Annotated in this window: 52 protein-coding genes, 2 pseudogenes and 1 riboswitch (1 of these 55 only partly in view); of the genes and pseudogenes, 29 read left to right on the top strand and 25 right to left on the bottom strand. The window is 66.2% G+C overall.

Annotated elements, in window-relative coordinates; genetic code table 11:
- The 6 genes from ACPCXD_RS20725 to ACPCXD_RS20700 all read left to right on the top strand — a co-directional run.
- Nucleotides 1-591 carry the 3' portion of an alpha/beta fold hydrolase gene (locus ACPCXD_RS20725; RefSeq protein ID WP_423661078.1) on the top strand. Its footprint begins 408 nt before the window's first position, so 591 of the gene's 999 nt are visible here — the last part of the coding sequence; its start codon lies beyond the left edge, outside the window; the stop codon is at nt 589-591.
- 383 nt (nt 592-974) lie between these two features.
- Nucleotides 975-1,403 (top strand): hypothetical protein, encoded by a 429-nt coding sequence (locus ACPCXD_RS20720; protein ID WP_229567666.1) that lies wholly within the window; start codon nt 975-977, stop codon nt 1,401-1,403.
- A 143-nt stretch (nt 1,404-1,546) separates the two neighbouring features.
- A complete protein-coding gene (locus ACPCXD_RS20715; RefSeq protein WP_229567665.1) occupies nt 1,547-2,134 on the top strand; it encodes a DUF3558 domain-containing protein in 588 nt (195 codons plus the stop codon).
- 25 nt (nt 2,135-2,159) lie between these two features.
- A complete protein-coding gene (locus ACPCXD_RS20710; RefSeq protein WP_071934629.1) occupies nt 2,160-2,519 on the top strand; it encodes a hypothetical protein in 360 nt (119 codons plus the stop codon).
- 329 nt (nt 2,520-2,848) lie between these two features.
- Nucleotides 2,849-3,433 carry a DUF3558 domain-containing protein gene (locus ACPCXD_RS20705; protein WP_423661077.1) on the top strand — a complete coding sequence of 195 codons (585 nt, stop codon included), beginning with the start codon at nt 2,849-2,851 and terminating at the stop codon, nt 3,431-3,433.
- 15 nt (nt 3,434-3,448) lie between these two features.
- Nucleotides 3,449-3,811, top strand: a complete 363-nt coding sequence (locus ACPCXD_RS20700; protein ID WP_423661076.1) for a hypothetical protein — start codon at nt 3,449-3,451, stop codon at nt 3,809-3,811.
- Nucleotides 3,812-4,003: 192 nt separating this feature from the next.
- On the opposite strand, the gene ACPCXD_RS20695 is transcribed toward ACPCXD_RS20700, so the two are convergent.
- The 7 genes and pseudogenes from ACPCXD_RS20695 to ACPCXD_RS20665 form a co-directional block, all read right to left on the bottom strand.
- Nucleotides 4,004-5,059 (bottom strand): VOC family protein, encoded by a 1,056-nt coding sequence (locus ACPCXD_RS20695; RefSeq protein WP_423661087.1) that lies wholly within the window; start codon nt 5,057-5,059, stop codon nt 4,004-4,006.
- A 54-nt stretch (nt 5,060-5,113) separates the two neighbouring features.
- Nucleotides 5,114-5,218 (bottom strand): annotated as a pseudogene (locus tag ACPCXD_RS20690) (VOC family protein); the annotation flags it as partial.
- Nucleotides 5,218-6,396, bottom strand: a complete 1,179-nt coding sequence (locus ACPCXD_RS20685) for a flavin reductase (protein ID WP_229567658.1) — start codon at nt 6,394-6,396, stop codon at nt 5,218-5,220. The gene ACPCXD_RS20685 and the pseudogene ACPCXD_RS20690, both read right to left, overlap by 1 nt.
- Nucleotides 6,397-6,406: 10 nt before the next feature.
- The gene (locus tag ACPCXD_RS20680) at nt 6,407-7,207 is read right to left on the bottom strand and encodes an ABC transporter ATP-binding protein (RefSeq protein WP_016694258.1); all 801 of its coding nucleotides are present in this window, start codon (nt 7,205-7,207) and stop codon (nt 6,407-6,409) included.
- A complete protein-coding gene (locus ACPCXD_RS20675; protein WP_088896756.1) occupies nt 7,207-7,983 on the bottom strand; it encodes an ABC transporter permease in 777 nt (258 codons plus the stop codon). The genes ACPCXD_RS20680 and ACPCXD_RS20675 overlap by 1 nt, the downstream gene beginning before the upstream one ends.
- On the bottom strand, nt 7,980-8,858 hold the full coding sequence (locus ACPCXD_RS20670; protein WP_229567655.1) for an ABC transporter permease: 879 nt from the start codon (nt 8,856-8,858) through the stop codon (nt 7,980-7,982). The genes ACPCXD_RS20675 and ACPCXD_RS20670 overlap by 4 nt, the downstream gene beginning before the upstream one ends.
- 1 nt (nt 8,859) lies before the next feature.
- On the bottom strand, nt 8,860-9,840 hold the full coding sequence (locus ACPCXD_RS20665; protein WP_071934625.1) for an ABC transporter substrate-binding protein: 981 nt from the start codon (nt 9,838-9,840) through the stop codon (nt 8,860-8,862).
- A gap of 259 nt (nt 9,841-10,099) precedes the next feature.
- Here ACPCXD_RS20665 and ACPCXD_RS20660 point away from each other — a divergent pair, with 259 nt between their 5' ends.
- Nucleotides 10,100-10,903 (top strand): IclR family transcriptional regulator, encoded by an 804-nt coding sequence (locus tag ACPCXD_RS20660; RefSeq protein WP_229567653.1) that lies wholly within the window; start codon nt 10,100-10,102, stop codon nt 10,901-10,903.
- Nucleotides 10,904-10,948: 45 nt separating this feature from the next.
- Here ACPCXD_RS20660 and ACPCXD_RS20655 read toward each other — a convergent pair whose 3' ends face one another.
- The 4 genes from ACPCXD_RS20655 to ACPCXD_RS20640 form a co-directional block, all read right to left on the bottom strand.
- On the bottom strand, nt 10,949-12,121 hold the full coding sequence (locus ACPCXD_RS20655) for an acyl-CoA dehydrogenase family protein (RefSeq protein WP_423661075.1): 1,173 nt from the start codon (nt 12,119-12,121) through the stop codon (nt 10,949-10,951).
- Between the two features lie 16 nt (nt 12,122-12,137).
- On the bottom strand, nt 12,138-12,989 hold the full coding sequence (locus ACPCXD_RS20650; RefSeq protein WP_085470352.1) for an alpha/beta fold hydrolase: 852 nt from the start codon (nt 12,987-12,989) through the stop codon (nt 12,138-12,140).
- A gap of 152 nt (nt 12,990-13,141) precedes the next feature.
- The gene (locus tag ACPCXD_RS20645; RefSeq protein WP_423661074.1) at nt 13,142-13,861 is read right to left on the bottom strand and encodes an IclR family transcriptional regulator; all 720 of its coding nucleotides are present in this window, start codon (nt 13,859-13,861) and stop codon (nt 13,142-13,144) included.
- A gap of 1 nt (nt 13,862) precedes the next feature.
- Nucleotides 13,863-14,624, bottom strand: a complete 762-nt coding sequence (locus ACPCXD_RS20640) for an IclR family transcriptional regulator (RefSeq protein ID WP_071934622.1) — start codon at nt 14,622-14,624, stop codon at nt 13,863-13,865.
- Nucleotides 14,625-14,861: 237 nt separating this feature from the next.
- On the opposite strand from ACPCXD_RS20640, the gene ACPCXD_RS20635 reads away from it, so the two are divergent.
- From ACPCXD_RS20635 to ACPCXD_RS20620, 4 genes are all read left to right on the top strand, one after another.
- Nucleotides 14,862-15,452, top strand: coding sequence for a DUF3558 domain-containing protein (locus tag ACPCXD_RS20635; protein WP_071934621.1), 591 nt, complete (start codon nt 14,862-14,864; stop codon nt 15,450-15,452).
- Nucleotides 15,453-15,460: 8 nt separating this feature from the next.
- Nucleotides 15,461-15,820, top strand: a complete 360-nt coding sequence (locus ACPCXD_RS20630; protein WP_037215801.1) for a hypothetical protein — start codon at nt 15,461-15,463, stop codon at nt 15,818-15,820.
- Nucleotides 15,821-15,906: 86 nt separating this feature from the next.
- The gene (locus tag ACPCXD_RS20625) at nt 15,907-16,494 is read left to right on the top strand and encodes a DUF3558 domain-containing protein (RefSeq protein ID WP_071934620.1); all 588 of its coding nucleotides are present in this window, start codon (nt 15,907-15,909) and stop codon (nt 16,492-16,494) included.
- A 90-nt stretch (nt 16,495-16,584) separates the two neighbouring features.
- Nucleotides 16,585-16,881, top strand: coding sequence for a hypothetical protein (locus ACPCXD_RS20620; RefSeq protein WP_423661086.1), 297 nt, complete (start codon nt 16,585-16,587; stop codon nt 16,879-16,881).
- Nucleotides 16,882-17,192: 311 nt separating this feature from the next.
- On the opposite strand, the gene ACPCXD_RS20615 is transcribed toward ACPCXD_RS20620, so the two are convergent.
- On the bottom strand, nt 17,193-19,046 hold the full coding sequence (locus ACPCXD_RS20615; protein WP_423661073.1) for a TerD family protein: 1,854 nt from the start codon (nt 19,044-19,046) through the stop codon (nt 17,193-17,195).
- A 113-nt stretch (nt 19,047-19,159) separates the two neighbouring features.
- Here ACPCXD_RS20615 and ACPCXD_RS20610 point away from each other — a divergent pair, with 113 nt between their 5' ends.
- From ACPCXD_RS20610 to ACPCXD_RS20590, 5 genes are read left to right on the top strand one after another with little or no spacing between them, the layout of a single operon-like run.
- A complete protein-coding gene (locus ACPCXD_RS20610) occupies nt 19,160-20,635 on the top strand; it encodes a DUF3375 domain-containing protein (RefSeq protein ID WP_085470357.1) in 1,476 nt (491 codons plus the stop codon).
- Nucleotides 20,635-21,234 carry a DUF4194 domain-containing protein gene (locus tag ACPCXD_RS20605; protein ID WP_085470358.1) on the top strand — a complete coding sequence of 200 codons (600 nt, stop codon included), beginning with the start codon at nt 20,635-20,637 and terminating at the stop codon, nt 21,232-21,234. The genes ACPCXD_RS20610 and ACPCXD_RS20605 overlap by 1 nt, the downstream gene beginning before the upstream one ends.
- Nucleotides 21,231-24,542 carry an ATP-binding protein gene (locus ACPCXD_RS20600; RefSeq protein WP_423661072.1) on the top strand — a complete coding sequence of 1,104 codons (3,312 nt, stop codon included), beginning with the start codon at nt 21,231-21,233 and terminating at the stop codon, nt 24,540-24,542. The genes ACPCXD_RS20605 and ACPCXD_RS20600 overlap by 4 nt, the downstream gene beginning before the upstream one ends.
- Nucleotides 24,539-25,747, top strand: coding sequence for a DUF3322 domain-containing protein (locus ACPCXD_RS20595; protein WP_301850403.1), 1,209 nt, complete (start codon nt 24,539-24,541; stop codon nt 25,745-25,747). Before ACPCXD_RS20600 ends, ACPCXD_RS20595 begins: the two co-directional genes overlap by 4 nt.
- A complete protein-coding gene (locus ACPCXD_RS20590) occupies nt 25,744-27,981 on the top strand; it encodes a glycoside hydrolase family 3 C-terminal domain-containing protein (protein ID WP_423661071.1) in 2,238 nt (745 codons plus the stop codon). The genes ACPCXD_RS20595 and ACPCXD_RS20590 overlap by 4 nt, the downstream gene beginning before the upstream one ends.
- A gap of 12 nt (nt 27,982-27,993) precedes the next feature.
- On the opposite strand, the gene ACPCXD_RS20585 is transcribed toward ACPCXD_RS20590, so the two are convergent.
- Nucleotides 27,994-29,040, bottom strand: coding sequence for a zinc-dependent alcohol dehydrogenase family protein (locus ACPCXD_RS20585; RefSeq protein ID WP_423661070.1), 1,047 nt, complete (start codon nt 29,038-29,040; stop codon nt 27,994-27,996).
- 179 nt (nt 29,041-29,219) lie between these two features.
- On the opposite strand from ACPCXD_RS20585, the gene ACPCXD_RS20580 reads away from it, so the two are divergent.
- Nucleotides 29,220-30,500, top strand: coding sequence for a serine hydrolase (locus ACPCXD_RS20580; protein WP_160877500.1), 1,281 nt, complete (start codon nt 29,220-29,222; stop codon nt 30,498-30,500).
- Between the two features lie 106 nt (nt 30,501-30,606).
- Here the strand turns inward: ACPCXD_RS20580 and ACPCXD_RS20575 are convergent, their stop codons facing one another.
- Nucleotides 30,607-31,908: an LLM class flavin-dependent oxidoreductase gene (locus ACPCXD_RS20575; protein ID WP_423661069.1), complete on the bottom strand. Its 1,302-nt coding sequence runs from the start codon at nt 31,906-31,908 to the stop codon at nt 30,607-30,609.
- A complete protein-coding gene (locus ACPCXD_RS20570) occupies nt 31,908-32,672 on the bottom strand; it encodes a 3-oxoacyl-ACP reductase (RefSeq protein WP_423661068.1) in 765 nt (254 codons plus the stop codon). Before ACPCXD_RS20570 ends, ACPCXD_RS20575 begins: the two co-directional genes overlap by 1 nt.
- 54 nt (nt 32,673-32,726) lie before the next feature.
- Nucleotides 32,727-32,818, bottom strand: a riboswitch (TPP riboswitch).
- A gap of 260 nt (nt 32,819-33,078) precedes the next feature.
- Here ACPCXD_RS20570 and ACPCXD_RS20565 point away from each other — a divergent pair.
- Nucleotides 33,079-34,575 carry a stealth family protein gene (locus ACPCXD_RS20565; protein WP_423661067.1) on the top strand — a complete coding sequence of 499 codons (1,497 nt, stop codon included), beginning with the start codon at nt 33,079-33,081 and terminating at the stop codon, nt 34,573-34,575.
- On the opposite strand, the gene ACPCXD_RS20560 is transcribed toward ACPCXD_RS20565, so the two are convergent.
- Both ACPCXD_RS20560 and ACPCXD_RS20555 read right to left on the bottom strand, forming a co-directional pair.
- Nucleotides 34,572-35,492, bottom strand: a complete 921-nt coding sequence (locus ACPCXD_RS20560; protein ID WP_033097360.1) for a phosphodiesterase — start codon at nt 35,490-35,492, stop codon at nt 34,572-34,574. The genes ACPCXD_RS20565 and ACPCXD_RS20560 overlap by 4 nt on opposite strands.
- Nucleotides 35,493-35,654: 162 nt before the next feature.
- On the bottom strand, nt 35,655-36,572 hold the full coding sequence (locus ACPCXD_RS20555) for an alpha/beta fold hydrolase (protein ID WP_423661066.1): 918 nt from the start codon (nt 36,570-36,572) through the stop codon (nt 35,655-35,657).
- Between the two features lie 78 nt (nt 36,573-36,650).
- Between ACPCXD_RS20555 and ACPCXD_RS20550 the strand changes: the two genes are divergently transcribed.
- Both ACPCXD_RS20550 and ACPCXD_RS20545 read left to right on the top strand, forming a co-directional pair.
- Nucleotides 36,651-37,118 (top strand): MarR family winged helix-turn-helix transcriptional regulator, encoded by a 468-nt coding sequence (locus ACPCXD_RS20550; RefSeq protein WP_033097359.1) that lies wholly within the window; start codon nt 36,651-36,653, stop codon nt 37,116-37,118.
- A gap of 75 nt (nt 37,119-37,193) precedes the next feature.
- Nucleotides 37,194-38,222 carry an esterase/lipase family protein gene (locus tag ACPCXD_RS20545; RefSeq protein WP_423661065.1) on the top strand — a complete coding sequence of 343 codons (1,029 nt, stop codon included), beginning with the start codon at nt 37,194-37,196 and terminating at the stop codon, nt 38,220-38,222.
- Between the two features lie 146 nt (nt 38,223-38,368).
- Here the strand turns inward: ACPCXD_RS20545 and ACPCXD_RS20540 are convergent, their stop codons facing one another.
- Nucleotides 38,369-39,001, bottom strand: coding sequence for a TetR/AcrR family transcriptional regulator C-terminal domain-containing protein (locus ACPCXD_RS20540; protein ID WP_423661064.1), 633 nt, complete (start codon nt 38,999-39,001; stop codon nt 38,369-38,371).
- 77 nt (nt 39,002-39,078) lie between these two features.
- Between ACPCXD_RS20540 and ACPCXD_RS20535 the strand changes: the two genes are divergently transcribed.
- The 7 genes from ACPCXD_RS20535 (at nt 39,079) to ACPCXD_RS20505 (ending at nt 47,204) form a co-directional block, all read left to right on the top strand.
- Nucleotides 39,079-39,564 carry a hypothetical protein gene (locus ACPCXD_RS20535; protein ID WP_052040058.1) on the top strand — a complete coding sequence of 162 codons (486 nt, stop codon included), beginning with the start codon at nt 39,079-39,081 and terminating at the stop codon, nt 39,562-39,564.
- Complete coding sequence (locus ACPCXD_RS20530; protein ID WP_423661063.1) at nt 39,557-41,002, top strand: MFS transporter; 1,446 nt, start codon at nt 39,557-39,559, stop codon at nt 41,000-41,002. Before ACPCXD_RS20535 ends, ACPCXD_RS20530 begins: the two co-directional genes overlap by 8 nt.
- Nucleotides 40,999-42,771: an ABC transporter ATP-binding protein gene (locus tag ACPCXD_RS20525; protein ID WP_033097355.1), complete on the top strand. Its 1,773-nt coding sequence runs from the start codon at nt 40,999-41,001 to the stop codon at nt 42,769-42,771. The genes ACPCXD_RS20530 and ACPCXD_RS20525 overlap by 4 nt, the downstream gene beginning before the upstream one ends.
- A complete protein-coding gene (locus ACPCXD_RS20520) occupies nt 42,768-44,492 on the top strand; it encodes an ABC transporter ATP-binding protein (protein WP_423661062.1) in 1,725 nt (574 codons plus the stop codon). Before ACPCXD_RS20525 ends, ACPCXD_RS20520 begins: the two co-directional genes overlap by 4 nt.
- An 88-nt stretch (nt 44,493-44,580) precedes the next feature.
- The gene (locus tag ACPCXD_RS20515; RefSeq protein ID WP_016694228.1) at nt 44,581-44,892 is read left to right on the top strand and encodes an antibiotic biosynthesis monooxygenase family protein; all 312 of its coding nucleotides are present in this window, start codon (nt 44,581-44,583) and stop codon (nt 44,890-44,892) included.
- 173 nt (nt 44,893-45,065) lie between these two features.
- Complete coding sequence (locus ACPCXD_RS20510) at nt 45,066-45,962, top strand: hypothetical protein (RefSeq protein ID WP_033097400.1); 897 nt, start codon at nt 45,066-45,068, stop codon at nt 45,960-45,962.
- 159 nt (nt 45,963-46,121) lie between these two features.
- Complete coding sequence (locus ACPCXD_RS20505) at nt 46,122-47,204, top strand: DUF3558 domain-containing protein (RefSeq protein WP_229567629.1); 1,083 nt, start codon at nt 46,122-46,124, stop codon at nt 47,202-47,204.
- 60 nt (nt 47,205-47,264) lie between these two features.
- Here ACPCXD_RS20505 and ACPCXD_RS20500 read toward each other — a convergent pair whose 3' ends face one another.
- Together ACPCXD_RS20500 and ACPCXD_RS20495 are read right to left on the bottom strand one after the other, a co-directional pair.
- Nucleotides 47,265-48,746: a high affinity choline transporter 1 gene (locus tag ACPCXD_RS20500; RefSeq protein WP_423661061.1), complete on the bottom strand. Its 1,482-nt coding sequence runs from the start codon at nt 48,744-48,746 to the stop codon at nt 47,265-47,267.
- Nucleotides 48,747-48,767: 21 nt separating this feature from the next.
- Nucleotides 48,768-49,799 carry an isopenicillin N synthase family dioxygenase gene (locus tag ACPCXD_RS20495; RefSeq protein WP_423661060.1) on the bottom strand — a complete coding sequence of 344 codons (1,032 nt, stop codon included), beginning with the start codon at nt 49,797-49,799 and terminating at the stop codon, nt 48,768-48,770.
- A 265-nt stretch (nt 49,800-50,064) separates the two neighbouring features.
- On the opposite strand from ACPCXD_RS20495, the gene ACPCXD_RS20490 reads away from it, so the two are divergent.
- On the top strand, nt 50,065-50,421 hold the full coding sequence (locus tag ACPCXD_RS20490) for a hypothetical protein (protein ID WP_423661059.1): 357 nt from the start codon (nt 50,065-50,067) through the stop codon (nt 50,419-50,421).
- 140 nt (nt 50,422-50,561) lie between these two features.
- Here ACPCXD_RS20490 and ACPCXD_RS20485 read toward each other — a convergent pair whose 3' ends face one another.
- From ACPCXD_RS20485 to ACPCXD_RS20475, 3 genes are read right to left on the bottom strand one after another with little or no spacing between them, the layout of a single operon-like run.
- Nucleotides 50,562-52,532, bottom strand: coding sequence for a 5-oxoprolinase/urea amidolyase family protein (locus ACPCXD_RS20485; protein WP_160877524.1), 1,971 nt, complete (start codon nt 52,530-52,532; stop codon nt 50,562-50,564).
- Nucleotides 52,533-52,539: 7 nt separating this feature from the next.
- Nucleotides 52,540-53,190, bottom strand: coding sequence for an urea amidolyase associated protein UAAP2 (locus tag ACPCXD_RS20480; RefSeq protein WP_160877526.1), 651 nt, complete (start codon nt 53,188-53,190; stop codon nt 52,540-52,542).
- A complete protein-coding gene (locus ACPCXD_RS20475; RefSeq protein WP_160877528.1) occupies nt 53,187-54,035 on the bottom strand; it encodes an urea amidolyase associated protein UAAP1 in 849 nt (282 codons plus the stop codon). The genes ACPCXD_RS20480 and ACPCXD_RS20475 overlap by 4 nt, the downstream gene beginning before the upstream one ends.
- Nucleotides 54,036-54,209: 174 nt before the next feature.
- Between ACPCXD_RS20475 and ACPCXD_RS20470 the strand changes: the two genes are divergently transcribed.
- Nucleotides 54,210-54,896: a TetR/AcrR family transcriptional regulator gene (locus ACPCXD_RS20470; protein ID WP_160877530.1), complete on the top strand. Its 687-nt coding sequence runs from the start codon at nt 54,210-54,212 to the stop codon at nt 54,894-54,896.
- On the opposite strand, the gene ACPCXD_RS20465 is transcribed toward ACPCXD_RS20470, so the two are convergent.
- Together ACPCXD_RS20465 and ACPCXD_RS20460 are read right to left on the bottom strand one after the other, a co-directional pair.
- Entirely contained in the window at nt 54,802-56,364 is a 1,563-nt protein-coding gene (locus ACPCXD_RS20465; protein WP_160877532.1) for a flavin-containing monooxygenase, read from the bottom strand. The genes ACPCXD_RS20470 and ACPCXD_RS20465 overlap by 95 nt on opposite strands.
- Nucleotides 56,365-56,423: 59 nt before the next feature.
- A pseudogene (locus ACPCXD_RS20460) lies at nt 56,424-56,634 on the bottom strand (cytochrome ubiquinol oxidase subunit I); the annotation flags it as partial.

Raw genomic sequence — 56,634 nt, 5'->3', positions numbered from 1 at the left:
GCACCGTTGACCTCCACCGACGACCAGGCGCTGTGGATCGACGACACGCTCTCAGGTCTCGGAGTGGAGACCGCTCATGTCGTCGGACATTCCTTCGGCGGGGCGAGCGCAGCGTCCTACGCGAAACAGTTCCCTGAGAAGGTCCGTTCACTGACCCTGCTCGAGCCTGTGTTCACCTTCGGCTATCCCCCAGCGCGAATGTTGTTCTGGGCGTCGGTATCGACGCTGCCGGGCCTCCCGAACAGTTGGCGGGACACCGCACTCGCGAGGGTCGGAGGTGTCGACGACTACGACTCCGACGACCCCATGGCCACAATGATCTCGGAGGCCTCACAGCACTTCTCCGCCGCACTACCGACCCCGTCACCGTTGAGCGACGCCGAGCTCCGCGCATTGAGCATGCCCACCTATATCGCTATCGCAGAGCGCGATTCGCTCGCCGGCGGCGAGAAGGCAGCAGCTCGGGCACAGCAACTCGCCGATGCTGCGGTTCTGGTCTTCCCCGACACGACCCACTCGCTCCCCATGCAGGCGAAGGATCGACTGAACTCGGAACTGCCTGAGTTCTGGCGCCGGGTCGAGCAGGACTGACGCGGTAGCGGAGCGCGAAATGGTCATCGGCGCGCGTTGTTGCGCGCACCGATGACCATTTCGCGCTCTCGGGTGGGGGCTTTGTGTAACGCGTGTGGCGGCAGGTGCGACACCCATACGGTCATTCCACACAGAACGGACATTGCATTGAACCTGCCCGCCGGCTCGCGGCCGCCTCATCCCCGGCCTGCCCCGAGTCGACGAGGACGGATCTCAGTGCGCAGTCCCCTGGGTGGGGAAACGCGAACTGGTGGAGGAGTCGACGACCCGCGGCCATAAGCCGCCACGCCAAACACCCTCCCACCCCGTCCGCATACGGACTGCAGCCCACATCCAGGGCGGGGTGCGCTCGACCGACAGCATTCACACAAGGATTGGATTCAATGAAGAAGTTCATCGGAACGCTCGCTGCTGCGGCAACTCTCGCTACGGGCACTGTCGTACTCACTGCACCTGCAGCTCAGGCAGCGACGATTTCCGGCAGCGCGGTCGAGTACGTGTTCTGCAGCGCTAACCAGCACAACAACGAAGTCACCTACTACGACCGATACGGCATGGTCGAGAAGATCGTCAGCTTGCCCGACTTCGACGGGAAGGTCTACTGCGGGGCGATCGAGGTCGGCATCGAGTCCGATTCGTATGTCTGGTCCTCGATTGCCAACGATCACTCGCACTACGTATACGCGGCGATCTACTCGGTGTCCTACCCGCTCTTCTCGGGAAGCACCGGCGCCCCGCCCAACCGGACTCTAATTGCGCGGGAGGAAAGTCGCGATCGCTCTGGCGGCTTCAACTACGCCATCGCATCGTAGCGAACAGACGATTCCATCGAATGCCCTCGGCTCCTTGGAGCTGAGGGCATTCGAGTATGACGATCCGCCCAGTCGCTACAACCCGACAGCGACGCCCTGAGCCGTTGTGTTAACGTCTGCCCGACAATCGATCGGGGGGTCGCATGGGCAGATGGGGTACAGTCGCGCTCGCTGCAGCGGCGGTAGCGGCGACGGCGTGCAGTCCGAGCGTCGCGGACGATACCGCAGGCGACGAGACAACGACATCGACGACCCGAACCCCGCGCATCACCGACGACTCCGGCCGACCGCCCGTCTCCTTCGACCCCTGCTACGACATCCCCGACGAGATCATGAACGCGGCGGGGTATGACGCGGCGAAGAAAGAGCTCGCGGACATGCCGATGGGGACGTACACCTTCCTCGGATGCACCTACCACGACGACAACGAAATTGCTGGCATCAGCCTTGGATACAGCCTCAACATCCTCGCCGGCAACGTGACACTCGACGAAGAACTCGAGAATAGCGCTCACATCGCCACGCCACTTTTCATCAACGGCCGGCGCACCCTTCTCGAAGTCGACCCAGGCCGGCGCAACACCTGTAAGTACGTCGTAGAAACCCGGTTCGGTCTGATCATGCTCACGCGGATCTACCACCCGGATTATCCGGGATCCGCTCCGATCGAGGAGTGGTGCACGGGCTTGGAGGAGCTCACGACGTCGATCGAGCCCTTCATCCCCACATGACCGTCATCTATCCGAAAGCCCTTCGATGAACGACTTCGCTAGGCTCGACCCACACGTCGTCGACGAGATTGTCCGCATCTGCGTGGTGATGCTTCGAGAATTCAAGGATGCCGAGGCAACAGCGGCGAAACTCCTAGATGTCCGTGGATTCGGCGATTTCGTGTCCGCCCAACAACTCGCGGCCGGTTATAGACGTAAAGCCGCCGGCAGCCCTGAATCTGCCGTCGAACGCATTCAGCAGTTCACCGACGCACTCCTGCAACTCCGCGACGCCTTCGCAACCGGCGGAGAAGCCTTCCTCGACACCGAATCCGACTGGGCCCGTCAACTCGCCATCGCCGACCCCGACAGCGGAGCGGGAAACGGTCATCAGAGCGCGCAATAACGCGCGCCTCTGACCACTTCGCGCGCTCGATCGGTTGTGTCGGCGTCCGGCCGGCATTCGATCGGGGTCGAATGGGCAAGGGGAACAACCGATGCGACTTCCATCCACTCGCCCGTTGGCTATTCGGAACGGTGCAGACAGTATCTGCGATTGCGGTCATAATCAATCCGATCCTGTGAATCAGGCCACCCTGCAGATACCTATGGGCGCGCGGAGCGGGAATGGTCATCGGAGCGCGCTACAACGCGCTCTTGTGACTAGTTCGCGCTCCGGAGTGCTGGGCCGAGCCGTTGTGTTAGCGTCTGCCGACAAATCGATCGGGGGGTCGCATGGGTAGGTGGGGAACAGTCGCGCTCGCAGCACTGGCGGTAGTGGCGACGGCGTGCAGTCCGGGTTCGACGGAGCCGGCCACGAGCGACGAGGCTTCCACGTCGGGCACCCGGACCCCGCGCATCACCGACGACTCCGGCAGACCCCCCGTCACCTTCGACCCCTGCTACGACATCCCCGACGACGTCATGCACGCGGCCGGGTACGACGCGGGGAAGAAAGAGCTCGCGGACATGCCGATGGGGACGTACACCTTTCTGGGGTGTCTTTACAAGAAGGACGACTACATCCCTGGTGTCAGGCGTGGATTCGGGCTCAACGTCCTGGCGGGGAATGTCACCCTCGAAGAGGAAGCTAAGAAGAACGGGCACATTTCCGAACCGACATCGATCAATGGCCGGGGTGCACTGCTACGAGTCGACCCGTCGGCGTCACTCGCCTGCACGTATGTCCTGGAAACAAACTTCGGAATCGTCATCTTCGACAGGCTCTACCACTCGGACTCCGTAATTCGTCCGCCCATCGAGGTGTGGTGTGACGGGTTCGAGGAACTCGTCGCGTCGATCGAACCCTTTCTCAACTGATCCACGAGGAGCGCTATGCCATCCGGTTTCACCCGACTCGAGCCGCATGTCGTGAACGAGATCCTCAGGATATGCAAGGTCATGCTTGATGAATTCGACGAGTCACAGGAGACAGCGCGTAGGCTGCTCAACGTCGAGGGCTTCGGGGACTTCGCGTCAGCGCAACAGCTCGCGGCCGGTTACAAGCGCAAAGCCTCAGGCACACCGGAATCCGCAGTCGAACGCATCGAACAGTTCACCCGGGCACTCACCCAACTCCGCGACGCCTTCGCAACCGGCGGAGAAGTATTCCTCGACACCGAATCCGATTGGGCCCGCCAACTCGCCGCCACCGACCCCGACAGCGGAGCGGGAAATGATCATCGGAGCGCGCAATAACACACACCGATGACCATTTCGCGCGTTCGAGTAGTTGCGTTGTTGTCGGCCGACAATCGATCGGGACCGAATAGGCAAGGGGAACAGCTGATTCGACTTCCATCCGCTCGCAGGTTCGTCATTCGCTACAGTTACGACAGGCGCAAATGGCAATTTCGCGAGCGGATGCAGTGAGAAGATGCCCCAGCGCCATCACCGACCCCGGCAGCGAAGCGGGAAATGGTCATCAGAGCGCGCAATAACGCGCACCGATGACCATTTCGCGCGCTCGAGCAGTTGTGTTGGCATCCGGCCGACAACCGATCGGGGTCGAACAGGCAAGGGGAACAACTGATACGACTTCCATCCGCTCGTCGGTTGGCCATTCGCTACGGTTGCGGCGCGTGCAATCGGCAAATCCGCGAGCGGATGCAGTGAGGAAGCACCCCTGCGCCGCCACCGACCCCCAACAGCGAAGCGCGAAATGGTCACCAGCGCGCGCAATAACGAGCACCGATGACCATTCCGCGCTCCTACGACTGCACAGAACCGAGTACTAGCCCTGCGGGCGGCGGTGACCCCAGTAGTGAGCGGAACCGTAGCGGGTGGGGAGCCAGTTCTCGTCGTCGATGAGAATACCGCCGACGCCGTACTCGATGCCGAACCCGAAGGGCTGCGGACGTAGAACGAGATCATCTTGTCGTTCGTGTGCTTGCCGAGGGTGGAGAGGATCGGGATGTCGCTGTCCTCCACCTTGTCCCACTGGCGGCCCAGCAGATCGAGGTCGTCGATCTCGAACATCAGGTGCCCGATGCCCTTGTTCCGGTGCGGCGCATGGGCATACGCGAACGAATGGTGGCGCGGGTTGCAGTGCAGGAAGGTGCCCACCGAGCCCGGCATGTCGATGTGGTCGCTGAGCCGGAAACCGAGGATGTCCCGGAACAGGCGGTCGTAGACCTTCGCATCGCCGTGCAGCGCCTGGAAGGCGTGCCCGAAACCGATGTCGCTCGCGACGAAGTTCGCGCCCGTGGGCGAGACGAACTTGTCGAGGGCGTTGCGCAGACCCCAGAACAACTCGTGGTCGATGACGTCCTCGGGGTCGCGGAAGCGGACGAGATCCATGACCTGCCGCTCCTCGATCACGGAGGAGTCGACCGACTCGACGTGGTAGCCGGCGTCGACGAGGCGCTTCGACAGTTCCTCGAGAGCTTCCGGTCCGCCGACGTCCCAGCCGAGCGCGGTGACACCCGGGTCGTCGGAACGCCGCACGTCGAGGCGGTAGGCGTACTCGTCCATCCGCATCAGCATCCGGTCGTCGTCGCGGTAGGCGACCTGCAGGCCGAGGAGTTCGGAACCGAAGGAAACCCACTCGTCGAGGTCCTTCGCGCGGACGACCGCGTATCCCAGTGCCCTGACTCGAGCGTTCATCATTTCTCCTTGGTCGATGGGGTGCGCGCGGCGAGAGCCTCGGCGGTGCCGGCGGCGACGGATCGCAGATCGTCGATCCAGCGCAGCACCTGGTCACCGGACGCGGCGCGCGGAAGCCGGGACAGTCGCAGTGCGATGCGGGTGCGTCCCTCAGGGTCGGGGACGGGGACGACGACCGAGTGCAGGTCGTACGTGCCGTCGGGGTCGATGTCGGGTTCGTACAGCGACGCGGTGCCGGAGATCATCTGCTTCATCCGGCGGTCGTGCTCGGGCAGGACGTCGCATCCCGAGTAGTCGTTCATCACGGACACGCGAGCGAGCTCGGTTTCGGGCATGAGCGACATCGAGTAGCCGCGGTCACGGACCTTCTCGAGGTTCGAGACGAAAGCTGCTGTGTCGTCGTTCCTTCCGGCACGGCCGAGCCACTGCTGCACTTCGTCGTCGGAGGCCTGGCTGTGGAAGACGGTGCCGAGCGGCGGGATCAGAGGAATCCGCTGTCCGATCTCGACGGCATCGGGATCACCGGAATGGTTCTCGGTCATCACGAAGACCGCTTCGTCGCCGACGCGTGCGAGCACACCGCAGTCCGCGCCGACGCCCGCGGCGAGCGCTTCGAGTCCGCCGCGGGCCGCCTCGGCCATGCGCACGCCCCGGATGAGTTCCGGGTCGGCGGGTGCGACGGAGGTCGGCAGGGAGAACCTTCCGTATCCGCCCTGGAAGAACAGCAGCGGCAGCGTCGGGCGGGCCACGTCGAGGTCCTGCACACGGCCCATGACGATGAAGTGATCGCCACCTTCGAGTTCGTCGGCGACCTCGCAGTCGATCCAGGTGACGGCTCCGTCGAGGATGGGGGATCCCGACGGCGCCGGCGTCCACTCGACACCCGCGAACTTGTCGTCGCCGCGGGCGGCGAACCGCCCGCAGAGTTCACGCTGGTCGGCGGCGAGCACGTTGACGCAGAAGTGGCTGCTCGTGCGGAGCCGCGCGTAGGTGCGCGACTCGCGGGTGGGCAGGTACGCCACGATCGGTGGGTCCAGCGACACCGAGGTGAACGAACCGACCACCATGCCCACGGGCTGCCCGTCGGCGTCGATCGCGGTGATGACCGCGACGCCGGTCGGATAGTGCCCGAGGGTCTGGCGGAAGCGCGCGGGGTCGATCGTGCCGTGGATCTGCATGACCTCTCCCCTACGCGGTCGCCGGGTTGCGGATGAGGGTGTAGACCTCGGCGCGCAGGTCGGCGAACTCCGGCAGTGCCTTCGTCGACAGCTGGTCGCGCGGCTGCGGCAGGTCGATCGGGAGCATCGCGGTGACGCGCGCGGGACGACCGGACAGTGCGAGCACGGTGTCGGCGAGGTAGACGGCCTCGTCGATGTCGTGGGTGACCAGCATGACCGTCAGTCCGAGATGGTCGCGGACACGCAGCACGAGGTCCTCGAGGTCGGCGCGGGTCTGCGCGTCGACGGAGGCGAACGGCTCGTCCATGATGATCGCGCGCGGGTTCGACGCGAGGGCGCGGGCGATGGCGACGCGCTGCTGCATGCCGCCGGACAGCTGCCACGGGTACGCCTGGGCGACGTCGCTCAGGCCGACCTCGACGAGCGCCTGCCGTGCCTGCTTGAGGCGTTCGGCCTTCTTGACGCCGGCCGAGCGCAGCGGCAGGGCGACGTTGTCGATGACCGACAGCCACGGCATCAGCGACCGGCTGTAGTCCTGGAAGACGATCGCGAGGCCTTCCGGGGGTTCGGTGACGCGCTTGCCCTCGAAGAGGATGTCGCCTTCGCTGGGGCGGATGAGTCCGGTCAGGCACTGCAGCAGGGTGCTCTTGCCGACGCCGGACGGGCCGACGATGCACACGAATTCACCCTTGCCGACGGTGAAGTCGAGGCCTTCGAAGATCTGCGGTCCGCCGTAGCTGTGTCCGAGACCGCGTACTTCGAGCACCGTACCCGTGCGGGTCTCGGGCTTGGTCGCTTCGGTAGTGGTCATCATTTGCCTCCACGGTTGTGCGCGGTCATGCCCGCATGCCAGGCCAGCACGCGACGCTCGACGAGCGCGAAGAGCTTGTTGAGCAGGTAGCCGAGGATCCCCAGCGCGATGATGCCCGCCCACATCGAGGTGATCTTGAATCCACGTTGTGCGTCGAGGATGTAGTAGCCGATGCCGCCGGGGGTACCGACCATCTCGGCGACGACCATCGCGACGATGGAGATCGCCAGCGCGGTGCGTGCACCCGCGAAGATCTGCGGCGACGCGGCGGGCAGGATCACGAAGCGGATCCGGTCCGCGAGCGTGATGCGGTAGCTGGCGGTGACCTGGTGCAGGACGGGTTCGACGGAGCGGACACCGTCGATGGTGTTGAGCAGGATCGGCCAGGTCGCGACGAGGGCGATGATGGCGATCTTCATCGAGTCACCGAGGCCGAGCAGCAGGATCATCACGGGAAGGATCGCGACGCCCGGTGTGGCACGGAGGAATTCGACGATGGGTCGCACCGCGTTGTCGACGCGGGTCATGACGCCGAGCGCCAGTCCGAGGCCGACACCGGCGACGCAGGCGAGTGCGAAGCCGACGAACAGTCGCTGGAGACTCGGCCAGATCTCGGTGCGGATGCCCTCGAAGAACCACACGTCGGCGAACTTGTCGAGGATCTCCGACAGCGGCGGGAAGTAGGGGTCGGTGCTGGTGGCACTGAAGATTGCCCACAGTGCGATGAGCAGGACGGGGAGCCACAGCTCCCATGCGAGGCGGCGTACGACGGTCACGGCTTGTTCACCCTTTCGGACGGGTGCCACCACAGCACGCGGCTCTGCGCGAGAACGAGAAGACGGTTCAGGCAGATACCGAGTACACCGGCGGTGAACACGTAGACGAACATCCGCTGGGTGTCGTCGACGGTCAGGGCTTGGTAGAGGCGCTGGCCGATGCCGTCCGCACCACCGAGGAACTCGGCGGAGATCGTGATCAGGAGGCTGATGGTCGCGGCGATACGCAGACCCGTCATGAGGAACGGCATCGACGACGGGAGGTAGATGTCCCGGATGCGGCTCGCCGGCGACAGGCGGAACGCCCGGGCCACCTGCTTCATCTGCGACGACAGCTGCTGTGCTGCGTAAGTCGACTGGACGAGGATCGGCCAGACGGCGCTGAACATCACCAGGACGACGGCCATGGTGCGGGTGCCGCCGAACAGCAGCAGCACCAGCGGCAGGATCGCGACACCGGGGATCGTGCGTCCGAAGTCGACGACGAACGAGGTGCTCTGCTCGACCTTGCGGTAGGTGCCGTTGACCAAACCGAGCGGAACACCGATCAGCACGGAGAGCCCGAAGCCGATCAGGGCGGTCAGCAGGGTGTTGCCGACGGCGTCCCAGTACTGGCCGGTGACGACGAGGTCGGCGCCGGTCTCGATCAGCTGGAGTGGCGTCGGGATGCCCGAGGCCTTGCCCGGTCCGGTGACGAACACGTGCCAGGCGACGACGACGATCGCGAGGGCGACGAGCTTGCCGGCAGCGGAGGTGAGCCGCGCGGACATCGTCTTGCGCTTGCGTGCTGCGGCACGTCCGATCGAACCGGCGGGGCGCGGTGGGGTCACCTCCCGAGCTGCCCCGGGCGCATTCGCGGTGGCGGTGGGGCTCATGTCAGCCACCCACGATCATGTCGCCGGGAGCGGGAGCGTCCGCCTCCTGGACCAGGCCGTAACGGACCATCCGGTCGAGGGTGGAGTTGATGTTGTCCTCGGTGATCGGGGTCGTCGGGAACTTCGGGTAGATGGCCTGCGACAGGATCGCGGGATCGACCTCGATGTAGGTCGCGGCGACCTCGGCGGCGAGACCGTCCTGCTCGGCGAGCATGGTGTTGGCCTCGACGACCGCGTCGCGGAACTTCTCGACGTTCTCGGCGTTCTCCGCGGCGTAGCGCGGGGTGGTCACGTAGGCGTACGACAGGTCGCCGCCGGCGTTGACGAAGTGGTCGAGGACGCGCAGATCCGGATCGTTGAGGGTGGCGGTGCCGGAGGGCTCCGCGGTGGTGACGACGTCGACGCTGCCGGAGCGGAGTGCGGCGAGGGTGTTGGGCACCTCGACGAACTCGGTCTTCGACGAGTCACCGCCGGCGTTGTCGATGGCCTCACGCACGTCGAGCCACAGCTGGCCCTTGGTCTGCGGGATGCCGAAGGTGGCGTTCTCGAGGTCGGCGACACTCTGGATGGGGCTGTCCGCCCGGACCCAGAAACGTCCGCTGGTCAGACCGTCGTCCTTCGCGGGGGCTCCCACGGCTCCCGGAGCGGCCATCACGAGGTCGACGCCTTCGGTCTTGGCGATGATCGGGCTGACCATGTCCATGAGGGCGAAGTCGATCTTCCCGCCGAGCAGCTGAGGGGTGGCCTCGCCGGGCGTCGCGACGGTGACGAGCTCGACGTCGAGGCCGTGCTTGTCGAAGACTCCTTCGAGGTCGGCGGTACGCGGTCCGAGGGCGTTGAAGCTCGGGAACACGGCGACGCGCACGGTGCCGTCGCCGGCGGTGTCGGCGTCGCTGGATCCGCCGCACGCGGTCAGCGCGAGCGAGGCCAGTGCGCCGAGGGCGAGCACCTTGAGCGGGCGCGGGAACTTCGTGATGTTCATGGGGCTCCTTGGGAAGAAGTCGCTGTACAGGTGGGGAACGGGCGTCGAGGGGGCGGGACTGCTCGTCCGTTCGTCGACATCAGGCCCGGTCGGCACCGGCAGCACCGCAACGAATGCTGCTGAATCTGCCAGGGCCGGGGCGGCGGGGGAACCGAAATTCCATTGGGTGATTGCAACCACGAAATCCGGGTGGGCCGCCCCTTAACGTGGACCGCATGGCAAGCGATTCGATCGTGTCCATCACTGAGTGGAGGAACCGTTGACCGTTCTCGACGACACCCACAATGGGTCCCGCGAGGAGCGCGCCGGCCGCCAGATGACGTCGGTGGCGAAGGCGCTGCAGCTGCTCGACGCATTCCGCAAGGCTCGCGCCGACATGAGCCTGAGCGAACTCGCGCGTCGCGCCGATGTGCCGAAGTCGACGGCCTTCCGCCTGCTCGCCGAGCTCGAACAGTCCGGTTTCGTCGCCCGCAACGGTACGAAATACCGACTGGGGCTGTCCTGCTTCGAACTCGGCGCACGTTACAGCATGTGCCGTCCGAACGGTCTGCGCGACACGGCAAGTCATTTCGTCAGTCACCTCCACACGGCTACCGGTCTCACGGCTCATCTCGCTGTCCTCGACGGTCCCGAGATCCTGCATGTCGAGAAGGTCCAGGGCCCGAACAACCCTGTGGTTCTCACGATGCCGGGCCAACGTCATCCCGCATCCTGCACGGCACTCGGCAAGACGCTTCTCGCTTTCGGCAGTTCCGAGGACGTCCGTACCGCACTCGACGCCGGTCTGCCTCGTTTCACTCCACACTCGATCACCGACCCTCGTCGTTTCATGTCCGAGCTGAAACGGATCCGGGAATCGGGCGTCGCCTACAACCGTCAAGAGCTCTCGCGCGAACTCGTCTGCGTCGCTGCCCCGATCATCGTTCACGGGACGATCGAAGCGGCCGTGTCGGTGTCCGGACCGACCGCAGGCGTCCGGTGGGACCGGACCGAGATGCTCGTTCGTCGTGCGGCAGCGGATATCTCGGCTGCTCGCGGTCGGAACATGAGATCGCAGATCTGAGTGTTTCCTCGAGGCGGGGGACGGCGCGCACCGTCCCCCGCTTCGTCACATCCGGACGTTCTTCGGGGGTTCGCCGCCGAAGGTGATGGTGCCCGCGGCCTCGTAGATCGGCTCGGCGACGTTCGCGCCGTGCCCGAGGGCGATGTGCATGTCGCGCCAGAACCGCTGGATCGGGTTGTCCATCCGCATCGCGGAGCCGCCGGCATGGGAGACGAGCTTGTCCACGGCAGCACCCGCGCGTCGGGACACACGCGCCTGGTTGCGTCGCACCTCGGCCCGCAGAGCGATGTCGATCGGCTTGCCCGACTGCGCCACCTCGTACAGGCGGTCGATGTCGGCGAGGAACTGCATGCGGCTGGCCTGCAGGTCCGATGCCGCCTCCCCGAGAGCGTGCAGCTGACGCGGGTCGGTCGCAGCGGTGACGCCGCGGGCCGACACACGGGTACGGGTGTAGTTGATCCAGTGTGCGAGAGCACCTTCGGCGGCAGCAAGAGTGCCGGCGGTGATGGCCCCGCTGAACATCGCGTGGAACGGCATCCGGTAGAGCGCCACGTCGCCGCGGCCTGCCTGGCGTGCGGCTGCTCCGGAACCGAGATCCTCGGGGTCGATGAGCCGGTGGTCGGGCACGAAGGCCCCGTCGATCACGACGTCCTTACTGCCCGTGCCCTTGAGGCCGACGACGTCCCACGAGTCGTGGAGGATCGTGTAGTCCTTGCGGGGAATGATGAAGTGACGCAGACCGTCCGGACGGACATTGCCGTCGTCGTCGGTGAGCATGCCGCCGAGGACGACCCAGTCGCACAGATCGGTGCCCGACGAGAACGGCCAGCGGCCCGAGAAGATCCAGCCACCCTCGGTGCGACGTGCCCGCCCGATCGGAGCGTACGGCGAGGCCACCCAGGTGTCGGGATCCTCGCCCCAGATCTCTTCCTGGACCTGACGCGTTCCCTGCGCCAGTTCGAAGGAGTGGACGCCCACGACCGACGAGACCCATCCGGCCGACGCGTAGCGGCTCCCCACCGCGAGTACGGCCTCGAAGAACTCGCGCGGGTGGAGTTCCGATCCGCCGAAGTCCTTGGGCTGCAAGGCGCGGACGATGCCGACCTCACGGAGGGTCTTGTGAGTGGGCTCGGTGAGGTGACCGATCTTGTCGGACTCCTCGGCCTGGGATTCGAAGAAGTCTGCGAGTTCCTCGACCCGCTGCACCAGTTCGCTCATCGTTGTCTCTCCGGTCTCAGGCGTTCGGGGCGGTGTTGAGGACGAAATCGCGCACGACGCGGTTGAATTCGTCGGCGTGCTCGAGCTGCGCCCAGTGGCCGCACCGGTTGAGGAGCAGCAGACGCGAGTCGGAGATCATCGAGACCAGGCGAAGGCCGGCTTCGAAGTGCACCACTCGGTCGTCGCGACCGTGGATGACCAGCGTGGGAGCCTTGATCGACGCGATCTCGTCCATCGACGCCTCACCGCGGCGGGGGCGACCCAGGCCGGCAGCGAAGTTGTCGAGGTGGTCCTGGCGTGCGCGGGCGTTCTCCGAGCGCTGCAGAACCAGCTCCTCGGTCGCGAACTCCTTGTCGAAGGTCATGATGTCGACCAGCGCGCGCATTGTCTCCGGCGACGGATCGAGGTAGCCGCGGTGCAGGACCTTGAGACCCTCCGAGGGGCCGTTGCCGGGGCTGAAGATGCGCGGGCCGGGGGCGCCGGCACCCATCGAGACGACGTGCGACACACGATCGGGATGGCGCGCAGCAACCTTCAGCGAGGTGGCGCCGCCCATCGAGTTGCCGACGAATGCGGCCTTCTCGATTCCGAGGGCGTCGAGCAGGTGGATCGCGGAGGTGACGTGGTCACGATCCTCGTAGGTGACGGAGTCGGACTTGCCCCAGCCCGGCATGTCGGGCGCGATGACCTGGAAGTCCTCGGCGAGCTGCGCCATGTTGGGGTTGAAGTTGCTCCAACCGGTGGCCCCCGGGCCGCTGCCGTGCAGCATCACGATCGGATGTCCCGCCCCTGCCTGGTGCAGGTGGATCTTTCCGTGGGGAGTGTCGATGTACCGGCTGGTTTCGGCCTCCGAGAGGTGGGCTGGCATGACTGCCCCTTTCGTCTCAGCTTGTGTGCCGCAAGAAGAGGTGCGCGGCTCTTGGTAATGAGCGTCACATCCCTGCCGATGCCCTTCCATCGGATCGTTCCGATATGCGGCACACTTCGCGAGATTGCCGAAATCCGGTCCGGCAGCACCGTTCAGGAGCTGCGCGAAGCTATTTCGCGGCAGGCATCGGAAATCAGGCCGCGCACCTCGTCGTATCTGTCCGGCGCGATCCTGGTGGTCGCGCCGGCGATGGCCAGAGCCGCCGGCACTCCCCCACCCGGTGTGGAGATCGGCGCGGCAAGGGACGTGAGACCGTCCTCCATCTCGTCGACGGAGACGGACCACCCTCCTGCCCTGATCGTCGCGAGGTCGTCGCGTGTGGGAAGAGTTCTGTTGCGATGCACCGGGAGCTGTTGGGACACCCTGCGGACCGTCGCGTCGTCGGCATAGGCGAGGAGCAACTTCCCCGCCGCCCCGTAGCCCAGGGGCAACGCCCTGCCCAGGACTGCCACCGGGCGCAGCGCGTGCGGACCCTCCACGGCATGGACGCAGACACGCGAGTCACCGTCGCGGACGTAGAGGTGCACGCTCTCGCGGACCTGGTCGCGCAAGGTCGCCATCACGGGTGCAGCGATGTCGCGGATTCCGATGGACCGGTCGGCGAGTCTCCCCCACTCGACCAGTCGGTACCCCATCGTGTACTCGCCGTCGCCGCATCTGCGGACCAGTCCGTGCCGCGCGAGTTCGACGAGGAGCCGGTGCGCCGACGACTTGGGAATGGAGATCTCCTCGGCGAGCGCCCCGAGACGCATCGGCCCGGGAGCGCGACCGAGGGTGTCGACGAGCTGCACGGCCTTGTCGAGAACGGACACCTCAGCCCACCGAACGGAGAGACGGAGGCAGACCGTCGCTGACGGCGCGCGCCGTGTCGACCACGGCATGGACCAACGCACCGATGTTGAACCGAGGACGATGCACCGCGATGCACACGACCGACCGCACTTCCCGAGGCTTCGCGAACACCGGCGACGCGATCCAGTACATACCGTCGGCGCTCTGGACGACGGCTGCGCCGGTGCGACGGATCTCGCACAGCTCCTGACGCAGACGGAAGGCGTCGTTGTGGTCGTGCTGTGTGCGGGCAGTCAGCTCCGACACCTCGTCCGGGGACATGTAGGCCATGAAGACCGATCCGGGCGCCGAGTTCACGAGGTCCAGGCGCCGGGGAAGGATCCGACCCGTGCGAGTGGAGCTGCCGGCGATGACGTCGGCCAGCACCACGCTGTCCCCGTCGCGGGAGGCCAGGGCCACGGCTTCCCGCGTGCTGGTGTGCAGGTCGACCAGGTGCGGGCGCGCGACATCTTTGAGGGTGCGAGCGCCGGGGACACCCCAGCCGAGACGCCACAGCCGCATACCCAGGCGATATTTACCGCGCGCTGCACGCTCGACGGCTCCCCACTCCACGAGGCTGGCCAGCATCCGATGGACGGTCGCCGGCGGGAGGCCGGTCGCTGCGCACAGCGACCCGATCGTCTGCTCCGGCTCGGCGTCGGTGAAGCACTCGAGGATGTCGAATGCGCGCCCCAGCACGGATCGACGGTTCTCGTCGGTGACGACAGCGGCGGAGTGGGTCATAGAAGCCTCGCAGTTCGGAACGTCGTTCTACTATTCGGAACGATGCAGACGGTAGATGCGATTGCAGTCACAATCAAACTGATCTTGTGAGACAGAGCACCGACGCCTTGTCGGCGCGGGGAGCGGGAAACGGTCATCGGAGCGCGCAACAACGCGCTCTTGTGACCACTTTGCGCGCCGGGGTGCTCGACCGATCCGTTGTGTTAGCGTCTGCCGACAAATCGATCGGGGGGTCGCATGGGTAGGTGGGGAACAGTCGCGCTCGCAGCACTCGCAGTAGCGACGACGGCGTGCAGTCCGGGTTCGGCGGAGCCGGCCACGAGCGACGAGGCTTCTCCTCCGGCCACCCGCACCCCGCGCATCATCGACGATTCCGGCAGACCACCGGTCACCTTCGACCCCTGCTACGACATCCCCGACGACGTCATGAACGCAGCCGGGTACGACGCGGGGAAGAAGGAAGTCGCGGATTACCCGATGGGTACCCACACCTTCCTCGGTTGTACATACCGAAAGGATGACCACGTCCCCGGAGTCCGGCGAGGCTATAGCCTCAGTATCTTGTCCGGGAATGTGACCCTCGACGAAGAACTCGCGAAGAACGGCTCCATAGCGACCGAAACTAGCATTAACGAACGTCGGGCACTCCTCAAGATCGACCAAGAGAACTCTGCCGCATGCAAATACGTTCTTCAGACCAACTTCGGTGTCGTCTTCTTCAACAGGCTCTACAACAAGGACCACGCAGGAGAAGTACCTCAGAGCGAGTGGTGTTCGCGCATGGAAGAACTCGTTATTTCACTCGAACCGTTCATCGGGAACAAATAGGGAATTACATGCCAGACTTCACCAGGCTTGAACCGCATGTCGTATCCGAGATCTTGAGAATTTGTGAAGTCATGTTGGTGGAGCTGGACGCGTCCAGAGCGAGGGCCGATAACCTCACAGATACGCGAGGTTTCGGTGACTTCGACTCCGCCCAACAACTCGCCGCAGGATACCGCCGTAAAGCTGCAGGCACACCCGAGTCGGCCAGAGAACGCATGCAACAGTTCATCGACGCCCTTCTGCAACTCCGCGACGCTTTCGCCGCCGGCGGAGAAGCATTCCTCGACACCGAAGCCGACTGGGCTCGACAACTCGCCACCACCGACCCTGTCAACGGAGCGGGAAACGGCCATCAGAGCGCGCAATAACGCGCACCGATGACCACTTCGCTCTCCGGAGTACTGCCATCGGTGGTTGTGTTAGCGTCTGCCGACAAATCGATCGGGGGGGTCGCATGGGTAGGTGGGGAACAGCCGCGCTCGCAGCACTGGCGGTAGTGGCGACGGCGTGCAGTCCGGGTTCGGCGGAGCCGGCCACGAGCGACGCGGCTTCCACGTCGGCCACCCGGACCCCGCGCATCACCGACGACTCCGGCAGACCCCCCGTCACCTTCGACCCCTGCTACGACATCCCCGACGACGTCATGCACGCGGCCGGGTACGACGCGGGGAAGAAGGAAGTCGCGGACATGCCGATGGGGACGTACACCTACCTGGGGTGCCGATACAAAGGCACCGTCAAGATCCCGGGGGTGCTGGCTCGCTACGACCTCACCTTGTTGTCGGGAAACGTGTCTCTTGACGAGCAGCTTGCGGAGAATCCGACCGGAGCGACACCGACGACCATCAACGGTCGCCCTGCTGCGGTGAGGGTCGATCCCGATCGAAGCCTCACTTGCAGCTACCTGTTGCAGACGAGCTTCGGGGCTGTCATCTTAAACAGGCTTTACCACCCGGATTACCCCGGGGGTCCGCCGATCGAAGAGTGGTGCACCGACTTCGAGGAGTTGGTGTCTTCGATCGAGCCATACGTCACTGATTGAACTGTCGGATCGTCAGGAGACAGCATGTCGTCGCCCTTCGTACGGCTGGAACCGGCTGTGGTCGCCGAGATACTTCGAATCTGCGAGGTGATGCTCGACGAACTCCGAGAGTCCAAGACACTCGCCGACGGCCTCTACGACGCACGTGGATTCGGGGATTTCGAGTCCGCCAAACAACTTGCTGCGGGATATCGCCGCAAAGGTGCTGGAACGCCACAATCAGCGAGCGAACGCATGCAGCAGTTCATCGACGCCCTCACCCAACTCCGCGACGCCTTCGCAACCGGCGGGGAAGCCTTTCTCGACACCGAATCCGATTGGGCCCGCCAACTCGCCACCACCGACCCCGACAGCGGAGCGGGAAATGATCATCGGAGCGCGCAATAACACACACCGATGACCATTTCGCGCGTTCGAGCAGTTGCGTTGTTGTCGGCCGACAATCGATCGGGACCGAATAGGCAAGGGGAACAGCTGATTCGACTTCCATCCGCTCGCAGGTTCGTCATTCGCTACGGTTACGGCAGGTGCAGATAGCAATTTCGCGAGCGGATGCATTGAGAAGGTGCCCCAAGCACCGACACCGACCCCGACAGCGGAGCGGGAAATGGTCATCAACGCGCGCAATAACACGCACCGATGACCACTTCGCGCTCCGCAGCGCTCAGGCGATCCTCACCCGCGCGACGAAGCAGAGATCAGTCATCGACATCCACGCCGTACCGGCGTGCGAGGGCCGCGAGGTCGTCGTCGTACCCCTGCCCCACCGCGCGCAGCCGCCACTTGCCGGCGCGGCGGTAGATCTCGGCGAGGACCATGGTGCGTTCGGTGGTGCCGGCGTCGAGCACGAACGTCGCGGCGGTGCCACTGTCGCTGTCGACGCCGACCGACACTGCGCCGAGTTCGCCGAAGGTGCGGTTGCCGTCGATGGCCGCGGCGATGGCGATGCGTTCGCATTCGGCGGGAAGCTCTGCGAGATCGACACGGATGCAGTGCTCGCTCGAACCGTCGATGGTCAGTTCGACGACGCCGTCGTCGTAGAGCGGGTTGTTGTAGAAGACGAAATCGTCGTCGGTGTCGACCTTTTCGTCGGCTCCGAGCAGGAAGGCGACGACGTCGAGGTCGAACTCGTCGCCGGCCGTCTCGGCCTTCCACGCGACGTTCACGGCCCAGCGGTGACTGTCGGTCGGCAGGTCGATCACCTCGCCGCGGGACAGCACCGGCGCCGTCAGCCACGACTCCACGCGCATGTGTGGAGGCACGACTCCCTTCTCCACTGCGGCATCGACGTCGTCGGGCCGGAGGACGGGCAGCTCACGCGCTGCGACCCGCGCCATCCGCTTGTCGGCCTCTCCTCCTTCGAGGACCAGCACATCGGTGACGGCGGCCGTGAAGTTGAGCGCCGGGCGGGCACCGAGCTGGGTGAGACGCGAACGCATCATGACGGCCTGCAGGTGCGTGCCGCCGAGCAGCAGTACCTTGCGTCCGGTCCACAGCTTGGGCTTCTGCCCGGTCAACCTCCAACTCTGAGGCGCCACCACGACCTGCGGTTCCGGCGGCGGAATGATGTCGACGACCGTCGCGACCTTCGGTTCGCCCGGCCGGACTCGCGTCAGCAGGTCCTCGAGCTGCTGCTCGCTGATCACGGGGATGCCTTCGGCCATCGCCTTGCGGATCTTGGCGGTCTGCACCGTCGGGTCGTTGCACACCACGACGCTGGTTTGCTTGCTCGCGTTGTTCATCACGTCGAGCCCGGCGTCGGTCAACCGGTTCGCGAGCGCGACCCGCGGGGTGACGGTGGAACCGCTGATCACGACCTTCATGCCCTGGACGAGGCCGTCGTCGACGAGGCGACCCGGGTTCTTCCACTGGCACGCGACCCGCGGGACGGATGCCGGATACACCGATTTGCGGCTGCGGCAGTTGACGACGGGCAACGGCAACTGCAGGTTGTCGGCCATCGCGGCGCTGCGCAGGAAGATCTCCGACAGGACCCGCGCGTCGTCGTAGGCGTCGTGCTCCTGCAGCTGCTGGACCTGCCAGTGCTGCGCGAGGGTCGCGAGGCGATAGTTGGGGACGTCGAGTTCGAGCCTGCGCGACAACGCGAGCGTGCACAGACGGTGCTGCGCCGGAAGCGAGGTGCCGGCCCGACGGAACTCGGCGTCGAGGAATCCGTAGTCGAACGACGCGTTGTGGGCGACGATCGTGGCGCCGTCGAGGATCCCGGCCAGTTCACCGGCAATGTCCTCGAATCGCGGCGACCCGGCGAGGCGCTCCCGGGTGAGGTTGTGGATGTGCACCGGTCCCGGATCGCAGCCGGGGTCGACGAGGGTCGAGAACTCCCGCTCCACGGACCCGTCCTCGCGCAATACGAGGGCGGCGACGCTCAGGACCCGGTGGGCGTTGGGACGCACGCCCGAGGTCTCGACGTCGACCACCACCCACCGATGGTCGCGGGGCAACATCACGGGCCCCTCCGCGGGCGCGTGCACTTCGATCACGTACTCCTCCGATCGCTTCGTCCCCCGACGAGAACCACCACGATCGGACATTGTGACCCGTGTCGCCGACAGCGTCGCCATCACCCCGTGTCCAACCGATCCCACAGAGGACGACTGTCGTACGCATATGCCACCATGGGCGCGATCGAAGTGAGAGAGAAGCCGTGTCCACTGCCGACCTGTACCGCCTGACACGCCTACGCGACCAGCATGCCGCGTGGACCTTGTTGCGGGCCGACAACGCCCCGGCTGTCCTCGGGATGCTGGGGCGGCATTTCGATCGGGGAACCCGGCGACTTCCTGCGCCCGAATTGTTCGCGCGCCTCGACGTAGATCTGCAGGAACTCCGCGACCAGGGATTCGATCTTCCACGCACCGGTCAGGCCTATTGCGCCGATTGGGTCCGCGCCGGATTTCTGCTGCGACGTGCCGATTCAGGTTCGCGCGAAGAGACGTTGGAGCCGACCGAGGCCACCTTCGCCGCACTGAATTTCGTCGCAGGACTGACGGCCGGCACCAGTTCCGTGACCGAATCGCGTTTGACTACGCTGTCGAGTCAGCTACAGGCCCTGGCGCGCGATTCGGATCCGCGGACGCAAACCCGTCTGGCGGCGCTGAGGGCGGAGCGCGACGCGCTCGATCGACAGATCGAGGCTGTGGAATCCGGCGACTTCCCTGTCCTCGACGGAGTTCGAGCTGTGGAACGTTCGGTCGAGATCCTGGCGTTGGCCGAGGAGGTCCCAGGAGATTTTGCACGCGTACGGGCCGAACTCGAAGGACTCAATCGCGAGTTGCGGGCACGGATCCTCGACGACGACGGCAACCGCGGCGACACCCTGGGCGAGGTCTTCCGAGGTGTCGATCTCATCGGCAGTTCGGACGCAGGGCGCAGCTTCACCGGCTTTTACGACATGATCATCGATCCGGAGCGGTCGTCTCAGCTCGACGAGTGGATCGAGGCGGTGTTGAGCCGCCCGTTCGCCCAGAGCCTGTCACCTGAGCAGCGTCACCGGTTCCGCTCGTTGCTCACCGAGATGGAGGAAGCCGGTAGTGAAGTCCATGCGACCATGACGTCACTGTCACGGTCGCTGCGGCATTTCGTGCAGTCCCGGCACTACGAAGAACACCGGCGGCTCCAGCGGTTGCTACGGTCGGCGCAGCAGCACGCTGTGCAGGCGGCACCACACCGTAAGCCCTACGACCTTCTCGATCTCGAGCTCGTGCGGATCGGCATGAGCATCGATTCCGTCGCAGCCCTGCAGTTGCACAATCCTGCCGACGATCTGGTGGCCGAACCGGTGGTCTCACGGCCGGCAGGTGCGCTGGATCTCGCCGATCTGCGGCGTATCGTCCGGGAATCGGAGATCGACATGGACGAGCTGTTCGACAATGTCGCGGCCACCCTCCGCACACACGGCAGCGCGACGATCGGGGACGTGCTGCGTGAGTATCCGGCCACACAAGGTTTGGCGACCGCCGTCGGTTTGCTGGTTCTCGCCGTCGAGCACGGAAGCCGCATGCCGGGTACGGAGGAGATCCGCTGGAGCTCCCCTTCCGGCTCCGAACGGGTGGCTACGGTACGTCGTCACCTGTTCGACCCCACCGATCCGGCATTCGCCGACCGACGACGGGACACGTGATGACCGATTCGACGGCCGGGCTGTATTCCGGCGACACCGGCGAGCTCGAACTCGACACCCGCCGCGCACTGGTCCAGCTTCTCAAGGGGCCGCTCATCACCGCGAGCAAGCACCCGGAGGTGTGGCGGACGGTGATTCGCGACGAACGGGTGTTGCGTTCGCGTTTGGCCGACGTCTTCCTCGATCTCGTCGTCGATGAAGACGAACAATTGGCGTTCACGCGTCCCGCGGAGACCGGAGAGCACCGGACACCTGCAGTGTTGCGCACCGAACGGCTGACGTTCATGGACACTGTGATGCTGTTGTCGTTGCGACAACTGCTTCTTCGAGCTCAACCTGGTGAGCGAGTGATCGTCGATTTCGACGAGGTGATCGAGCAGTTGGAGATGTACCGAGCGGCCACCAGCACGGATCCGGCCGGTTTCCGGCGCAGAGTGAATTCTTCGTGGGAGAAGATGAAGAAGTACAGCCTACTCGCGCCGACGTCCACGGAGGGGCGGATGGAGGTCTCACCGGTGTTGCGGCAATTGTTCGACGCCGATCAGGTCGCGGCGGTAGAAGCGGAGTTCCGCCGCATCGTCGCCGAGGATCAGCCGTGACGGTCGCCCCGGTCCCCCCGTCCCAGTTCCGACTCGTCCGCGTGCAGGTGGTCAATTGGGGAACCTTCCACGGTCACCACGACATTCCGATTGCGCGCAAGGGATTCCTGATCACAGGCGCGTCGGGGTCCGGAAAGTCCACTCTCATCGATGCGATCTCCACGGTGCTCATGCCGGGCGGCAGCGTCCGGTTCAATGCGGCCGCTCAGGAATCCGTCAGTGGATCCGGCCGCAATTTCGTGAGCTATATCCGTGGAGCGTGGCGGCGTGAGGCCGATGCCGACACCGACTCGTTGACTGCTTCCTATCTGCGCACCGGCGCCACGTGGAGCGGGGTCGCATTGACCTATGACACAGGTGATGGTGCCGCGCCCGTCACGCTCGTCAAACTCATGCATCTGAGGCGTGCGGCCAACGCCAACAGCGACGTCTCCCATCTGCACCTGATCCTCGATTCCGATCTCGATCTGACCGATCTCGAACCGTTCGCCGCTCGTGGGATCGACACTCGCGGTATCCGCAAGCGCTGGCCCGATGCCACCGTCAATCCCGGCTACGCACCGTTCGCTCGCGCATTCCGCGCAAAGCTCGGGATCTCGTCGGAAGGAGCACAACGGCTGTTGCATCGCACACTGTCGGCAAAGAGTCTGAGCAGTCTCGATCAGTTGCTCCGCGACTACATGCTCGACGAGCCCGATACATTCGCGATGGCCGATCGCGCCACCACACAGTTCCGCGATCTGCGCGAGGCGCATCGCATCGTTGTCGACGCGCGGCAACAGGTCGAGACCCTCGACCCACTCGTCGGACTCGCCGACGCTCGGTGCCGGGGTCTGCGGCAACAGTGCGAACTGCAGGAGGAGAACGACCACCTCGACGCGGTTCACGCGAAGATCACGATCGATCTGCTGCGGGATAAGGTCGACGAAGCCCGAGCACAGACCGGACTGTTGCAGACCGCTGTCGACAAGACCGCTGCCGAAGCCGACCGCGCCGCCGAACGTACCCTCGATCTCCGAGTGCGACTCGAAACCGCAGATGGTGGCCGGTTGTCCACTCTGCGGCTGCAGCGCGACGCAGCAGAAGCCGACCTGAATCGAATCATCCAGTCACGGAGCAAATTCGATACGCTACTCGAATCATGGGACGCGCAGGCACCGGCTTCCGCCGAAGATTTCGTGCATCTCCAGGCACAGATCGAAACCGAACTGAGAGAGCTCGACGCGACAGCGGGTACACGCAGGGACGACGTGTACGGGGTGGTGCGGACACTCGGCTCACTACGCTCGGACCACAGGCAACTCCTCGCCGATCGGAAGATGCTCGCCGCCAGGCGCTCCAACCTCGATCCCGCCCTGCTACGGGTACGCGAACTGGTGTGCGCCGCGACCGGCCTCAGCGAGGATGTACTGCACTTCGCCGGCGAACTCATCGAGGTGCGATCCGAGTACGCCGACTGGACGGGCCCCATCGAGCGCGTTCTCGGCGGGTTCGCCCGCACCCTGTTGGTTCCCGACGAGCATTATTCGCGTGTCGCAGCAGCGGTGGACGAAGAACATCTCGGTGCACGGCTGGTGTACCGGCGGGTACGTACCCTGTCCGGCCGACCCGCCACGCCGGCCACCCGCGAGGATTCGCTGGTCCGAAAGCTCGAGTTGCGTCCGGGGCCGCTCGTGGAATGGCTCCGGCACCATCTCGCCGAGCGGTTCGACTACGCATGCGTAGCAACCTACGACGAATTGCGCAGTGTGCCACGCGGTGTGACTCTCGCCGGTCAAGTCCGACACGGCGGCGACCGATACGAGAAGGACGATCGACACCGCATCGGCGACCGCAGTCGGTGGGTGCTCGGTTTCGACAACGAAGCCAAGCTCTTCGATCTGCGACGCCGTATCACCCGGGTCGAATCCGAGATCGCCGGCCTGCAGCACCGTCAGGAGCTGCTCGAGCAGGCAGAGGCTACGATCCAGCATCGTCGCCGTGCGGCGGAAACCATCCGTGAAACCACGTGGGCAGAGATCGATGTCATCGCGGCCGAGGCGATGGTGGACTCCATCGTCGAGCGGATCGCGGGGTGGATGCAGCGCAATACCGAGTACGCTTCGCTGACCACGGAGCTTGCTCGCGCGGAGAGTGAGGAGAAGGCCGCTCGTACAGCACATGCGGCCGCCACGGCCGGGCTCGAACGCCACCGAGACGACCTGTTGCAGATGCAGACACGACTCGTGGAGGCGGAGGAACACGCCGATTTCTCTGTTCCAGAAGAGGCCGGCGCGCGCATTCGCGCCCGATTCGATGCTGCTGCACGCCGCCTCACGGTCGAGAACATCGACCGCCTCCTGCACACCGTCGGCCGCTCGATCACGAACGAGCTCCGCGAGGTACTCACCCGAATCACGGATGCGGAACGGCGCATCACCGCGATCCTCACCGCCTATCTCGCTGAATGGGAGTCACGCCGCGCCGAGATGCGCTCCGACGCCGAGTACATCGACGATGCTCTCACCGTTCTCGCTCAGTTGCGCAACGACAACCTGCCGGCTCATGAGGACGAGTTCTTCCGACTGCTCAATGAGCAGTCGACCCGAAATATCGGCGAGCTCGCCCGTGCGATCCGCAGAGCACCGGGGGAGATCCGTTCGCGCATCGAACCGGTGAACGAGTCGCTCCGGCGGTCCCCTTTCGACACCGATCGAGTTCTGCGAATCGATGTGAAGGATCGACGTTCTCCTGCCGCTTCCGACTTTCTGGCGGACTTGCAACGGATCGTCAGTGGTTCGTTCTCAGAAGAAGATCGAACGGCGGCCGAGCAGCGATTCGGGCAGATGGAAGCGATACTCGAACGTCTCGATTCCGGCGAGCCTGCCGATCGACGCTGGCGGCAGTTGATGCTCGACACCCGGATGCACGTCGGTTTCGTCGGAGTGGAGGTCGATTCGGAGGGCGCCGACGTGAACTTCCACGATTCGAGTTCCGGCTTGTCCGGGGGACAAGCCCAGAAGCTGGTGTTCTTCTGCCTTGCCGCGGCCCTGCGTTATCAGCTCGCGGCTTCCGGTGAGGATCTGCCCCGCTACGGCACCGTCATTCTCGACGAGGCGTTCGACCGTGCAGATCCCGCGTACACGCGACGAGCACTCGACGTGTTCACCCGATTCGGTTTCCATATGGTGCTCGCCACGCCACTGAAGTTGTTGCAGACTCTCGATGATTACATCGACGGTGTCGCGGCCGTCGGCATCACGGACAAGAAGTACTCGCACTTGGCCTTGCTTCCGATCCGCAGTAACGAGAAGGATTCCCGCGGATGAGCGCGGTGTGCGTGCCACCGTCCACTGTGGCTACCAGGGCAGCAACGGCCTACCGTAGTCGTCGCAGTAAATGGGTGGCCGACCCTGTTGCGGCCGAGTCGGATTCGTTGTCGATCGCGTTGCACCCTCCCACGGAACGACAGGTCGCCGAAGACCCCGACGCTGTGATCGCATGGGTTCGCGTCTGGCAGACGCGGCGTGGGATCGGTCGGGTGCACTGGGAGTCGCGTCGTTGGCCCAGTTTCGGAACGCAGGATGTGCCGGTGCGGATCGTGTTCACAGGCCCCGGTGAGATTGCTGCCGCGGCAGGCCACACGTCCGAGTGGCACACTCTCACCGCGAGGCGGATGCAGTTGGTCGAGGCCCTGTCACCTGGCACTGCCGCGCTTCCCGGCGCGATCGCGTCGAGCCTTTCACGGTGGCTCCAGTTCGACGAAGCGGACTTCACACGACTCGTCGGCGTGGTCCGATGGCTGGCAGACCACCCGGCTTCGGGGCTGTTCATTCGGCAGCTGCCGGTACCCGGTGTCGATACCAAGTGGATTTCGCGTCATCGCGGACTGGTCGAGTTGCTTCTGGAAGGCGCCATCGGACGCCGCGACCTCGGTGTTCGTTCGGTGCCGCGGCTGTGCCACGTTGCTGTCTGCGATCGCACAGCGCTCCCCTCGATGCCGAAGCATTTCGCGGCGCCGCTGGACGAGCTCGCCGCGTTGCCGCTCCGCACTGAACGCATACTGGTTCTCGAGAACAAGGAGGGTCTCCATGCGCTGCCGCATCTGCCGGGCACCGTTGCCGTACACGGCAGCGGCTACGCAGTGCACGAACTGACCGCAATACCCTGGCTCGCCGACTCGGATGTCGTCTACTGGGGTGATCTCGACACGCACGGCTTCGCGATTCTCGACCGCTTCCGCGCGCACCTACCTGACGTGCGCAGTTTCCTCATGGATCTCCACACCCTGGAAGCCTGGACCGCTCTCGCGGTACCCGAACCGTCCCCCAGCTCGCACGTACCGGCACGACTGACGCCGTCGGAAGCCGAGGTCTTCACGCGACTACGCGAGGAAGGACTCCGCCTCGAGCAGGAGCGGATCCCGTGGCCACACGTGATGGAGGAACTTGCACGCTCTTTCGGTGGCAAGATCGGACATCGCCGAGGCTCGACCACGGTGGACCCGACCGCACTCGGAAGAGGAACCTCATGACCGAACCGGCCCCCCGCGCACCCTTCGAGACCGTGGCGCAACTGACCGTCGAGGAGAAAGCGTCGCTCATGAGCGGCCTCGACTTCTGGCACACCGAACCCGTTCCGCGCGCGGACATTCCCTCGGTCATGCTCACCGACGGTCCGCACGGCGTGCGCAAGCAGACCGCGGCGGGCGATCATCTCGGCTTGAACTCGTCCGTCCCCGCGACCTGCTTCCCGCCCGCCGTCGCGCTGGGATGTTCCTTCGATCCGGAGCTGGTCGAACGGGTCGGCGCAGCACTGGGCGCGGAGGCCACGGCGCTGCAGGTCGCCGTTCTGCTCGGGCCCGGCATCAACATCAAACGCTCGCCACTGTGCGGGCGGAACTTCGAGTATCTGTCGGAGGACCCGCTGATCTCCGGTGTCCTGGGCGCCGCGCTCGTGCGCGGCCTGCAGTCGCAGGGCGTCGGTGCTTCGCTCAAGCACTTCGCGGCGAACAATCAGGAGACCGACCGGATGCGGGTCTCCGCCGATATCGACCCGCGGCCGTTGCGGGAGATCTACCTACGCGCCTTCGAGCGGGTCGTGCGCGACGCGCAGCCGTGGACGGTGATGTGCTCGTACAACCGCATCAACGGCGTGTTCTCCTCCAGGAACCCGTGGTTGCTCACCGACGTCCTTCGCGACGAGTGGGGTTTCGAGGGTCTGGTCGTGAGCGATTGGGGTGCCGTCGACGACCGCGTGGCGTCCCTCGCCGCCGGTCTGGATCTCGAGATGCCGTCCACGGGTGGTCGTACGGATGCCGAGATCGTCGCGGCCGTCAGGTCGGGCACGATCGACGAGTCGGTGCTCGACCAGGCGGCTGCACGAGTGATCGGGTTGGTGCAGAAGGCCGTCGCTGCGGCCGATCCCGAGGCGACGTTCGACGCCGATGCCCACCACGCCCTCGCCCGCGAGGTGGCCGGCCAGAGCATCGTCCTGCTCCGCAACGAGAACGACCTGCTCCCCCTCGCCGCCGATGCGAATGTCGCGGTGATCGGCGAACTCGCCCGTACTCCGCGTTACCAGGGTGCCGGCTCGTCGCGCATCGAACCGACATGCCTCGACAACGCGCTCGACGAGATGCGCTTGCTGTCCGGTCGCGACGTGCCCTTCGCTGCCGGATATGCACTCGACGGATCGGACTCGGCCGCACTCGTCGAGGAAGCAGTCGCGCTCGCCGGAAAGGCGGAGATCGCGGTCGTCTTCCTGGGTGTGCCCGCCGAACTCGAATCCGAGGGCTTCGACCGCGACGACCTCGAACTCCCACACAGCCAGATCGCGCTGCTCGACGCGGTACTGGTGGCGAATCCGAACGTCGTCGTCGTGTTGTCGAACGGTGGTGTCGTGCGGTTGAGCGGCTTCGCCCACCGTGTTCCTGCGATCGTCGAAGGGTGGTTGCTCGGGCAGGCCGGTGGCGGTGCCGTCGCCGACGTGCTCTACGGGCAGGTGAATCCGAGTGGACGACTCGCGGAGACCGTCCCGATCCGTCTCGAGGACACTCCGGCGCACACGAACTTCCCGGGCGAGCACGGCCACGTGCGGTACGGCGAAGGGTTGTTCGTCGGATACCGCTCGTACGACGCGCGACGCCTCGAGGTCTCGTTCCCGTTCGGTCACGGCCTGTCGTACACGACGTTCGAATACGCCGATGCCGCAGTGGAATCCGACGGCGATCTCACGGTGCACGTCACCGTCACCAACACCGGTGAGCGTGCGGGTGCCGAGGTCGTGCAGGTCTACGTCGGTGTGCCCGACTCCTCGGTCGCGCGGGCGCCGCGAGAGTTGAAGGGATTCACCAAGGTCCGTCTGGGACCCGGTGAATCGCAGCGGGTCGCCGTGCATGTGCGACGCGACGACCTCGCGTACTGGGACACCCGCGTCGATGCTTGGGTGGTCGAAGGCGGCACGTACAGCATCGAGATCGGCGCATCGAGCCGCGACATCCGGCAGACGCTCACCGCCGACGTGAAGGGCGACGCGGTGCGGATTCCGCTGACGATGGAATCGTCTCTCGGAGAACTGTTCCAGAACCCCGAGGCGGCCGAGATCGTCCTGCAGGCGTTCGGTTCGATGGGTGGCGACGTCGGGATCGACGAGAGCGTCCTGAAGATGGCGGCGTCGATGCCGCTCGGTCGCCTCGCCGGATTCGCTCCGGGGGTCGAGCCGGAGCAGATCCAGCAGCTTCTCGATGCGGTCAACCAGCAGGAGTGAGGGCAGGGTCGGTCACGAACCGGCGGTGAGGAGCACCTTCAATGCGCCGGTTTCGCCGGCGCGGGAGAACACGTCGTAGGCCTGTTCGAACTCGTCGAGCGCGAACCGGTGCGTGATCATCGGTGACGTGTCGAGCTGACCGCTGCTCACGAGACCGATGAGGGTGGGCGTCGAATAGGTGTCGACGAGGCCGGTGGTGATCGTCAAGTTCTTGATCCAGATGTCCTCGAGGTGCAGCGTCGCGGGCTTGCCGTGCACGCCGATGTTGGCGACGTGCCCGCACGGCCTGGCGAGCGCGACCGCCTGCTCGAACGTCTCCGGATAGCCGACGGCCTCCATCGTGACGTCGGCGCCGAGACCTCCGGTGAGATCGCGGACGACCTCCGCCACGTCGTCGCGACCGCTGTTGACCACGACGTTCGCCCCGAATGCCTTCGCCGCTTCGAGGCGGCTGTCGGCGAGGTCGACGGCGACGATGCGACTCGGACTGAACAGTCGTGCGGCGAGGATGGCGGCGAGCCCGATGGGGCCGGCTCCGATGACGACGACGACCTCCGCCGGTCGGAGACGGCCGTTGAGAACACCGACCTCGTAGGAGGTGGGCAGGATGTCGGCGAGCATGAGCATCTGTTCGTCGCTCACGCCGTCGGGGATCCGGTGGGTCGAATTGTCGGCGTACGGAACTCGGACCAGTTCGGCCTGGGTGCCGTCGATCAGGTGCCCGAGGATCCAGCCGCCGCCTCCGAGGCATTGCCCGTAGCGGCTCTCGCGGCAGAACCGGCACGTGCCGCACGCTGTGACACACGAGACGAGCACGCGGTCGCCGGGCGCGAGTGTCTGCACTCCGTCGCCCACCTCGACCACGGTTCCGACGGCCTCGTGACCGAGGATCCGTCCGTCCGTCACCTCGGGGACGTCGCCTCCGAGGATGTGCAGGTCGGTGCCGCAGATGGTGACCGCGTCGACGCGCACCACGGCATCGGTACTGTCCTTGATCGTCGCGTCGGGAACGTCCTCCCACGATCGTTTCCCCGGCCCGTGGAACACCAGTGCCTTCATGATTCGACCTCCGAACACGGATTCGGTCCCGCTCCAGGATGACACGAGGGACACTGCGATCGGAATCGTTCGGAGAGGGTGAAAAATTCACCTCTACAGCGGGAAATGTCCGAGTTCGTGACACCATCACAGAATCCCCTGTTCTTTCGGGGACCACCGATCCCGAAAGCAGACGATTGATGAAGACACTCGCAGCGTCGCTCTTGACGGTGGCCGTACTCACCGCCTCGGCGTGCAGTTCCGACACCACCGAACCCGAATCCACACCGTCGCCGACCTCCACCGAGGCGGCTCAGCCCGAGTACGTGGCCGAGCTGCAATCCACCGTGGAGCAGTTGATGCGCGACAACGCCGTTCCCGGCGCGGTGGTACAGATCAGCTCCCCCGACCGCGGCGATTGGACCGGCACGTTCGGCACCTCCACCATCGACGCCGACGACCCGATCTCCGCCGACGACCATTTCCGTATCGGCAGCAACACGAAGACGATGACGGTCACCGCCGTCCTGCAGTTGGTGGAGGAAGGTCGACTGTCGCTCGACGACCCGATATCGAAGTACGTCGAGGGTGTCCCGAACGGCGACACGATCACCATTGCGCAGCTCGCCGACATGCGGAGCGGCCTGTACAGCTACAGCTTCGACCCGGAGTTCAACGCGACCCTGGACCGCGAACCCGAGAAGGCGTGGACGCCGGAGGAGTTGCTCGCGATCGCGTTCTCCCAACCCGTGAACTTCCCACCCGGAGAGCAGTTCGAATACAGCAACACCAATACGGTGCTGCTCGGACTCGTCGTCGAAGAGCTGACCGGGATGCCGATCGCGGAGGCGTTCGACGAGCACATCTTCGTCCCGCTCGGATTGGCGGACACCTCGTTCCCGGCGAACGATGATTCCTCCATTCCCGATCCGCATCCGCAGGGCTACATGTTCGGCACCAACGTCTCCACAATCGACACCTTCGCATTGCCGGAGGACGAGCAGGCGGCCGCGGTCGCAGGAACGTTGAAGCCGAACGACGTGACAGACGACAACCCGTCGTGGACGTGGACCGCGGGCGCTGCGATCTCCACCGTCGACGACATGACGACCTACGTGAAGGCGCTGGTCGGTGGCGGTCTGCTCGATGAGCAGATGCAGCAGACCCGGCTCGACAGCGTGCAGTCGGTGGGCGGTGGAACCGCCGGCTACGGCCTCGGCATGGCGCAGTTCGGTCCGTTGCTCGGACACGACGGTCAGCTTCCGGGCTTCATGACCTTCATGGGCCACGACCCGGAGACCGACCTGACGATCGTCATCGCGACGAATCTGTCGACGGTGCCGTCGGGTGAAGGTTCGGCGCTGACCCTCGTCAAGGGCATCCTGCCGATCTTCTACGGTTCCAGTTACCAGCCGCCGGGCGACCCGGCACGGGCTCCCGGAGCGGAGGAGAGCACACCCGCGCCGACACCGGGAGGCTGATCGTACCGGCCCGCCGGCAGCAGGCGCGTCGGGCTGCTCAGGAGCGCGAAACGGTCATCGGCGCGCGCTACAGCCCGCTCCGATGACCGCTTCGCGCTCTTCTCCGCTATATGGACTTCAGACCGAGCGAGTCGCGCAGGGTCGAGCCGGGATATTCGGTCCGGAACAGGCCACGACGCTGCAGTTCCGGGACGACGAGGTCGACGAAGTCGTCGAGGGAATCCGGATAGGCGGGGCACATGAGGTTGAAGCCGTCGCAGGCGCCCGCGGTGAACCATTCCTCGATGCTGTCGGCGACGGATTCGGGGGTGCCGATCATCGTCGCGTGACCACCACCGGCAGCGAGGTAGCCGAGCAGTTCGCGCAGGGTCGGGCGGCGGGTCTCGATGATGCGCTGCACCGTCGCGTAGCGCCCCTGCGGCCCGGTGAACTCCTCGATGGGTGGCAGGTCGGCGACGGGAGCGTCGAGGTCGTGGCCGGTGTAGTCCTGACCGGTGAAGACGCCGAGCTGGGTGACGGCGGCATCGACGTCGAGGAGCGCATCGAGTTCCGCCTTCTTCGCCCACGCCTCCTCCTCGGTGCGACCGACGTAGGTGACGAGTCCGGGCAGGATGGCGACCGTACCGGGATCCCTGCCGGCCGCGGCGACCCGCGCGCGCAGGTCGGTGGCGTACTCGATCGCCGCGGTCATGTCCCACGCGACGGAGTAGACGGCCTCGGCGTGGCGGGCCGCCAGGTTGCGCCCGGTCTCCGACGCCCCCGCCTGGAACAGCACGGGTCGGCCTTGCGGGCACCGCGGCACGGTCAGCGGACCGTCGACGCGGAAGTGCTTGCCCCGGTGATGGATCGGACGGATCGCGTCGGAGTCGAGGAATCTGCCACCCGTCCGGTCGACGAGAACACCGCCGTCCCACGAATCCCACAGCGCGCAGAGCACCTCGATGAATTCCTCTGCCCGCGCGTACCGTTCGGCGTGCGGTGGCAGGGAGTCGAATCCGTGGCTGCGGGCTTCCTCGTCGAACATCGAGGTGACGATGTTCGCGCCCACCCGTCCCCCGCTGATGTGGTCGAGCGAGGCGAGCATCCGCGCGGCGTGGAAGGGCGTGAAGAAACTCGCGGAGACTGTGGTGACGAGACCGATGCGCTCGGTCGCGCGCGCCATCGCCGACAGCGCGGTGAGTGGTTCGAGGAACCACGTGGTGCCTGCCGTGTACTTCGGGTTGACGCTGTGACCGTCGGCGAAGAACACCGCGTCGAGGCATCCGCGTTCGGCAGTGCGGGCGAGTTCCTCGAAATACGCGATGTCGCCGAGACGTTCAGCCGCGGAGTCGGGGTGCCGCCACGCCGACGAGTGGTGCCCGACGCCGTAGAGGAAGGCGTTGAGGTGAAGGGTGCGTGGTCCGGCCATCAGTTCATCACCAGTCCCCCGTCGACCACCAGGTTCTGTCCGGTGACGGCCCGCGACCAGTCGGAGGCGAAGAACAGCACCGCCGCCGCGAAGTCTTCGGGCGTGGTGACCTTCCGTAGCGGCGTCGACGACGCGATGAGATCGAACACCGCTTCGGGCGTCGCCGACGATGCATCGGTCGTGCGCAGCAGACCGCCGGAGACCATGTTGACGCGGATCCCGTCGGGGCCGAGGTCGGCGGCGAAAGTACGGGTCAGCGACAGCAGCGCGGCTTTGGCGGCGGTGTAATCGTGGTACGGGACGACGGGATGCTGGAACAGGTTGGTGCCGATGTTGACGATGCTGCCGCCGCCGGCTTCGCGCATGCCCGGCAGCGCCGCCTGGATGATGTTGACCGCGCCGCCGATGACGCCGTCGAACTGGGCTCCGAACCGGTCGTATCCGATCTCGTCGGCCTTGGGCCGGGCGTCGCCGTTGAAGGAGAAGTCGGGCAGGGCGTTGTTGACGACGGTGGTGACGGGGCGTCCGAAGTGCTCGCCGGCGCGGGTGAACAGCGATTCGACGGCGGCGCGGTCGGTGACGTCGGCCTTCAGCGCGACCGCCCGCTCGGGTCCGATCCAGTCGGCCAGTTCGTGGGCACCCTCGCCGCTGCGCCGGTAGTCGAGGACGACGGCGGCTCCTTCGTCGGCGAACGCCTGCGCGATGCTCCGGCCGAGGCCGCGACCGGCGCCGGTGACGAGGACGACCTGGTTCTGCAGTGACATCTTCTGTGCCTTCCCTGTGTGGGGAAGGGTGCGTGAGGGCGACAGACCTGTGGCCTGGCGCCGGCTCGGCATCCCTTCGCTCGCATGATCGAGATCAGGTTCGACGGGTGTTCTCTCAGCCGTTTCCGGCACCCCGTGTCGAGTCCTGCGGACAGGCTACACGGCACCGGTTCGCCCTTCGAGAGGCGGCAGCGTCGTCGTTCACAGGATCGTCACATCGCCTACGCGAGAACTTAGCTCAGATCGACGTTAAAATGGCTGTTCCCGTCCCGACTCGTGAAAGGAGATTCCGACGCACACGCCGGCCCCACACAACGCTCCCTACGTCTCCCTTTCTCAGGAGGTCGGAGACGCTCCCCCGCTCGGCCGCGCCACGGTCCGCGGCCCCGCGAGGCACGAGGAGGTGGTGTGGTTCGAGGATCGCTACGCCATCCCGATCACCACCACTACGCCCGACGAGGCGCAGATCGAGGACGTGCTGTTCCTACGCCGCGTGCTCGACCGGGCGCACATCGACTACCTGCTCGTGCGCGACGACAGCGACCGCCCCATCCTGGCGATCGACCGCGCCGACAGGAAAAGGCTGCGCGCCGTGCTCGCCGAGGGGTGCGCCGACGAGCCGTTCTACTCGAAGGCCGTCGGCTTGAAACGGCGCCCGGTCCCGGTGGCGGACGGACAGCTCTCGCGCGACAGGAAGGACCGGGTGTTCCGGCTGTTCCGCCCGCGGGTCGAACTGAGGAGCGGGTTGCGGTACGGCGCGTCGAACGGCGTGGACATCGAGCTGTGGACCTACACCGACGACGAGGTGATCATGCCTCGTCCGAACGCTCTCACCCGCACGACCGCCCTGCGCGACGACATGCGCCGGACGACGGTCGAGCGGTACGGACAGTTGTGGCCCACGATCGAGGGCATGTTCGACCGCCATCCGGGCGACATTCCGTTCGAGATCGACCTCGTGTTCTCGTGGGTCGACGGGTCGTCGAAGTCGTTCCAGGCCAAGCGCGCGAAGCTGATGCAGAACTATGTCGTCGGCGAAGGTGACGACTCGCCGGCGCGCTACCGGCAGATCAACGAACTCAAGTACGCCCTGCGTTCGGTCCACATGTACGCGCCGTGGGTGCGGCGGATCTTCGTCGCCACCGACTCACCGCGACCGGCGTGGCTCGCCGACGATCCGCGCGTGACCTTCGTGCGGAGCGAGGAGTTCTTCTCCGATCCGTCGGCACTGCCCACCTACAACTCGATGGCGGTCGAGTCGCAGTTGCATCACATCCCGGGATTGTCCGAGCACTTCCTGTACTCGAACGACGACATGTTCTTCGGTCGCCGGGTGAGCCCGAGCCTGTTCTTCTCCGGCGGGGGCGTCGGCAAGTTCATCGAGTGCGACGTGCGGATCGGTCTCGGCCGAAACAACGCGTCGCGCAGCGGATTCGAGAACTCCGCGCGCATGAACCGTAAGCTTCTGCAGGACCGCTTCGGGGTCACCATCACTCGGCACCTCGAGCACACACCTGTCCCGTTGCGCAGGTCGATCATGGCGGAGATGGAGCGCGAGTTCGCGGACGAGTTCGCTGCGACGGCGGCGAGCCCGTTCCGGGCGGCCGACAACATCTCGGTGACGAACTCCTTCTACCACTACTACACACTGCTGACCGGCCGCGCGGTGCAGCAGACCACGGCGAAGGTGGAGTACGTCGACACCACCGTGAAGTCCGGCCTGCGACATCTGGACACGATCCTGGCGCGCCGCAATCTCGACCTGTTCTGCCTCAACGACGGCAGCGCGCCCGAGGTCGACCTGGAGCTGCGCACCGCGAAGGTCACGCAGTTCCTGGAGCGGTACTACCCGATTCCGGCGCCCTGGGAGACCGACTACCCGGGCCGACCGGACATCGGCTAGACGCGAACGGTGAGATCGGGGTTCTCGGGGATGCGGATGCCGGCTTCGGCCAGGCGCCGCGCCGCGTCCTCGGCCGTGTGGGGTTGCCCGGCGGTGGCGTAGCTTCCGCTGGGCACCACGGAGTGCACGATGGTGTCGGGATAGACGTGCACGAGGTTGAAGCCCTGCGCTCCGTCGTGTCCGCGCTGCGAGCCGACCGGGACGTTCAGGTCCTGGGTGTAGCAGGTCGACGAGGCGACCGAGACCGGGATGCCGGCGAACGTGGCCGAGGTCGAGTAGTGCAGGTGACCACCGAGGATGGCGCGCACATCGGTGCCACGCAGCACTTCGGCGAGGCCCGCTTGGTCGCGCAGTTCGACGAGGACGGCCATGTCGAACACGCTCGGGACCGGCGGATGATGCAGTGCGAGAACGGTACCGAACGGGGCGGATGCCGAGAGTTCGTCGGCCAGCCAGGCGAGCTGCTCGGCGGAAACCTCGCCGTGGTGATGGCCCGGAACCGAGGTGTCGAGCGTGATGATCCTCAGTCCGCCGACCATGTGGACTCCGTCGATGGGTGCACCCACGGGATCTTCGTCGAGGAGCTCCTCACGGAAGGTCGCGCGGTCGTCGTGATTACCCATGGCCCAGACGATGTCGGCTCCGAGCGCTGCTGCCAGCGGTTCGACGAGACCGCGGAGCTTGCGGTAGGCGTCGGGCTGGCCGCGGTCGGCGAGGTCGCCGGTGAACACCAGGGCATCGGGACGGACCTGCGACGCACGGATGTCCTCGAGAATCAGTCCGAGGCGGGTGTCGGCGTCGACGGTGCCGTAGAGGAGTTCGTCTCCACCGACGAGATGTGTATCGGTGAGATGAAGGAGGGTGTGCGAAGGTCTGGGATATTCGGCTATTCGCTCAGGGGCTGGAGAGCTGCCCATGATCTCTCACTTCCATTCGCCCGTTTCGGGGCACTCGATCGCCATCAACGGTAGCGAGTGTGTTTCTACGACTCCATGGCTTCTGGATCACATCGAGACGCCGAACCTGCGGCGAACACCTCGTTACTGCGCGGTGACCTGCGGAAACGGACAATCGAACATTTACTGGTGATCTGGGTCACAATCCAGTTCGACGGGCGCACCGACACCCAGTGCATCCCGCAGCACGACGTCGACCTCGTCGCTCGGGTACATCGGCAGGGTGTGGTGGGTACCGGCGGTGAGAGTGACGGCTCGACAGGACGGCAGCGCCTTCCGCGCTGCGCGGGCCACCTCGTCGGGGTCGTGGACGCGCCCGAACGGAGCGAGCACCACCGTGGTGTCGACTGTGCACCGTCCCAACTCCTCGGACGACGGACGCCGGGGCACGATCGTCTTCGCGGTCGGGAAGTGTGCCGCGCCCAGCGCCATCAGGGTGACCCAGTCGGGATCGAGTTGCGCCCCTCGGGTTTCCCACTCGAGGAATGCCCGTTCGCGGGCAGCGGTGGGCCGGACGAGAACCGGAAGTGCCCGCAGGAGATAGCCGAACCGCATCCCGACAAAGCACGAGGTGGGGTCGAGCAACACGAGCCGGCCGACCCGTTCGGGAGTCCGCACGGCTGCCGCGAGCGCGATCATCGCACCGTACGAGTGACCGGCGAGTGCGCACCGCGTCGCCCCGAGAGCATCGGCGACGGAGCCGAGCCATTCGAGCAGATCGTCGACGCTGCGTACGGGATCACCACCGGCGACGCTGCGTCCGACGTCGCCGATGATGTCGACGGCCAGCACGCGGTGGGTCTCCCCCAGCGCTGCGGCGTTGGCGAACCAGGTCATCGACGTGGCGCCGGCACCCGGGAGCAGCAGGACCGGCGGTGCGTCGGGTGGCCCGTACTCGGTGACGCGGGCGGTGCCGAAGCGGGAGTCGAGATCGTGGATCACGGTGCCGCGCGGCCATTTCGCGAGGAGCGCGTCGTACGCGGCGTGGAAGGCGCGGCCCTCGTCGGATTCTGCGAACGATGTGCGTGGTGACCGGAGCATCGGAACCTCCACCGTCGAATATCTCGATGATCGAGATACTAGGTGGACGAGTAGAGTCTGTCGAGAGGCGGAGGTGACATGACGGACGACGGCAAACTCGACATGATCCACCGGTTGCGCGCGCTCACCGTGCAACTCGATCTGCTCGGCGCCGAATTCGCACAGAAACACGCGCTGCATCCCACCGATCTGCGAGCACTGATCGGACTTCTCGACCGGGAACGGGCCGGGGAGATCGCGACACCCGGCTGGCTCGCCGAGCACCTGCGGCTCAACACCGCATCGATCACCGCACTCGTCGACAGGCTCGAACGGGCCGGTCACGTGCGGCGGGATCGCGACAGCGACGACCGGCGGCGCGTCATCCTGCGCGTGACCCCGGCGGCCGAGAAACTCGGATGGGATTTCTTCGGTCCGCTCTTCGCGCGGGCATCCACTGCGCTCGAGTCCTTCTCCGAGTCGCAACTGGAGGTCGTGCGGGAGTTCCTCGGCTCCATGACTGCTGCAGTGGAGTCCGCGCGCTCCCCGGAAGACACCGAGGCCTGACACCCGCGGGAACCACGCTCCCCCAGTAGGAAGAATTTCTGTTAACTTCCTTGCCCATCCACATACTTCGGGGGGATGGGAATGCACGTACGCTCATGGGTCGCCGCGGTACTCGCGGTCGCCTTCGCTGTGGTCGGGGCAGGAACGGCAGTCGCAGAGGAGACCGCTCCTCCCCTGCCCGTCGGAAAGACGTTCCTGGACGGGTTCGCCCACGAATTCGGCGACCCGAACGGTAACGCGCTCGGCACGAACGACTGGGACTGCGTCCCGTCGCAGGAACACCCGGATCCCGTCGTGCTCGTCCACGGCACGGTGCTCAACCGGCACAACAACTGGTCGTATCTCGGGCCTCTTCTCGCGAACAAGGGCTATTGCGTCTTCGCTCTCACTTACGGCAACCATGCCGACCTCCCCTGGCCGTTGAATTCCGTCGGTGGGCTGCTGCCGATGGAGGACAGCGCACAGCAGCTCTCCGATTTCGTCGACGAGGTCCTTGTCGCGACCGGCGCGGAGAAGGTCGACCTCGTGGGTCACTCGCAGGGCACCCTGATGCCCGTCTGGTACGTGAAGTTCCTCGGCGGCAACGAGAAGGTCGACGATTACATTTCGCTCGGACCGGTCTACGAGGGCAGCCACGCCTTCCTGCTCGCGGCGTCGTTCGAACTGTTCGAGCACGTCGGTGTGCGGCAGGACGTGGAGAATCTCGCCCACTTCGTCGGATGCGGTGCGTGCCCGCAGGTCCTTGCCGGATCGGATTGGATCCACACAATCCAGGAGGCCGGCGTCTACGCCGACGAGGTGACGTACACGAACATCATGACCCGCTACGAGGAGATCGTCCTCCCGCACACCAGTGGCTACCGCGAGGCGCCCAACGCGACAAACATCGTGCTGCAGGACCACTGCGCGAACGACTTCGTCGAACATGCCGGCATCGTCAACGACCCGAACGCGGCATGGTTCGTCCTCGACGCGCTCGATCCGGGTTCGGCAGGGCCGCTGGAGTGCGTCTTCGTGCCGCCGATCCTCGGTTGGAGCCCGGATCCGACGATCGGCAATCCCACGACCGAGGACGCCGTGGTCGTGAGTCGCCCCGGCGCGTGAGTCGTCCGATCCTCATTACGTCGCGGTTCCTGTCTCACGAAATGCCGAGATCTTCTGTGACGGGTGCGGACAGGTCGCGAAGCTGACGCGCTGAACCGGGGCTCGCGCGGCGTGTTGCGGTAGCGAACCCCGGTTCGGCGCGCGAACTATATTGCGGCGCTGCTCGGTTCCTTCAGCCCGGCGATGAACGCCTGCAGCGCGAACTCCACCCGCGACTCCACGGACGGCACACCGGATCCGATCGCTTCGACGAACAACGGGAACTCGGCGAGGGCTTCGGTATCGATGCCCGGATCGCCGTCGTCTGCCGGTGGTGCGCTGTGCTGGCCCAGCACGATGGCGGCCAGTGTCTGGATCACGAGGAGCGCATCCTGCGGCGTGAATCCGGCGTCCCGCAACACCTCGAGCATCTTCTCCAGGTGCACGGCATTGCCCGAGGTGACCGCCGGACGGGACGCAAAGAACGGTACTGCCCCGGGGTGCGCGAGCAAGCCGCGATGGAAGGCCCGGCCGTAGCCCTCGAGGACCCTCCGCCACGGAGCGTCGGTCTCGGCTCCGGTGAGCGCTTCGTCCATCACGTACTGGACGATGGCGTCCTCGAGTCCCTGTTTGTTCTTCACGTGGTGGTACAGCGTCATCGCTTCCACGTCCAGCTCACGTGCCAGCTTCCGCATCGACAGCGCGGCCGCACCTTCCCGGTCGACCATCTGCACCGCTGCATGGAGCACCTGCTGCCGGGTCAGTCCGGCGTGCCGACCCTGCGCGCGCGTCGATCCCATGAAACCTCCTTGCCACTCTTACGACGTAAGACTACCATCGCCGACGTAAGTCATACACCGTAAGAGAGGAGTCCGGCATGACCGTCCGAACCGAAATTCGTACGACGAAACGCCGGCCCAACCTTGTGCAGGCCCTCACCCTCGGCGCGTGCCTGCAGATCCTCTGCATCGCACTCCCTCTGCTGGACGTGTGGATGATCGGATCGATCGAGCAGCACGTGCAGAACGCATATCCCGAATGGGGACCCGACAATGTGAACCTCGACCGGAACGCGATCGCCGGATACCTCGTGATCGTGGGCGTCCTCGGCCTGGCCGGCTGGCTCGGCGCGCTGTGGAGCGCGAAGAAGGACGTCGCGGTCCGCGCTGTGGTGACGACACTGTTCGTGATCGGAACCTGCGTGCTGCTGTTCGACGTCGGATACGCGGGCGAACACTACAACCCGATCGTCCCGCTGTGGCTGGGCATCACCCTGCTGGTGATCCCGCTGCTGCCGGGCATCACCGCTGTCATGGCCGCCTGGGTCCTGCCCCCGACCGAAAGGGCCGACCGGCATGACTGACACAACGAGGCCCGGATACACCCTTGCAGCCGTCGCGACCGTGCAGTTCATGGTGTCGCTGGATCTGTCCGTCGCGAACATCGGACTCCCCCGGACCACCGAGGGGTTGCATTTCGACCCGATGGGAGCGACGTGGGTGATCCACGCCTACGCACTGTTCTTCGGCGGTCTGCTCCTCCTCGGAGGACGCGCGGCCGATCTCTACGGGCACAAGCGGGCTCTCCTCGTAGGACTGGGCGTGTTCGGTCTCGCCTCGCTGCTCGGCGGGTTCGCTGCAGCACCCGGCCACCTCGTCGCCGCACGAGCGATGCAGGGTGTCGGGGCTGCAGCCCTCGCGCCGGCCGCGCTGGCACTGCTGTCGTCGACCTTCCCCGACGGCCGCGCCCGGGTTCGCGCCTTCGGGATATGGAGCGCCATGAATGCCGGCGGTGCCGCCTTCGGTCTCATCATCGGCGGCGTCCTCACCGAATACGCCGGATGGCGGTGGGTCATGTTCGTCAACGTGCCCATGGCCGCTGCAGCACTCGCGCTGACCCGTCTGGGTGTGGGAGTCGACGGAGTACCCGTGCGGCGCGGTCGCCCGGACGTGCTCGGAGCGATTCTCGGCACCGCCGGCACGACAGCCCTGGTGTTCGCACTCGTGCGTACCGACCGCCACGGCTGGACCTCGACGATCACGCTCGTCACCCTCGCCGCGGCCGTCGCCCTGCTGGTGGCGTTCGTCCACGTCGAGCGAACCACCCGCCGCGACCCGCTGATCCGGCTCGGCCTCTTCGCCAACCGGTCGGTGAGCGGGGCGAACGCCTTCAACCTGCTGGTGGGCGCCACCATCGGGTCGGCGTTCTATTTCGTCTCGCTGTATCTACAGCAGGTACTCGGCAACAGCCCGGCTGCCACGGGTCTGATGACCCTGCCGGTGGCCGTGGGTGTCATCGTCGGATCGGTGGTCGCCGTCAAGCTCGGCTACCGCGTGGCGGCGCGCACCCTCCTCGTCGCCGGTGGGCTTCTCAGCGCTTGCGGGTTCGCATGGTTCGGTCTGATCAGCGCCGACGGGTCGTTCGTCACCGACGTTCTGGGACCGGCCGTCGTCGTCGGCATCGGGTTCGGACTCTGCCTCGGTCCGGTGGTGTCCGTCGCGACCTCGGGGGTGGACGCACGCGAGATGGGCACGGCCTCCGGACTTCTCAATACGTCGCGGCAGATCGGTGCGTCGCTCGGACTCGCCGTTCTCGGTACCGCCGCACACCACCGGATCGGTCCACTCGCGACACCCGAGAGCATGAACAGCGGCTACGCGCTCGGATTCGCGCTGGGTGCAGTGCTTCTCGTCGTCGCTGCCGCGATCGCATTCACCGTTCTCCCCCGGACCGGCGCGCCCGCCGAGACTACCGGCGACGCAGCCCCGGTCCGAGGGCCGACGAAAGCACGGACATCATGACATCCACGGAAACATCCTTCCCCGAGACGGATCCGGCGTCGCGGCGAACACTGTCGTCGCTGCTGCGGCCGTTCGTCGGCAGGTTCACTGCGAGTGTGGCTCTCCAGGCCGCGGGCGGTATCGCGGGTCTCGTTCCGCTTCTCGCCGTCGCCGAGGTCGGCCGGACGCTCCTCGCGCCGGGACCGGTCGACCAGTCCCGCGCCTGGACCGCCGTCGTCGTCGGCGCACTCGGACTCTTCGCCCGACTCGTCCTCACGTCGATCGGATCCGGCCTCGCGCACGGCCTCGACGGCTCCGTGCAGCTGGCGTTCCGCCGCGAACTCGCACGTCACCTCGGCAAGGTCCCGATCGGCTGGTTCTCCCGTCGCCGAACGGGTGAACTCGCGAAGGTCGTCGGCGACGACGTCTCCGCCGTTCACCCGTTCATCGCGCACACGCCCGGCGAGATGGTCAACGCCTTCCTCGTTCCGGCCGTGTCGGCGGTCTACCTGTTCACAGTCGACTGGCGGCTGACGCTGATCACCATGATCCCGATCGTCCTGGCCGTGTCGCTGGTTCCCCTGCTGTCCACTGCGGCCCGGCGACGGGAGCAGGAGGAGTTCGACGACGCGATGGGACGCATCGCCGATGTGGTCGTCGAATTCGTGAACGGCATCTCGGTCGTGAAGGTCTTCGGGGACACTCGCCGGTCCCGGAACAGATTCGTCACGGCAGCAGACGATTTCGTCTCGACCTTCACGCGATGGGTGCGCGGCGTCTCCGGCGTGGCAGCGGGGATGCAACTCGCCCTCTCGCCGCCGTTCGTGCTCCTGACCGTGCTGATCGGCAGTTCGATCCTGATCACGGGCGGCAGTATGCCCGCGGCGGATCTGCTGCCCTTCGTGCTCCTCGGCGTGGGGCTGACCACCCCGATCGCGGCGTTGGGCCACGGATTCGACGACATCCTGGCCGCCCGGCGCGCCGTCGAGCGGATCCGGGAGGTGCTGGACGTGCCACCGGTGCCGGAACCCGAGCGGCCGATAGCGCCGAGCGGGCACCGGATCGACCTGCACGACGTCCGCTTCGGCTATTCGGATGCGCACGAGGTCCTCCGGGGCATCGACCTGACACTCGAGTCGGGGACGGTCACCGCCCTGGTGGGTCCGTCCGGCAGTGGGAAGTCCACCCTGGCGACACTGTTGCTGCGCTTCTTCGATCCGACCCACGGCACGATCACTCTCGGTGGCGTCGACCTGCGGGAGGTCGGGAGCAGGACGCTCTACCGCACGATCGCATGTGTCTTCCAGGACGTTCGTCTGCTGCGTGCGTCGATCGCCGACAACATCGCCCTGGCCGTCCCGCACGCCGACCGCGACGCCGTGGTCCGCGCAGCCGTTGCGGCCGACATCCACGAGCGGATCGTCGAACTGCCCCACGGATACGACACGATCCTCGGAGAGGGGGTCGAACTGTCCGGCGGGGAGAGGCAACGCCTGTCGCTCGCGCGGGCACTGCTCACCGATGCACCGGTGCTGGTGCTCGACGAGGCGACGGCCTTCGCCGATCCCCGGACCGAAGGTGCGATCCACGCTGCCCTCACCCGTTTGCGCGGCAACCGGACCATCCTGACCGTCACGCACCGACCGGAGACGATCACCGGGGCGGACACGGTCGTGGTTCTCGAGGACGGAGCGATCGTCGAACAGGGTTCACCGGAGGACGTTCTCGTCCGCGAGGGCTCCCTCCAACCGTCCGCAGGTTCCGACCTGCAAGGAAGCAGAGCACGATGATCACCACACTGTTCCGCACACTCGGACGCGAACACGCCGGCCCGCTGCGCCGGACGCTGGCGCTCATGGTGGGATGCGCGATCGCCGAGGGGTTGTCGTACGCCTTCCTCGTCCCGGTGCTGCGCATCCTGTTCGGGGACGCCCCCTCGGACGTCGGACCCTGGCTGATCGGATTCGGGGCGTCGGTCGCGGTCTACGCGGTGCTGCGCTACGTCAGCGACCTGTCGGGTTTCCGCGTCGGGACCTCGCTGCTGCGCGGCGTCTATCACCGGCTGGGCGACCAGCTCGTACGATTGCCGCTCGGCTGGTATCGCGCCGACCTGGTCGGCGAACTGTCGGCGACGGCGAGTCGTGGTGTCCTGCAATCGATGAGCGTGATCGCTCACATGCTCGCGCCGTTCGTCTCGGCATGCGTGACCCCGCTGACCATCGTGGTGGTGATGACCGCCTACGACCTGCGGATGGGCCTGGCGGCCGCCGCGGCGATCCCCGTGGTGACCGCGGTGCAGATGTGGTCGGCGCGCACCACCGCGGCGACCGATATCGAACGCGCCGCACGCGATCACGAGGCCACCGCTCGCGTCGTCGAATATCTTCAGGCACAGCCTGTCCTACGCGCGGGCGGGCGAACCGTCGAACGCTTCCGGTTGCTCGACGACTCGCTCGACGGTATCCGGCGTGCTTCGCGGCGTTCGACGCTCGCAGCCGTGCCGGGCATCGTCGGCACGACGGTCACCGTGCAGGCGGCGTTCACCGCGCTGCTGGCACTGGGCACCTACCTTGTGATCGGCGGGAGCCTCGCGGTGCCGGACATGTTGGCACTCGTCGTCCTCGCAGGTCGCTGCGCCGAACCGCTGTTGTCACTGTCGGAGATCGGCGGAAAGCTGCGCGCCGCCCGCGGCGAACTGACACGACTCGACGCCTTCCTGAGCACCCCTCCCCTCCCCGAGCCGGTTCGTCCGGCGCGACCGCACGGTCACGACATCAAGTTCGACTCGGTGGCCTTCCGGCGGGACGGTCGTACGGTGATCGACGGGTTGTCGCTGGCGGTGCCGCAGGGCCGGCGGTTCGCGGTGGTCGGGCCGTCCGGCGCCGGGAAGAGCACGCTGCTGCAACTGCTCGCACGGTTCCACGACGTGGATGCGGGGTCCGTGCGGATCGGCGGGGTGGACGTGCGGGACATCGCGACCGACGTGCTGATGTCGCAGATCGCGGTGGTCTTCCAGGACGTCTACCTGTTCGATGAGACCCTCGAGGAGAACGTGCGGCTCGGACGTGCGGATGCGACCGACGACGAGGTGCGCGCCGCTGGTGCCGCCGCGGGGCTGGACGAGGTGATCGAACGCCTACCCGACGGCTGGTCGTCGCGAGTCGGTGAAGGCGGCGCGATGTTGTCCGGCGGGGAACGGCAGCGGGTGTCGATCGCGCGAGCACTGCTCAAGGACGCGCCGATCGTCCTGTTGGACGAGACGACGTCCGCCCTGGACCCGGATAACGAGGCGGTCGTCCGCGCCGGGTTGGAGCGGCTCACGGCGGGACGGACGGTGCTGATGGTCGCGCATCGGTTGCACACCGTCCGCGACGCCGACCGGATCGTGTTCCTGGACCGAGGGCGAATCGTCGAGGAGGGAACCCACGATGAACTGGTGCGTCGCGGCGGCCGCTACGCGCAGTTCTGGGAGATGTCGATCGGGCCGGCTTCACCGATCCGCGCATCGTGAGCGGGCACGGACCGTAGGTTATCGACAGGGTGTCGTTATAATTCCTGAGGGCTCCCGGGTCCGCCACGACTTCTCAGAAAGGGTCACCGTGTACGTCATCACCAACCGCATCGACGTTCCTGCCGATACCACCGAGGCATTCGAAAAGGTCTTCGTCGAGAGCATGCGTTCGACGCTCGACGGAGTGCCGGGCCTCAACCGCACGACGTTGATGCGTCCCGCAGCCGACGGCCTGCCCTACGTGTCCACCATGGAGTTCGACTCCAAGGAAGACTTCCTCGCGTGGCTGCGTTCGGACTCGTTCAAGGCGTCGCACTCGGACGATCAGGCTCCGGGCATGCAGGCACCCTCCGCGGTCGAGCAGCACACGCTCATCGAGGACATCGTCTTCGAGAAGTAGAGAACGCGCCGAAACGGGGTTCGCCGCCGCTGTAGCACGCGCGAACCTCGGTTCGGCGCGTCAACGGCCTCCGAACAGGAGTTTGTCCCCAACCCCGCGATCGATCCACAGGTACACCGGATCGGGAGGTCGTCGCGGGTTCGGTGGGTGTCGCTCCGCGCAGGATCGTCGTCGTGACAGATCCGAACATTCTCACCAACACCTCGCTCGCCGTCGCGGGTCTCTCGGACACCGAGATCCGCACCGGCGTTCGCACCGGCTCACTCGTACGGGTCGGGCGCGGGTGCTATCTGCACCGCTGTGACGTCGACGCGATCGGACCCGTCGGCGTCCACCGTGTCCGTGCCCGGCATGTCGGAGCGACGCTCGGTCCCGACGAGGCGCTCAGCCACGTGTCGGCGGCGGCACTGCACGGCCTCGAACTGTGGGACGTACCGCTCGACCTCGTCCACATCTCCCGGCCCGCCACGCGGCGCGGTCGTGTCACCTCGCAGATCCACGTGCATCCGACCGAACTCGGCGACGACGTGGTGGTCGTCGACGGAGTAGCCGTCACGTCGATTGCCCGCACCGTCGTCGACCTCGCGCGCACGCTCCCGAAGGAGCAGGCCGTCATCGCAGGCGATTCCGCTCTTCGCCTGTACCCCGGTATGCGTGAACAGGTTTCGCGGGCGCTGGCCGATGCCCGGACCCGCCACGGCCTGGCTCGTGCCCGCACAGTGGTGCCGTTTCTGGACGGTCGCAGCGAGAGTGCGGGCGAATCGCTGTCGCGTCTACGCATTGCGGAAGCAGGACTGCCGCGACCGATCCTCCAGTACGAGATCGTGGGCGGGAACGGGCGGCGCTATCGCGTCGACTTCTTCTGGGAGAACGGCGTCGTCGGCGAGTTCGACGGGCGGATCAAGTATTCCGACCCGCGCGACGTGTTCGACGAGAAGCTCCGGCAGGACGCGATCCGCGACGCGGGCTACGAAGTGGTGCGCTGGACGTGGGCGGAATTGGAGCGGTTCGACGTCGTGGCGGAGAGACTCCAGCAGGCCGCGCGTCGCGCTGCGAAACTGACGCGATGAACCGGGGCTCGCCCCGCGTGTTGCGGTAGCAAGCCCCGGTGCGGCGCGCAAGCAATCACTGCGCCGTGCGGGGCTGAGGAAGGAACGTGCTAACGTCCCGCCGGCAGAAACGGATCGGGGGGTCACGTGCGTAGGTGGACGCCAGTCGTCACGAAGTCGGTGACGGCAGTTGCAATAACAGTGATTCTTGTTGCGGGATGCAGCCATTCTCCAGGGCCGGCATCGATCGCGGCCGAAGGCGTGTTTCCCACCAACGACACACCGAAAGCGGTCGACCCGGAAGTGCATGCACAAATCACATTCGATCCATGTGCGGACATTCCGGAGGAGGCCTTCCGTGCGGAACGTGTCGACCTCTCCACCGGGCAGAAGTCCGAGCACACCTCCGGTGGTTACACGTCGATCCTGTGCACCTTCGACAGCATTCCCCCGGACAGTAACGATACGGGTTGGTTCGACCTGTACCTGCTGGCGTCGAACAGGACGCTCGACGAAGCCTACAAGCGGGACCCCGAGAACACCACCGAGACAACAGTCAGCGGTCGTCCCGCCCTCGTCAAGTTCGACCCGAACGTAACAAACAGCTGCGAGATATCGATGAGCACCCGATTCGGCCTGATCAGCATCAAGCACCACAACCTCACACGCGAGATGCAGCCGATGACGGACGACGCACGATGCAGCCGGACCAGAAGCTTCGTCGAGCGGATCGAGGATTCGGTGGACCGAGAAGTCGACGCAGGACGAATCATGATGGAGGTCGCCACGACCGTACGTACGCCTCGCGTCGTCGACGATTCGGAACGACCTGACATCACTTTCGATCCGTGCCTGGATGTTCCGATGGAGATACTTCTCGAAAGAGGTTTCGACGACCGTAGCAAGGATCTCACCGATCTTCCCTTCGGCACGTACACATTCATCAGCTGCTCATGGAAGAGCTTCGCCCAGACGACCGACCACAAGGATTCCTACGCGATCACTTTCCTCGCCGGCAATGTCTCCTACGAGGAATATCTCGAGCGCGACCGCGATATCTCCACCGAGATCACGATCAATAGCAGGAGAGCGCTCCTCCAGCATGACCGCAACGATTGCGCGATCATCCTGGACACGAAATTCGGCGTTCTCGTCAGCTCGTGGTTGCACTTCCCCTACGACAACGAACCGATTCCTTCCGAGAAACAGTGCGCTCCCCTGTTCTCCCTCGTTCAGGACATCGAAACACTCGTCGATCTCTGACGCGGTGAACCGGGGTTCGCCCCGCGTGTTTCGGTAGCGAACCCCGGTTCGGCGCGCGAGCTACACCGCGACCGGTTGCTTCGCAGGCAGGACGGCCGGCTCCGGAACGGTGACCGCGCGGACGGGGCGTCGCACCAGCGCGACCGTCACGTAGGCGACCAGCGACACCAGGAATCCGATGAAGGTGGTCCAGCCGTCGACGGACGATGTGACCAGTGAGTTCGGGATGTACAGCAGGGTGTTGTCGACGCCGTAGATCGTCGGGGTGAGGACGAAGAAGCCGGCGCGCACCGTGATACCGGCGATCGCTGCGGCGGCCACGGCGCGACCGTCACCGCGCGACCAGAACAGTCCGAGGATGAACGGCACGACCAGCGAGGCGAGCAGCAGGTCGAAGGTGAGGGTGAGCAGGATGCCGGTCTGCGGGACGCGCAGCGCGACGAGGGCACCGAAGGCAGCCATCGGCAGCATGAGCAGGCGGGTGGCCTTCAGGACGTCCGACGACATCGCGGCGTTCTCGCCGCCGACGCGGAAGACGTTGCGCACCAGAACCGTCGCGGTGGACAGCAGCACACCACTGATCGTGGTCAGTGAAGCCGTTACCAGACCGGAGAGCACCAGGATCGACAACCACTGCGGCGTGTACTCACCCAGCAGAACGTAGAGGATCGGCGCGTCGGCGGCGCTGTCACCGACGATCGACACCGCCGCGAGCGCGACGAACGACAGGGGCACGCACAGCAGGAGAATGCCGGTCGCCGCGGAGAAGCAGGCGCGCTGGGCCGCGTGCGGCGATTTGGCGGAGAACACACGCTGCATCAGGTCGATCGCGACCAGGTTGCCGAGCCCGAGCGCGACGATCGTGGCCCAGTTGATCGCGGCGCCCTGCGCCGGATCGGTGAGCTGGCCGAGATCACCGATGCCGAGGCCGTCCCCGTGGGTGAAGCCGGGACCGAGAGCCACCCACGCGAGGAGGGAGACGATACCGACGGCCATGACGGCGAACTGGACCATGCCGGTGTAGACGCTGGCGAACATGCCGCCGGCCATCGTGTAGGCGAGCACGAACGGGATGATCACCAGTACCGCGGCGGTGTAGTTCAGGCCGAGGAAGTACTGCAGGAGGTAGGCGAGGGCGACGAGGTTGCCGGCGAGGAGGATGCCGAAGCTGCCCACGGTGAGGACGGAGGCGGTGATCTCGGTGCCGCGCCCGAAGCGGCGGGCGAAGAACTCCGGCAGGGTCACCACGCCGGTCGCCCGCAGGCGCTTCGCGAAGAAGATTCCGACGAGCAGAACACTGAGCGCGACGCCGAGAGGCATCGCCGCGCCGGCCCAGAATCCGAATCCGGCCGCGAGGTCGGCCGAACCGAGGGTCGCGTTGGAGTCGATGACCTGGGACATGAGCAGGACGGCGAGAACGGGTGCGCCCAGCGAGCGACCGGCGAGCAGGAAGTTGCCGGCCTGTCCGCGGACCTTGCGGGTGGAGTAGAAGCCGGCCCCGAGAAGTACGACGAGGCACACGGCAACACCGGTGATGATCATGGCAGCTCCGTATGGAGAAGGTCAGACGGCAGGAGCGCTGCGTTGGGCTTCGCGTCCGAGCGAATAGAGGGGGCGGGCATTGTCGGGAAGAGCGATCTCGCCGGAGGCGAGCCGGTTGCGGAGATAGGTGAAGCTCTGAGCGGTCTGCGCGAACAGATGCTCGCCAGCCGTCACTCCGTCGTATCGTGGTCCGTCCGCGTCGACGAACCTCTCCAGCGGCTCGACCCGGGTGTCGTAGTCGACGTTGAAGAACAAGGGGAACGAGTAACGCTCCTGAGCAACCTTACGCACCCGATGTGACGTCGCTGTAAACACACCGTTCGTCCAGATCTCCAGTAGGTCACCGATATTCAGGACGAAAGCATCGTCGCGGTAGGGGACCTCGATCCAGTCCCCGTCGGCGTTGACCACTTCGAGTCCCGGCGCCGTGGGCAGGAGCAGCGTGAACACTTCGTAGTCGGTGTGGGCGCCGATACCGGGGCGGTCGGATGCACTGGGATCGTAGGGATAATGGATCATCCGCAACTGCGCCGGCGGTGTCGTCACATACCGATCGAACAGATCGGACGGCTCGCCGAGCGTCTCGGCGAAAGCCCTCAGAAGCACACGGCCCAGACCGAATACGGCATCGTAGTACGCCCCCACGGGCTTCTCGAAGTCCGGCAGGTCGGGCCACTGGTTCGGTCCGAGCAGCGGATTGCCGGCCAGATAATCCGGATCGTCGGCGGGAAGATCGATGGACAGATCGAACGCTTCCTTGTGATCGGGTGTGGCACCGGCGAACACTTCCTCACCCGGCGGCACGTAGCCGCGGTGGTTCGACGAAGTCCCTATGTAGACCGACATCTTGGTTTCGTCGGGCAGTGCGAAGAAGCGTTCTGCGGCTGTCTTCAGTCCCGAGATGAGGGTGGGATCGATACCGTGCCCGACGATCTGAGCGAAACCGACTTCGCGGGCGGCACGCCCGAGTTCCTCGACGACTGCTTCCCGTCCGCTGCCGTCGGCGGAGACCAGTGCGTGTACGTCGACGACGGGGATGCTGGTGAAGGTCATGGTTCCCTCCTGGGGTTCGGGTCGAGCGGACGCCACCGCCTCGTGACGGGCGCTCCGTCGAATGTGACGTCGCTCGTGTGGATTTCGTCTCCGAAGTCGGGGTCGAGGTCGTCCCCGATCCGATACGGGAGAGTCGATGCGGTGATGTTCCATCGGCCGGCGCACACTCGGCCGACGGCGACCTCGCAGTCGAGCACTGCGCGGGCCTCGCGGAGTGTCGCCGCCCCCCCCTGATGCGTTCGAGCAGAGAACCGGATCCGGGAGTGTGGTCGCGGCCGCGCGCGAACGCGAAGGTCTCCCCCACCCGCACGAGTACCGCGGTCGCCCCGGTGTCGATGTCCTCGAGCAGGTACTCCTCGATGTCGGACGAGACGCCGGCGATGTGCCAGTGTTCCGTGTAGTCCTCGTACACACCGTGTTCGGCGATAGTGTCCGCGTCGAGCAGGGCCAGACTGCCGGCGTCGGGTGTCGGACCGAGCGGGTGGAACGACACGGCGCGTTCCCACTCGACGTGATCGCCGCGGTCGAGCAACCGGCCTGCGAAACCGTCCTGCGTCGCGAGTGCCACGAGATCGTCGAAGTTCATGTCGTTCGCGGTCGAGGCCGTCACCACAGGCAGTGAGGCGGGTTGTCTCAGATCGCAGTACAACTTCTCGCCCTGCACCCAGGTGACCCGGGTGGTGGTGTCGGGTTCGGTGCCCGGACGCGCCAGCAGGGTTCGCTCGAACCGGGTTCCCGCGAGCCGGATCCGTTCGGCGGTCGTCATGCGCCGGTCGCCTTCCACCGTGCCCGCTCCTGCGCGAAGGCGACGGATTGGGTCGCCTGGAACTCCGCGATCGAGGATGTGTTGTCGGCGAGGAATTTCCGGTGGTCTGCCAGCGAGAAGGTCCCGTCGGTGATCTCCACTCCCCCGCCACGACCGGCCGCGAGATCGGCGCGCAGATCGAGCAGTTCCTCGGGGTCGACGGGATACCAGGAGATCCGGTCGAAGAACCGCAGCAGCCACGGCGTTCCGTCCTCGAAGGGCCCGGCCGGCTGCGGGTGCCGGTGATTCCACACCTGGGTGGTGCGGCCGACGAACTGGTATCCGCCGGGGCCTTCCATGCCGTAGATGCACAGATACGCACCGCCGATCCCGACCGCGTTCTCGGGTGTCCACGTGCGGGCCGGGTTGTACTTGGTGGTGACCAGCCGGTGCCGCGGGTCGAGCGGTGTCGCGACCGGTGCACCGAGGTAGACGTCGCCGAGGCCGAGGACCATGTAGTCGGCGGCGAAGACGGTGTCGAAGACGTCGGCGACGGTGTCGAGGCCGTTCATGCGACGGATGAACTCGATGTTCCACGGGCACCACGGGGCGTCGGAGCGCACGCCGTGCATGTAGCGCTGGATGGCCTCGCGGGTCGCCGGATCGTCCCAGGACAGCGGCAGGCGCACCTGACGGCTGGGCACTTCCAGTTCGTCGCTGTCGCCGATACCGTCCTCGACCTCGGCGAGCAGACCGAGCAGGACCGGTACCGGCAGGACGTCCGGGTCGACCTTGACCTGCAGCGACCGGATACCGGGGGTGAGTTCGAGCAGGCCGGCAGGTCGCTGCGCTTCGAGGCGCTGGTGCAGGGCGTGCACGCGGGCCCGCAGCGCCAGATCGAGCGTCATGTCGCCGTACTCGACGAGCACGTTGTCGTCGCCGCTGCGGCGGTAGGTGACGGCGGTGTGCCCGTCGCGGCGGGCCAGGACTCCGTCGTCGCCGTCGCCGCCGCCCGACGCGACCAGCGACAGACCGGCACGACGACCGACTCCCAGCTCGCGGCGCGACGCGCTGTGCTGCGACTTCACGGGGACGAACCTGACGGTGTTGCCGGGTGCGAGCTGACCGAGCTTCCAGCGGTCGGCGGCGACGACCGTCACCGGGCACACGAAACCGCCGAGGCTGGGACCATCGGGACCGAGCAGGATCGGGGTGTCGCCGGTGAAGTCGAGTGCCCCGACCGAGTAGGCGTTGTCGTGGATGTTCGACGGGTGCAGGCCCGCTTCGCCGCCGTCGGTGCGTGCCCATTCGGGTTTGGGGCCGATGAGCCGCACGCCGGTGCGGTCGGAGTTGAAGTGCACCTCGTAGTCGGTGGCGTAGAGGGCGTCGATGTCGGCGCGGGTGAAGAATTCCGGTGCGCCGTGCGGACCTTCGGTGACCGCGATCTCCCAGCGCGTGCTCAGAGCAGGCACGTGCTCGGACGGGACCGGCGCGCTCGTACCGGGAGCGTTCTCCCCCACGACGAGGACGTCACCCTCGCGCAGCGTCCGACCTTCGTGACCGCCGAACGTGCCGAGCGTGAACGTCGATGCACTGCCGAGGAATTCGGGGACGTCGAGACCACCGCGAACGAGGACGTAGACGCGCAGGCCCGGCCCGGAGACCGCGCCGACGTCGAGCAGGCCGCCCGCCGGGACGGTGACGGGCCGCCACTGCGGGACGACGACGCCGTCGACGCGCACGGTGACGGGCGCACCTGTCACGCACACCTCGGTCTCCTCCGTGAACCGCAGGGCGGGGCCGGCCATGGCGGTCTCGAGGCCGGCAGCGCCCTCGTCGTTGCCGAGGGCGACGTTGCCGAGACGGAACGACAGGTCGTCCATGGGACCGGAGGGCGGCACACCGATCTGCCAGTAACCGGTGCGTCCGGGATAGTCCTGGACGGTGGTGAGCATTCCGGGACGTTCGACGGTGATCTTCGTGGTCATGGCTTCCTCACTCCCCGCGGGTGACGATCATGCGGACCGGCGTGGGGTCGAAGCCGTTGCACGGGTTGTTGATCTGGGGGCAGTTGGAGACGAGCACGAGTACGTCGCGCTCGGCGCGGATCGCGAGTCGCTTGCCGGGTGCGGACAGACCGTCGACGATGCCGAGGGTGCCATCGGCCTCGACCGGCACGTTCATGAAGAAGTTGATGTTGGAGACGAGGTCGCGCTTGCCGAGTCCCCACTTGGCGCCTTCGATGAGGAAGTTCTCGACGCAGGCGTGCTGGTGCTTGGTGTGGTGGCCGTAGCGCAGGGTGTTGGACTCCTGCGAGCACGCACCGCCGACGGTGTCGTGGTTGCCCACCTCGTCGGCGACGAGCGTCATCAGCGGCTCACCGTCGGCGTCGCGCAGCACCGAACCGGTGGAGAGGAAGATGTTCTGCTGGGCGGCGACGGTGGCGGCGGCGCTGTAGCGGCGGGTGTGATCGGCGGCGTCGTAGACGAGGGTGTCGACGGCCTGGTTGCCGTGCAGGTCGACGATGGTGAGGACGTCGCCGGCGGCGACGACGGCCGACCACGGGCCGCGGAGGCCGACGATCTCGTCGAGGACGACGCGACCGGGAACGAGGGCGAGGTCTGCGGTGTCGGCGGTGATGGTCATCGGCGGATCTCCGTTTCGGACGTGGCGGCGGCCCAGGCGTCGTCGGTGTTGAGCACGGCGCGCTGGTATTCGGGGTCGGTGTTCGGCAGCGAGTTCAGTTCGCCGGGCGCCCGCCAGGCGAGGACTTCGAGGCTGCCGGTGGTGAACTCGGGGTTCGGGTCGAGCGGGTGTGCGGTGTTGGCGATCAGGGCGATGACCGGCAGGTGGATCAGCAGGTCGACGGCGGCACCGGGACCGGCGTTGCCGGTGCTGACGAGGCTGCCGTCCTCCTCGACGCGGACACCGTGGAAGAAGGACAGCGAGGGCGGCAGGTCGCGCGGCTGCAGGTCGTGCTTGGCCGCGGCGACCGTGAACAGTTCGCGGCCCGCGGGAGAGCTCGAATGGAGCGATCCCGCACCGTATTTCGCGGTGTTCCCCGCGAGGTGGGTCGTGCCGCACAGCGCGTCGTGGCGACCGGAGGTGTCGGCAACGATCGTGGCGAGGACGCGGCCCTGATCGGAGAGCAGGGGATGCCCGACACCGAGATAGGCCTGCCACGGCACCTTCACCGTGTCGGCGACGTTGAGCCGCTCGTGCGGTGCGTCGGCGCGGAACAGCAGGAGGTTGGCGCAGGCGGTGCCGTGGACGTCCCGCAGGCGCAGGCGGGTGCCGCGTGCGAGGACCTTGCTGGTGTAGCGGCCACCGGGAACGGTCTCGGCCCAGGTCATCGACGCCGCGCGACCGCTGGGCGGAGCCGGCCACGACGATGCCGGGACGATCGGCATGGCGTCGGTGACGGTTCCTGCCTGCGCTCGGGCATGGGCGCGAGCAGCGTGCGTGGTGGCGGTCGCGAGGGTCTCGGTCATGGCGCTCCGATCGGCGGTCCGGGGAAACTGTCGATCGACAGTTTTCCGATCGCGCATCTTCGGGGAATGTCCACGGCGTAACGAGTCCGTGACGTGTGTTTCGTCCGTATAACGAAAACTTCACGCATGAAGACCGTGGTGCTGCACCATCTTTCGTCGTGTCACAGTGGAGAGGTGACCCATGCAGGACCAGGACGACCCCGTCTCCACGCGCCACGACGACCCGGGCCGACCGCGCGTGCCGAGATCCTCGACGCCGCCGCGGAGCTGTTCACCACCCGCGGGTTCTCCCCCACCTCGACACGCACGATCGCCGAGGCGGTGGGGATCCGGCAGGCATCGCTGTACAACCACTTCGCGACGAAGAACGACCTCCTCGTCGCATTGCTCGAGGACACCGTCGAACCGACCCTCGACTTCGACGACAATCTCGACCCCACGCTGCCGCCCGAGGTGCGCCTGTGCGCGCTCGCCTGGTTCGACACGGCCCAGTTGTCCGCGGGCAGATGGAATCTCGGTGCGCTCTACCATCTTCCGGAGCTTCGCACCGAACCGTTCGATCGGTTCCGGGAGGAGCGCCGGCAACTGATGGAGCGCTACCGGATCCTGGCGGCGCAGATCGTCGGCGACGATGATCCCCGCACACACCTGCCGTTCCGGATCGTCGAATCGGTCATCGGCATGCGGGCCGACGACGGCGACGTCGACGCCGGGCTACCCGAAGCGCTGGCGACGGCGTCGCTGACGGTTCTCGGTGTCAGCGACGTTACGGCAGTGACGAGCGCGGCTCGGGCACTCGTGGTGGGAGTTCCCGGCGACCTGCTGGGCTCGATGACCCCGCCGTCTCGGCCACCCGCATGAAGCGCAGGGCGGGATCGTCGACCGGTTCGCGGCGCAGCCGTCTGCGGTCGAGATAGTAGTTCTGCTCCATCGACCACGGGCCGTCCTCCCCGGATGTGGGAAACACGTCGGCCGATCGCCGGAGATAGTTCGACGTGAGGTCCCAGAACGGTCCGCCGCCGACGGCCGGGTCGTCGCAGACCGGGGTGACGATGTCGTAGCCGTGGTCGTCCATGTGGTCGAGCAACCGGCACAGGTAGTGGCCGGTGAGGTCGACCTTGAGGGTCCACGAGTAGTTGGCGTAACCGAACGCGAAGACGAAGTTGGGTATGCCGGTGAGCATCGACGCCTTGTAGGTGATGCGTTCGTGCCAGTCGACCGGTTCGCCGTCGACGTCGAGTGCGACCCGTCCGAACGGCACCATCTTCAGCCCGGTCGCGGTGACGATGACGTCGGCCTCGATCTCGCGCCCCGATTCGAGGGCGATCCCCGTGGGCGTGAACCGAGCGATCCGATCGGTGACCACCGACGCCTCACCGGTGGCGATGGCGTGGAAGAGATCGCTGTCGGTCGCGACGCACAGGCGCTGATCCCACGGGTCGTAGGACGGGTTGAAGTGCACGTCGACGGGATAGTCGTCGGGCAGCACACTCGTCATCCGCAGGCGTAGGAGACGGCGGAAGAGGTTCGGCGCCCGGCGGCTCGTCCGGTACATCTCGTGCAGCAGACGGATGCTCAGGGAGCGGACGACGCGGTCGGCCGCCGCTGTCGGGAGGGCACGCCGCAGTGCGTTGGCGATCTTGTTCTCCTTCGGCCATCCCAGGACGTAGGACGGGGAGCGCTGCAGCATCGTCACGTGCTCGGCGACGCCGGCCAGCGCGGGAATGAGTGTCACCGCGGTGGCGCCGCTGCCGATGACGACGACGCGCTTGCCCGCACAGTCGAGATCCTCGGGCCAGTGCTGGGGGTGGACGATGGTGCCGCGGAAGTCGTCGCTGCCCTCGAACTCCGGGCTGTACCCCTCGTCGTAGTCGTAGTAGCCGGTCGCGGAGAAGAAGAACGAGCAGGTCACCGTGAGCGTGGTGTCGTCGCTCGTGCGCCGGAGCGTGACCGTCCACCTGCCGGTGGCGGACGAGAAGGACGCACCGACGACGCGGTGCCCGAAGTGCAGGTAGGGACGCAGTCCGTGCTCGTCCACCGTCTCGTGGAGATAGCCGAGGATCTCGCTACCTCCGGCGTACGCGTGCTTCTTCCGCCACGGCTTGAACTCGTAACCGAGGGTGTGGAGGTCGGAGTCGGAGCGCACACCGGGATATCGGAACAGGTCCCATGTGCCGCCGAGCGCGTCGCGTGCCTCGACGATCGCGAAGCTCGTCCCCGGTCTCTTCGTCTTCAGGTGGTAGGCCGTGCCGATGCCGGAGATACCGGCGCCGACGATCAGGACATCCACCTCGGCGGGCACGCCCCCGCCGGGTTCGACTGCGGTCATGTTCGCTCGACTCCGTCCTTCGGCGGGGTTCGTTCGATGCGCGGGGCTATCCCGGTCGATCACTCACGGGGGACGTCGCCCGGCGTGCGGTCGGCACCTTCGAGCACATTCACCTCGTGCTTGTCGCTACCCGGACCCACGTGCGCCTCGGCACGCATCCGCTCGACCATGTCGGGGTAGTGCAGCTCGAAGGCGGGACGCTCCGAGCGGATGCGCGGCAGCTCGTAGAAGTTGTGCCGCGGCGGCGGGCAGGTCGTCGCCCATTCGAGT

Source organism: Rhodococcus sp. AB351 (genome assembly GCF_049538275.1).
Classification (GTDB): Bacteria; Actinomycetota; Actinomycetes; order Mycobacteriales; family Mycobacteriaceae; genus Rhodococcus.
The sequence above is the reverse complement of the archived record's forward strand: the minus strand, read 5'-3'. Positions and strand labels throughout refer to the sequence as shown.

Excerpts from the sequence above, each read along its gene's own strand:
- ACPCXD_RS20475 (WP_160877528.1), bottom strand. The coding sequence starts at position 54,035 with ATGACCGAGACCCTCGCGACCGCCACCACGCACGCTGCTCGCGCCCAT.
- ACPCXD_RS20500 (WP_423661061.1), bottom strand. The coding sequence starts at position 48,746 with ATGATCATCACCGGTGTTGCCGTGTGCCTCGTCGTACTTCTCGGGGCC.
- ACPCXD_RS20710 (WP_071934629.1), top strand. The coding sequence starts at position 2,160 with ATGAACGACTTCGCTAGGCTCGACCCACACGTCGTCGACGAGATTGTC.
- ACPCXD_RS20620 (WP_423661086.1), top strand. The coding sequence starts at position 16,585 with ATGCTCGACGAACTCCGAGAGTCCAAGACACTCGCCGACGGCCTCTAC.
- ACPCXD_RS20590 (WP_423661071.1), top strand. The coding sequence starts at position 25,744 with ATGACCGAACCGGCCCCCCGCGCACCCTTCGAGACCGTGGCGCAACTG.
- ACPCXD_RS20560 (WP_033097360.1), bottom strand. The coding sequence starts at position 35,492 with ATGGGCAGCTCTCCAGCCCCTGAGCGAATAGCCGAATATCCCAGACCT.
- ACPCXD_RS20545 (WP_423661065.1), top strand. The coding sequence starts at position 37,194 with ATGGGAATGCACGTACGCTCATGGGTCGCCGCGGTACTCGCGGTCGCC.
- ACPCXD_RS20535 (WP_052040058.1), top strand. The coding sequence starts at position 39,079 with ATGACCGTCCGAACCGAAATTCGTACGACGAAACGCCGGCCCAACCTT.
- ACPCXD_RS20635 (WP_071934621.1), top strand. The coding sequence starts at position 14,862 with ATGGGTAGGTGGGGAACAGTCGCGCTCGCAGCACTCGCAGTAGCGACG.
- ACPCXD_RS20680 (WP_016694258.1), bottom strand. The coding sequence starts at position 7,207 with ATGACCACTACCGAAGCGACCAAGCCCGAGACCCGCACGGGTACGGTG.
- ACPCXD_RS20525 (WP_033097355.1), top strand. The coding sequence starts at position 40,999 with ATGACATCCACGGAAACATCCTTCCCCGAGACGGATCCGGCGTCGCGG.
- ACPCXD_RS20520 (WP_423661062.1), top strand. The coding sequence starts at position 42,768 with ATGATCACCACACTGTTCCGCACACTCGGACGCGAACACGCCGGCCCG.
- ACPCXD_RS20705 (WP_423661077.1), top strand. The coding sequence starts at position 2,849 with ATGGGTAGGTGGGGAACAGTCGCGCTCGCAGCACTGGCGGTAGTGGCG.
- ACPCXD_RS20465 (WP_160877532.1), bottom strand. The coding sequence starts at position 56,364 with ATGACCGCAGTCGAACCCGGCGGGGGCGTGCCCGCCGAGGTGGATGTC.
- ACPCXD_RS20630 (WP_037215801.1), top strand. The coding sequence starts at position 15,461 with ATGCCAGACTTCACCAGGCTTGAACCGCATGTCGTATCCGAGATCTTG.
- ACPCXD_RS20605 (WP_085470358.1), top strand. The coding sequence starts at position 20,635 with ATGACCGATTCGACGGCCGGGCTGTATTCCGGCGACACCGGCGAGCTC.
- ACPCXD_RS20625 (WP_071934620.1), top strand. The coding sequence starts at position 15,907 with ATGGGTAGGTGGGGAACAGCCGCGCTCGCAGCACTGGCGGTAGTGGCG.
- ACPCXD_RS20650 (WP_085470352.1), bottom strand. The coding sequence starts at position 12,989 with ATGCCAGCCCACCTCTCGGAGGCCGAAACCAGCCGGTACATCGACACT.
- ACPCXD_RS20585 (WP_423661070.1), bottom strand. The coding sequence starts at position 29,040 with ATGAAGGCACTGGTGTTCCACGGGCCGGGGAAACGATCGTGGGAGGAC.
- ACPCXD_RS20720 (WP_229567666.1), top strand. The coding sequence starts at position 975 with ATGAAGAAGTTCATCGGAACGCTCGCTGCTGCGGCAACTCTCGCTACG.
- ACPCXD_RS20615 (WP_423661073.1), bottom strand. The coding sequence starts at position 19,046 with ATGTCCGATCGTGGTGGTTCTCGTCGGGGGACGAAGCGATCGGAGGAG.
- ACPCXD_RS20640 (WP_071934622.1), bottom strand. The coding sequence starts at position 14,624 with ATGACCCACTCCGCCGCTGTCGTCACCGACGAGAACCGTCGATCCGTG.
- ACPCXD_RS20665 (WP_071934625.1), bottom strand. The coding sequence starts at position 9,840 with ATGAACATCACGAAGTTCCCGCGCCCGCTCAAGGTGCTCGCCCTCGGC.
- ACPCXD_RS20530 (WP_423661063.1), top strand. The coding sequence starts at position 39,557 with ATGACTGACACAACGAGGCCCGGATACACCCTTGCAGCCGTCGCGACC.
- ACPCXD_RS20655 (WP_423661075.1), bottom strand. The coding sequence starts at position 12,121 with ATGAGCGAACTGGTGCAGCGGGTCGAGGAACTCGCAGACTTCTTCGAA.
- ACPCXD_RS20485 (WP_160877524.1), bottom strand. The coding sequence starts at position 52,532 with ATGACCACGAAGATCACCGTCGAACGTCCCGGAATGCTCACCACCGTC.
- ACPCXD_RS20575 (WP_423661069.1), bottom strand. The coding sequence starts at position 31,908 with ATGGCCGGACCACGCACCCTTCACCTCAACGCCTTCCTCTACGGCGTC.
- ACPCXD_RS20480 (WP_160877526.1), bottom strand. The coding sequence starts at position 53,190 with ATGACCATCACCGCCGACACCGCAGACCTCGCCCTCGTTCCCGGTCGC.
- ACPCXD_RS20670 (WP_229567655.1), bottom strand. The coding sequence starts at position 8,858 with ATGAGCCCCACCGCCACCGCGAATGCGCCCGGGGCAGCTCGGGAGGTG.
- ACPCXD_RS20550 (WP_033097359.1), top strand. The coding sequence starts at position 36,651 with ATGACGGACGACGGCAAACTCGACATGATCCACCGGTTGCGCGCGCTC.
- ACPCXD_RS20580 (WP_160877500.1), top strand. The coding sequence starts at position 29,220 with ATGAAGACACTCGCAGCGTCGCTCTTGACGGTGGCCGTACTCACCGCC.
- ACPCXD_RS20595 (WP_301850403.1), top strand. The coding sequence starts at position 24,539 with ATGAGCGCGGTGTGCGTGCCACCGTCCACTGTGGCTACCAGGGCAGCA.
- ACPCXD_RS20685 (WP_229567658.1), bottom strand. The coding sequence starts at position 6,396 with ATGCAGATCCACGGCACGATCGACCCCGCGCGCTTCCGCCAGACCCTC.
- ACPCXD_RS20715 (WP_229567665.1), top strand. The coding sequence starts at position 1,547 with ATGGGCAGATGGGGTACAGTCGCGCTCGCTGCAGCGGCGGTAGCGGCG.
- ACPCXD_RS20570 (WP_423661068.1), bottom strand. The coding sequence starts at position 32,672 with ATGTCACTGCAGAACCAGGTCGTCCTCGTCACCGGCGCCGGTCGCGGC.
- ACPCXD_RS20540 (WP_423661064.1), bottom strand. The coding sequence starts at position 39,001 with ATGGGATCGACGCGCGCGCAGGGTCGGCACGCCGGACTGACCCGGCAG.
- ACPCXD_RS20700 (WP_423661076.1), top strand. The coding sequence starts at position 3,449 with ATGCCATCCGGTTTCACCCGACTCGAGCCGCATGTCGTGAACGAGATC.
- ACPCXD_RS20495 (WP_423661060.1), bottom strand. The coding sequence starts at position 49,799 with ATGACCTTCACCAGCATCCCCGTCGTCGACGTACACGCACTGGTCTCC.
- ACPCXD_RS20555 (WP_423661066.1), bottom strand. The coding sequence starts at position 36,572 with ATGCTCCGGTCACCACGCACATCGTTCGCAGAATCCGACGAGGGCCGC.